Raw genomic sequence first — 47,275 nt, forward strand, 5'->3', positions numbered from 1 at the left:
GCCTCGACCAGATCGTCGATATAGGTAAAGTCGCGCGCGTGCTGTCCCATGCCGTACACGTCGATGGCTTCATTCCTGTCGGCGGCATTGACGAATTTGAACAGCGCCATATCGGGACGCCCGTAGGGGCCATATACGGTGAAGAAGCGGAAAGCGGTGGTGGGAATCTTCCACAGATGGGCATAGGAATGGGCCATGACCTCCATCGACTTCTTCGTCGCCGCATAGAGGGTCATCGGTTCATCCGTCTTGTCCACTTCCTCGAACGGCACCTTCTCATTGGCGCCATAGACGGAGGAGGTCGAAGCCAGCAGCAGGTGCTGTGGCTTGAACAGGCGGGCGATTTCGAGGATGTTGAAAGAGCCAACGACATTGGCATTGATATAGGTGCGCGGCTGTTCAAGCGAATAGCGCACACCCGCCTGCGCGGCGAGATGGATGATGATCTCCGGCTGACAAGCCTCAGCCGCCGTCATCAGCGCGTCCATGTTTTCCAGCATGACCTCTGTGTGCGTGTAGAGAGGCTCGCGCTTCAGCAGTTCCACGCGCGCGCGCTTTAAGCGCACATCGTAATATTCGGTCATGCCGTCATAGCCGTGAACCTCATGGCCTTCGGTCAGCAGGCGCTGCGCCAAGTGGAAGCCGATAAAGCCTGCGGTGCCGGTAATGAAGACTCTCATATTATCACTCTCGCCCGGACGCCGAGGTGGCATCGCGTCCGGGATACATCAAAGACGTTAATCTGGAATCGCCGACAGACGGACCTGACTTTTGATTCTGAAGATCGGTGTTCGTCATCCTACTGACCGATCACTGTCAAAGCTGCAAGCCCGCGCGGTCATTCCGTGCGTTTGAGCGGCAAATATCGGGCATTTATGTCAGCCTATGGGCGTAAGCCGCCGATCAATAGGCGTTTTTATCGCGACTGATTATCAGTGCCGTCCGCATGAGAATGACGAGATCGTCGCGGATCGACCACGACTGGATATACTCATTATCCGCCTTAATGCGGTTTTCGATGCAGGCGGGTGTGCGGATTTCCCCGCGATAGCCGCGAATAGCCGCCAGTCCGGTCAGGCCCGGCCGCGCGCGAAAGCGGGCGGTGTAGCCGGGGACGCGTGAAGCAAACGCCTTGTCGTGCGCGATGGCGTGCGGGCGGGGCCCGACCAAAGACATGTCGCCTTTCAGCACATTAAAGAGTTGCGGCAGTTCGTCTAGGCTGGTCCGGCGCAGAATCCGGCCCAGGCTGGTCACGCGCGCATCGTTGCGCTGGGCCTGAACCACCTGTGCGCCGTCCTCTGCGACCCGCATGGTGCGGAACTTGTAGATTTTGAACACGCGCCCTTTGAGGCCGGTGCGGCGTTGGCAGAACAGCACCGGTCCAGCGGAGTCGAGCTTGATTAGCAGGCAGATAAGAAGCAAAGCCGGCAAAAGAAAAAGCAGAGCCAGAGCGGCAATGCCCACATCCATCAGACGTTTATAAGGGCTATGGGCTACGCGGCAGCGGTGATGTTTCCGATGCAGGATCAGGGCTTCGGGATCGGGGGGGCGGCGCAGAAGAGGTGGGGCCAGGGCAGCAGGCGTATCTGCCACGTCGGCATACCGCGTCCACCCAACATATTCCGACATGGCGATAGCCTTTAAAAATATACGACAGACGGCTTTGATTTGAAAATGTCTGAAAATCAGGAAGTGTAAGGCTGAAATGAAGGCATTTACTGAGTGGCGCGCGGCACAACCGGCCACCGCTACGCCGGTTGCCCATAACCGCACGCTCGCGCGTTAACCATGTTTTTCGTCAAATTGGAGAATCTTGATATGCGACTCGCGTGCATGGGGATTTTGCTAAAGCGTGTCGTCTGTGGATCACTGGTCCTGACGACGGTTTTGAGGCACGCCTGACGGGGATGTCTTGTGCGTTCGCCAAGAGCGCTCTAGTACGGAGGACGAAAGGTGAGTCCCATGCGTATCCTCCTGACCAATGACGACGGCGTCGAAGCCTATGGCATGACGGTGCTGCGTGAGATCGCGGCGCAACTGTCCGATGATGTCTGGGTGTGTGCGCCGTTGTATGAGCAGTCGGGCAAGGGACGGGGTATTACCCTGCACGACCCGCTGCGCGCGCACCGGCTGGATGAACGCACCTTTGCGGTGACCGGCACGCCCACCGACTGCGTGCAGATTGCTGTCAACGATCTGCTGCCTGAACCGCCTGATCTGGTGCTGTCGGGCGTTAATCGTGGCTTTAACCTCGCTCAGGATGTGACCCTGTCCGGCACGGTCGCCGGGGCCTTGCAGGGGATGACGCTGGGCATCCCGTCGATTGCCCTGTCGCAGTGTCTGGACTTCGATCTGGACGTCGAAGCGCAGTGGGAAGCGGCAAGGGCCTATGGCGCGCCGGTCATTTCATCCCTTTTAACAAAGGGTTGGGCGAACAACCTCATCTTCAATATCAATTTCCCCGATTGCGATGATGAGGCGGTGACGGGCGTTGAAATGACGCGGCAGGGCTTTCGTGACCTGCATGATCTGCACGCCGTCAAGCGCGTCGATCCGCGCGGCCGGCCCTATTACTGGCTCGATTTCCACGGTCATGACTGTGAGTTGGTCGATGGCACCGATCTCAAGGCCGTCGCCGAAAACCGCATTTCGGTGACGCCGCTCCATCTTGATCTGACACATTATGAGACGCTGCACGCCTATAAGGGCGTTTTCGGTGGCTCGGCCCCGAAGCGTATCCGCACCCCCGACCTCAAGGAGACCGGTCGATGAGCGAGGCCCCTCTGCCGGAAACCCGCATCGAGCGCCTGCTGGCCAGCCTGAAAGCGCAGGGTATTCAAGACGAAAAGCTGCTGCACGCCATGGAGTACACCCCGCGCGACCTGTTCGTGCCGGAACTGTTCCTTGACCGCTCGTGGGAGGATTCGGCCATCCCCATCGCGGCGGGTCAGACCATTTCACAGCCCTATATCGTCGCCCTGATGACGCAGGCCCTGAAGCTCGAAGGCCGCCATCGCGTGCTGGAGATCGGGACGGGCTCCGGCTATCAGACGGCGATCCTGTCGCGCCTGTGCCGTTACGTCTATACGATCGAGCGTTATCGCTCACTGATGCTGGAGGCTGAAATCCGCCATAAGCGGCTGATGATGGAGAATATTATCTATCGCTTTGCCGATGGCTGGGACGGCTGGCCGGAGCAGGCACCGTTTGACCGCATTCTGGTCACCGCCGCGCTTCCCGACGAACCCCTGCCGCTCTTGGCGCAGCTCAAGGTCAAGGGGATCATGGTCGCGCCGCAGGGGCGCGGGTCGGTGCAGCGCCTGCTGCGTTATACGCGCACCCCCGAAGCCTATGAGGTTGAAGACCTCGGCGAGGTGCGCTTTGTGCCGCTGATCGAAGGCGTGGCCAAGGACGGTTAAATAATTAATCTGTTATCGGATTAATTATTCATCCTTATACGGACTGGTGCCGCCGCGTGCGATAAAGCGGTCCACAGCCACTTCCATCACAGGCAGTGGCACAGACCCCAGTTCCAGAACCGTGTCGTGGAAGGCGCGAATATCGAACTTCTCACCGAGCGCCGCTTCGGCCTTGGCGCGGGCCTTCCAGATGGCCATTTCCCCCAGATAGTAGCTGAGTGCCTGACCCGGCCAGGCGATGTAGCGATCCACCTCTGTGGTGATTTCGTGCTCAGACAGGGCGGTGTTTTCACGCAGGAAATCGAGCGCCTGATCACGGGTCCAGCCCTTGGCGTGCATGCCGGTATCGACCACCAGACGCGCCGCGCGCCACATCTGATAGCTCAACATACCAAAGCGCTCATAGGGCGTTTGATACATGCCCATCTCGACGCCCAGTCGTTCGGAATAAAGCGCCCAGCCTTCGCCATAGGCCGAGATGTAGCCGCTTTGACGGAAGGGCGGCAGGCCTTTGTTTTCCATGGCCAGCGGCATCTGGAAGGCGTGGCCCGGTGCCGACTCGTGCAAGGTCAGCGCCATGACCGAATAAAGCGGGCGCGACGGCAGGTTATAGGTATTGATCCAGTAGCCACCCGGTCCACCGCGCCCGCTGGTGTAGAAAGGCGCGATTTCCGGAGCCACGGGGATGATGGCAAAGCGCATCCGCGGCAGACGGCCGAAATAGTCGCCGGCCTTACCGTCGAACATCTTGGCGGCCCAGGCTGATCGGTCCAGCAGTTCCTGCGGCGTCCTGGCGTAAAATTGCGGGTCGGTGCGCAGGAAGGTCAGGAAGGCTTTGAGATCGCCCTTGAAGCCGACCTCCTTCATTACCGCGTCCATTTCGCCGCGAATCTTGGCAACTTCATCAAGGCCGATCTGGTGGATCTGGTCCGGCGTCAGGGTGAGGGTCGTGTATTCGTAGATTTGGGCCTGATAGAAGTTGCGACCATCCGGCAGGTCGATAGCGGCGATAGAGGTTGTGGCCTTGGGCGTATATTCGCTGTTCAGGAAGGTCAGCACGCTCTGTTGCGCCGGAATGACGCTTTTCTGGATGGCCTCAAGGCCCAGCTTTTTCAGTTCGGCCTGTTTGTCGGCGGAGATGGTCGCCGGGAAGTGTTTGAACGGCTTATAGAAGGGGTTGGTCTCGCCCTTGGCCTCAATGACTTGCGTCAGTGAGACATCGCGGCCTTGCAGCGAGACGCGCGGCAGGGTGAAGCCGCGCTTGAGCCCCGCGCGCATATTGTCGATATTCTGACCGAAATAGCGCGGCATGTCGCCGAGCGTTTTGATATAGTTGCGATAATCGGCCTCGCTGCGGAAGGTGCCGCTCGCAATATAACCCAGATCAGACCAGAAGGAGGTATCGCCGGCCACCGGACGCTCATAGAGCTTATAGACCTGCGCGTTGATCAGGGTTTCGATCTGAAAGCGATAGACACGGTAATTGTCAGCGTCCTTTTCCGACAGTTTGCTGATGTCGATAGCATCAAGTTGTTTCAGCACGTTCTGCCAGTAGGCCAGTTTCTTGTCCTGAGCCGCCTTTGAGACGTCGGGCAGGCCACCGCCGCGCTGATCGGCGGGCGTGTCTTCATTGGCCGCCGACTGTTTGCCGCGCCATTCCCATTCGGTTTTGTAGATCGTCTCGAACTTTGCCTGCACCGCCGGATCGACCTCGGCCCAGACGGGCAGGGCGGAGGTGGCGAGAATGACAGACAGGGCGGTGGCGCGCAGAAGGGCTTTCATGAGATCACTCTGTGAGGCGAGGCAATGCTAAAATGTATACCGTATAATTTGAGCTTGGCAATCCGAGTTATACCGTAACAGCTAATTAAACCGCACCCACACCAAGGGTCTCAGGCGGCGTAACGCTTAAGGCTCAGATCATGGGTTTCAATATCCGGTGTCTGACCGCTGATCAGGTCCGCCAGCACCTTGCCCGAACCGCACGACATGGTCCAGCCCAGGGTGCCGTGCCCCGTATTGAGCCACAGATTGCTATAGCGCGTCGGGCCGATGATCGGCGTGCCGTCCGGGGTCATCGGACGCAGGCCCGACCACAGGTTCGGATGGTTCAGGTCGCCCGCTCCGCCAAACAGGTCTTCGACGACGTATTTCAGCGTGTTGAGACGCGCTTCGGGCAGGTCCTTCGAAAAACCGGCGATCTCGGCCATGCCGCCCACGCGGATACGCGTGCCCAGGCGCGTGATGGCAACCTTATGCGCTTCGTCCATAACGGTGGACAGCGGTGCGCGGTGCTCGTCAATGATGGACAGGGTTAGGGAATAGCCCTTGACCGGATAGACCGGCACATCCAGCCCCAGAGGTTGCAGAAAGGCGGGCGTATAGCTGCCCAGAGCCGCCACAAACAGATCGGCTTCGATATCGCCTTCGGTGGTTTGCACCGCCTTGATACGTTCGCCTTCGCGGACCAGCCCCCGCAGATCGACGCCGTAGCGGAACACCACTCCGGCCGCCTCAGCTTTTTCAGACAAGGCATTGGTAAATTTGAAACAATCGCCCGTTTCGTCATTGGGCAGACGTAAGCCCCCAACGATCTTGTGACGCGAGGCCGCAAGCCCCGGTTCAGCGGCGACACAGCCGTCCGTGTCGAGCAATTCAAACGGCACACCGCCGTCTTTCAGCACCTGAATATCCTTGGCAAGGCCGTCAATCTGCTTTTGCGTCCGAAAGACCTCCAGCGTGCCCTGGGTGCGTTCGTCATAGCGGATGCCAATGTCCTGACGCAGCGCCATCAGGCAGTCACGGCTGTATTCGGCGACGCGCACCATACGGCCCTTGTTGCGCTTATAGCTTTCGGTGTTGCAGTTCATCAGCATCTGCCACATCCAGCGCACGGCCTGCGGGTCGAGATTGGGTCGGATAATCAGCGGCGCGTGGTTCATGAACAGCCAGCGCAGCGCCTTTTGCGGGATACCGGGCGCCGCCCAAGGCGAAGAATAGCCCGGCGAAATTTCGCCTGCATTGGCAAAGGAGGTTTCCAGCGCCGGGCCCGGCTGACGGTCAATGACCGTGACCTCATGACCGGCCTGACGCAGATACCAGGCCGAAGTGACGCCAATGACTCCGGCCCCCAGAATGACGATTTTCATGCCTCAGCCCTCCGCAGCGATGAGGTGACGGTGATACCGCGAACCCAGTTGGGTCAGGATTTCGTAGGCGATGGTGCCGGCGGCTGCGGCCACGGCGTCCAGCGACTGATGCGGACCGATCAACTCGACAAAATCGCCAGCCTTCAGCGCGCCTTCGGGCAGGGCGTCGATGTCGATAATGATCGAATCCATCGACACACGGCCGATAAAGGGCAGACGCACGCCGTTGACATAGACCGCGCCCTGATCGCCCAACCGACGCGGCAGACCGTCCGCATACCCGGCCGACAGGGTGGCCAGACGTTTGGGGGCGTCGGTAACCACCGTGCCGCCATAGCCGATGCGCGTCCCGGCTGGGACGCTACGCGTCTGAATGACGGCCAGATCGAGCGCAATGACCGGCTGCATGGGATTGGGCCGGTCGAGGTGGGGCGCGGCCCCGTACAGGGCAATGCCGGGACGGCACAGATCGGCGTGGTATTCCGCCCCCAGGAACAGCCCGCCGGAATTGGCAAAACACAGGGGCGTATCGGGGAACAGGCGCGAGGCCAGTTCAAAGGCTTCGAGTTGCTGACCATTGGCCGGATTGGTGGGCTCATCGGCACAGGCCAGATGGCTCATCAGATAGTCGATGCGCAGACCCTGAAGACGCTCCGGCGCGGCGGCCAGCGCTTTAAGGTCTTCGGGCATGAAACCCAGCCGCGACATACCCGTATCAACCTGCAACAGGGCGGGCAGGGTCTGGCCCCTCTGGCGCGCCAAATCGGCCCAGGCGTCAAGCTGTTCGGGGCAGTTGAGCACCGGGATCAGCCCGGCTTGCGCGGCGCGGGCTTCACTGCCCGGCGTCAGTCCGTTCAGCACATAGAGCGCGGCATCGGCAGGCAGTTGCGGGCGGAGTTCGAACGCTTCGCGCGTCAGGGCTACGAAGAAATGGCGGCAACCGGCGGCATAAAGCGTGGCCGTCACCGCTTTGACCCCCAGACCATAGGCATCGGCCTTGACCACGGCGCTGACCGGGGTCGGGGCTGCCAACTGACACAGTTTAAGATAGTTGGCTTTCAGAGCGCCAAGATCGACGCGCAGTATGCCGCCCGCGCCGTTTGCCAAAGCCTCATTCGCCAGAGCCTGATCCATGCCGCCGTCCTTTCGCCAGTAACGATGAGATTAACGCAAGGATCGTCGAATGTTCGTGCTATTTGACGTGATTAGTTCATATATGTGTCATATGACACAACAATTGTTCGCTTTGAGAAAGAAACTGTCATGCGCCCTCTCGATGCGGTGGACCGCAGCCTGATCCGGCTTCTTCGGCTCAATGCGCGGATGAGCAATGCCCGACTGGCGGCCGAGGTGGGGCTGTCGCCGTCGGCCTGTTTGCGGCGGATTCAATTACTGGAAAAAAGTGGGGTCATCCGCGGTTACACGGCCCTGATCGGCGAAGAGGTCGAGGGTGAGCCTATCGCGGTCATTATCCGCATCTCGCTGGAACGGCAGAGCGAGGGGACGCTGCGGCGCTTTGAGGCAGCGGTGCGGCGCTATCCGGAAATCCGCGAATGCCTGCTGATGACCGGGGATGCCGACTATGTGCTGCGCGTCGATATTGCCGACGCGCGCGAATTCGAGCGCATCCACACCGAGGTGCTGTCCAAGCTCCCCGGCGTGCAGCGTATCCATTCCAGCTTTTCGATCCGCAATGTGCTGGCGCGGGCGGTGTAATTATTTCGGCGGCGTCAGCCGCGCATCGACCGGCGCATTGCGATCGACCGTCAGCCAGCCATCGGGGCCGATCTTCAGTTCGGCCACCTGAATGACGGTGCGTTGGCCGTATTTGGGGTCGGTAGCGGCTTCCGGGGCTTTGTACTGATGCACAAAGTAATAGATCAGGGCACGGCCATTATTGACCACCACGTCGGGGTGCTGGCCCTTGTCATTATCGGTCGCCTGCATGCCCGGCTGTTCCAGCAGGCGGTTGGGTTGCGGTGTCCAGGTCTTCAGATCGTCTGAGCGCAGGACCATCAGCCCTTTCCACACATCGGCGATCAGCCAGTAATGGCCGCCGAACTGAAACACCTTGGGCCCTTCGGCATTGGTATCGATGACCGGATCGGGCTGACGCACCCATGATTTGAGGTCCGGGCTTTCCAGCACAAACAGGCGGCTGCCCTTGCGCTCATCCTTGAACCACAGGCGATAGAGGCCATCTTTCTGGATGACGCTTGCGTCAATCGCGCGGTCGGTCCCCAGATCCAGCCGCTCACCACAGGTCCAGTTTTTGAGGTCCGGGCTGGTCAGGTGGACGATAAAGCGCCCGGCCTTCCAGTCCTTGAAAATGCCCGGCACCACCGTCAGCCACATATGATAGGTGCCCTTATCGGCATAGACTTCAGGGGCCCACAGGGTTTCGCCCGTGCACGACAGCGGGATATCGGCCGTGCCCTTATAAGCCCAGTTCACGCCGTCCTTTGAGGCCGCTACCCCGATGGGCGTGCCATGCACCCACGACACGTCGCCTTCGGGCGTTTTCAATGTGGCGCGGCGGTTGGTGTAGAACATCTTCCAGTCTTTGGCCGCGCGGTCGTAGATGATCGACACGTCCGCCGCCCCGTCATAGACCGGGTCGCGGTAAAGGGGCTTGGGCGCGATGTACGACGCTTCGGTGCCGGGGAGGGCGGCGCAGCCCGTCAGCGACAGGGCCAGAAGGGCGAGGCTGAGGCGCGTTTTCATCGGACGTTTCCTTTGATTATTTGTCCGACTTATAGAGCAAATATGTTCAATTCCAAGCGTTATCACGCATAAAAAAACGCCTGCCGCAGGGATCGGCAGGCGTCAGAGTCAGGAATAGCCCGGCTTACACGGTCCAGTCGCCGCCCAAAGCGCGGATCAGGCGCACGGTTGCCTGATATTGCTGGGCGCGGACCTGAAGGTCCTGACGGCGGATACGCAGGTAGGAGCGCTGGGCATCCAGCACCTCAAGCTGCGAGACATAGCCGTGTTTGTAGCGCGCCTGCGACAGGTCGAGCGCCCGGCGCGCCGCCGCCAGAGCCGTGGCCTGGGTCTCGGCTTCGCCGGTCAGGCCGTCGATGTCCGACAGGGCGTTTTCCACGTCGCCAAAGGCCACCAGAACCGACTGACGATACTGCGCAAAGGCAATGGCCAGATCGCCTTGCGCCCGTTCGATGCCGGCCTTGCGTTGTCCGCCGTCGAAAATCGCCTTAGCGACAATACCGGTGAGCGACCAGTTGCGCGCGCCTTCCGAGAAGATGTCCGACAACTCGTTCGACGCGCCCCCGGCAGAGGCGGTCAGGCTGAGGCGCGGGAACCACGCGGCCTTGGCGATGCCGACGCGCTTCTGAGCGGCCTGCATGGCCTTTTCGGCAGCGGTGACGTCCGGGCGTCGCGTCAAAAGCCCAGACGGCAGGCCCGCCGGGATCAGCGGCACGGCACCGGCCCAGGGTTGCGCTTCCCACGCCTTGGCCTCGACGCGGAAGGTCGAAGGCAGGTCGCCGACCAGCAGGCTCAGAGCGTTTTCGACCTGTGCGCGCTGACGGTCGAGCGCCTTCAGTTCGGCCTCGGTCGTAGCGACTTCGGTTTGCAGACGCACGACGTCCAGTTCGGCGACGTCACCGGCCGCATAGCGGTTTTGCGTGACGGTGAGCGTGCCCTGATAGGCCTCCAGCGTTTCGGCCACGATGGCGCGGTCTTCATCAAGGGCGCGCAGGGCGAAATAGGTTTCGGCCACCGCGCCCTGCACGAGCAGTTGCGCCCATTTTGCATTGTCTTCGGCGGCGGAGGCGTCGAGGGTCGCCGCCTGCGTCGCCTTTGACAGACGCCCGGACAGATCTACTTCATAGCCGAGATCGAGACCGGCCGCGTGCAGGGTTGAGGCCTTGGGCGACTGACCCGTTTGTGAGGCGCGCGACGATTGCAACCCGGCGCTGACCTGCGGCAACTGCACGGCGCGGGCCTGACGGATCAGGGCGCGGGCCTGCTGCACGCGGGCGGCAGCGATGGCTACATCTGTATTGCGGGTCATGGCACGCGCTTCGAGATCGTCGAGCACCGGGTCACCGAAGATCAGCCAGAATGCGTCGGCTTTCTGGGCCAGAGGCGGTGCGGTGGTTTCGCTCGTGGCCGGAGCCTTGAAGGCTGCCGGCGGGGTGAGGCCTGCGTCCTTCGTCAGGGGTTCGGTGGCGCAACCCGTCAGAAGCAGGGCGGCAAAGCTAAGAGGGATGATTCCAAAGCGTGACCAGTCACGCTTTGGCAAGGCCGACTGGCCGCCCGAGCTGATGAGAGGAGCCCCGCGGCGTTTGAGCGATAAAAATGGGGACATTAATGTGCCTCCGGATGTGAGTTCAGCGTGGCGGTGCTCGGCGCGGGGTCGATCCCTTCGTGGCCGGGCTCCTCTGGGTGGGTGTGGGCCTTGAGCGGACGATTGCCGGTCAGGGCGCGCAGGGTGACGTAGAAGACGGGCGTCAGGAACAGGCCGAAAACGGTGGCTCCGATCATGCCGGCGAAGACGGCCACACCCATGGCGTGACGCATTTCCGACCCGGCTCCGTGCGCCAGCACCAGAGGCAGGACGCCCATGATGAAGGCGATGGAGGTCATCAGGATCGGGCGCAGACGCAACCGGCTGGCCTCAATAGCGGCCTGTAGCGGCTTGTGCCCGGCCAGTTCCAGCTCGCGGGCAAATTCCACGATCAGGATGGCGTTCTTGGCCGACAGCCCCACCAGAACGAACAGGCCGATCTGAGTGAAGATGTTGTTGTCGCCACCCGAAATCCACACGCCGGTGATAGCGGCCAGCAGGCCCATCGGGACGATCAGCAGGATCGACAGCGGCAGGACCAGACTTTCATACTGCGCCGCCAGCACGAGGAAGACGAGCAGGATGACCAGCGGGAAGATGATGGCCGAGGAGTCACCGGCCAATATCTGCTGATAGGTCAGGTCGGTCCATTCGTATTCAATCCCCGGCGGCAGGACTTCGGCAGCGATTTTGGCGGCGGCGGCTTCGGCCTGACCGGAGGAGAAGCCGGGGGCGGGGCCACCATTGATGTCGGCCGCCAGATAGCCGTTATAACGGGTGGCATTGACCGGCCCGAAGGACGGCTCGACCTTCAGAAGCGCCGACAGGGGGATCATCTCGCCGCTGCTAGAGCGTACCTTGAGCTGACCGATATCTTCCGGACGGGCGCGATAGGGCGCATCGGCCTGAAGACGGACCGAATAGGTGCGGCCGAACTTGTTGAAGTCGTTGACATACATCGAGCCCAGATAGATCTGCATGGTGTCGAAGACATCCTGCACATTGACGCCGAGCTGACGGGCCTTGACGCGATCAATGTCGGCATAGACCTGTGGCACATTGATCTGATAGTTGGAGAAGACCCCGGCCAGTTCCCTGGTTTGATAGGCTTTGGCGACGAAGGCCTTGGTGGCCTGATCGAGCGCTTCGGGCCCAAGCGCGCCGCGGTCCTGAAGCTGAAGCTTGAAGCCGCCTGTGGTGCCGAGGCCGAGAATCGGCGGCGGCGGGAAGACGACGACATAGGCGTCGCCAATGCCCAGAAACTTCTGGTTCAGCGCACCGGCAATGGTGCCGGCGTCGAGGTGGTTTTTGCCGCGTTCCTCAAACGAGTCGAGCGCCAGAAACACCACTGCCGAGTTGGACGCTAGGGTAAAGCCGTTGATCGACAGGCCGGGGAAGGCGAGGGCGTCTTTTACGCCGTCCTGCTTCATGGCGATATCGGTCATGGCGCGCGCCGCGGCTTCGGTACGGTCGAGCGTCGCCCCGTCCGGAAGCTGCACCATGCCGACCAGATACTGCTTGTCCTGCGCCGGGATAAAGCCGGTGGGGACGGTCTTGAACATGAACATGGTGGCGAGCACCAGCACCGCATAGACGCCCAGCATCAGGGCCTTGCGTGAAATGATGCCGCCCAGACCCCTGCCGTAGTTTTCTGACGAACGGTGGAAGAAGCGGTTGAACAGGCGGAAGAAACCGCCCAGCCAGCGGTCCATGAAGCGCGTCAGGGCGTCCTTTTTGGCGTGGTGGTCCTTGAGCAGGAGCGCCGCCAGAGCCGGGGACAGGGTGAGCGAGTTGATGGCCGAAATGACGGTCGAGATGGCGATGGTCAGCGAGAACTGACGGTAGAACTGACCCGACAGGCCCGTGATGAAGGCCAGTGGCACAAAGACGGCGACCAGCACCAGCGCGATGGCGATGATGGGGCCGGAGACTTCGCGCATGGCCTGATAGGTGGCCTCCTTGGGCGATTTACCGGCTTCGATATTGCGCTCGACGTTTTCGACGACGACGATGGCGTCATCGACGACGATACCGATGGCCAGAACGAGGCCAAACAGGGTCAGGGCATTGATTGAGAAGCCGAAGGCGTGCATCACCGCGAAGGTGCCGATGACGGACACGGGCACGGCCAGCAGCGGAATGATCGAGGCGCGCCACGTCTGAAGGAAGACAATGACGACGATCACCACCAGCAGTATGGCTTCGAGCAGGGTGTGGATCACCGAGTCGATGGATTCCTGCACATATTCGGTGGTGTCGTAGGCGATGCGGTATTCGACGCCTTCGGGCATGGTCTTCTGAAGCTCGGCCATCGCCTTTTTGACGTCGGCGGAAACCTTCAGCGAATTGGCCCCGGCCTGTTCAAAGATGGGGATACCGACGGCCTTCTGATTGTTCAGCAGCGAGCGCAGCGAATAGTCGGCGGCCCCCAGTTCGACGCGGGCCACGTCGCCCAGATAGGTGACAGCGCCGTCCTTGGAGCGGACGATGATGTTGCGGAAGTCTTCTTCGGTCTTCAGGCGACCCTGCGCATTGACCGACATCTGAAGCGTAATGTCCGGTTGGCCGGGGGAGGCTCCGACGATCCCGGCGGCGGCCTGCACGTTTTCGCCGCGCACGGCATTAGCGACGTCCGACGCCGACAGGCCGCGTTCGGCGACCTTTTGCGGGTCGAGCCAGATACGCATGGAATATTCGCCGCCGCCGAACATCTGGATCGGGGCGACGCCCTCGATTTTTTGCAGGCGGTCCTTGACGTGGATCAGGGCGTAGTTGCGCAGATAGTTTTCGTCATAACGCCCATTGGGCGAGACAAGGTGCACCACCAGCGGCAGGGAAGACTGGCTCTTTTGCGTGGTGACGCCCAGCGCCCGCACGTCTGAGGGCAGGCGGGCCTCGGCCTGAGACACGCGGTTTTGCACCATCTGCTGCGCCAGGTCCGGATTGGTGCCCAGTTTAAAGGTGAGGGTCAGGGTCATCTGCCCGTCGGAGGTCGAGGCCGAAGACATGTAGATCATGTCTTCGGTGCCGGTGAGGGCTTCTTCGATGGGGGTAGCGACGGTTTCAGCGATAACGGCGGGGCTCGCCCCCGGATAGACGGCGCGCACCACCACCTGCGGCGGCACGACTTCCGGGTATTCGGAGACGGGCAGGGTGCGCAGGCTGAGGAGCCCGAACACCACGATAAGCAGCGACAGCACACCGGCGAAGATCGGTCTGTCGATGAAGAATTTTGAGAGGTTCATGGGTGGCCCTTTGGGCAGCATGAGGTTGAGAGTCCCTCTCCTCCCTGTGAAGTGGGGAGGTGGCAGCCCGCAGAGCTGACGGAGGGGTATGTGAAGCGGTTATCCGCGACGAAGCGATGAAATCTCCCTCCCCATCGCGGCGCGACAGGGAGGAGATTTTTACGCGTTCGGCTTGGGCGTGGCGTCGATGACCGGCCGGGCGGCGATCAGTTGCGGCGCGACGACCGTACCCGGCCGCAGGGCCTGAAGACCCGACATCACCACGCGATCACCGCGTTTCAGACCCGCTGTGACCACCTTCTGACCGTCGATCGTGCCACCCAGTTGGACCTCACGGTATTCGACCGCATTGCCCTTCCCGACCACATAGACGAAGCGCTTGGACTGATCCGTGCCGATGGCGATTTCGTTGATCAGGATGGCCGGTTTGGCCGTGGCCTCACCCAATTTAACACGCACAAACTGACCGGGGATCAGCTTGCCATCGGTATTGGCGAAGACGGCGCGGGCGCGCACTGTGCCGGACTGACTGTCGAACTGATTGTCGATCAGTTGCAGGTGCCCGCTCAGGGGTTCGGAACCGTTGTCCAGCTCCAGCTTCACCGGCACCTTGCCGAATTCGGCGCCGTTGAGATCGGCCAGCGTGCGGTTGATTACCTCTTCATTGGCGTCGAAGCTGGCATAGATGGGCGAGACCGACACCAAGGTCGTCAGCACGGCCGAACCGGGGCCGGACGCGACCAGATTGCCCTGCGTGATTTCGATCTTACCCACGCGGCCCGACACCGGGGCACGGACCTGCGTGTAGGAGAGGTTGAGATTGGCCGATTGCAGCACGGCCTGCGCGGCGGCGAGGTCGGCTTCGGCGCTGCGCAGGGCATTGATGCGCGTTTCGGCCTCAGACTGCGAGATGGCGCGCTCATTGAGCAGGCGTTCGGCGCGGCTGTTTTCCGAGCGTGCCAGTGTCAAACGCGCTTCCGCCGCCTGGACCTGTGCGCGGGCACGGGCGACCTCAGCGGCGTAGGGAGCCGGGTCGATGGTGACCAGAAGCTGGCCTTCCCTAACGAAAGCCCCTTCGCGGAAATGGATGGCCTTTACCGCACCCGACACGCGTGAGCGGATTTCAACGCGCTCGACGGCTTCCAGATGGCCGGAGAAGGAGTCCCAGCCGCTGACGGTCTGTTCTTCGATTAGGGCGACCTTGACGGGAATAGCCTGAGGGGCGGCGGCGGTGGCCTGAGCGTCGGCTTTGGAGGTCAGGGCGTAGATACCGAAGGCCCCCACGCTCAGGGTGGCGATGGCGGCGGCGGTCAGGAGCGCCTGACGCGGCGCGCGCCGGTAAAGATCGGACGGGGTCAACATGCGGGTCACCTTTGGGGAGAAAGGGAAAAGAAAGGAAAGCGGCGACAGGAACAGCCCTTGAACCGGAGCCGCAGGCATCCATTTATGTACTGTTTCGCAAATTAATAGAGGCTTGGCCAAATTTTTGTGCGAATTGGTACAAAAATTTGTCAGCAGTCGCGAAAGAGTGACGAAATCTTGGAGCGGAATGATTTCAAATGGAATCATTCCGCTCAAGCCGCCATTGAGGCGGCGGCCAAGGTGGCGCAGCCACCGCCCGGCGAGGGGCTAAACAAAGACTTGGATCATTATGTTTCTACCAGAAATCATAATGATCCAGCGTTTAGACCGGCAGATATGACATCTGCGTGTCGGGGACTGGCAGCAGGGAAGCGGACACGCTACATAGGGGGCAGTAAAAGGAGTAATCGTGTTGCCATGGTGCACCAGCCTTACGAGACGCTGATCCATAAGAGCGAGGCCGTAGATGCCGACGCTATGGTGCTGGGTCTGCCCGATGTCTGCGGCGATCAGGCGCTGGAGGCGAGCGCCTGCTGCAAACGTCCGCGTGGGCGTCCGCGCGCCTACGACCCCGATCTCGTGCTGAAAAAGGCCTTGCATGTGTTCTGGCAAAAAGGCTTTGCCGCGACGTCGCTCGATGATCTCGTCGAAGCGACGGGCGTCAACCGCCCCAGCCTCTATGCCGGCTTTGGCGACAAGGAGGCACTCTATCTCAAGTCCATGCAGCATTATCGTCAGCGTATCAGCGAGCAATTGGATACGGTGCTGTGCTGCAACGGGCAGGGCGATAGCCTGACGACCATTGTCGGGCGCTATTTTGACATCATGATCGGCACCTATACAGGACAGAGCGAGCACCCGCTGGGCTGTGCCTTCATGTGTACGGCGCTCAACGAAGCCCCGCAGCACGAGTCGATCCTGGAGATGTTGCAAAACACCATCGAAGAGTTCGATGTGCGTTTCGAGCGCTTCTTTATCGACGCTCAGACCTACGGCTGTCTTTCAGCCCAACATGACCCGAAGGTGCTGGCCCAGATGATCGGCGGTATCACCGCCAATCTGGGGGTGCGCGCCCGTGCCGGGGCATCGGCTGACGAACTGCGCCTCATTGCCGGGAACATGACGCGGATGCTGTTCGGATAAGGGCGAGATCATTATGATTTCTGGTAGAAACATAATGATCTCGCTTTTGTTTAGCCCCTCGCCGGGCGGTGGCTTGCGCCACCTTGGCCGCCGCCTCAATGGCGGCTTGAGGGGAATGATTTTATTAGAAATCATTCCCCTCTAAAACAGGCGCATTTGCGGGTCACCGCCACGAAACTGCGTCGAATCGAGGGGCGTGCGGGGCGCATCCAGGCCATACCGCCGCACAGCCAGCTCATAGCGCTGTTTCAGCAGGTCCGCCTCCAGTCCCGTGCCCGTCATGCGCGTTTTGAAATTGGGATCGTTCAGCTTGCCACCGCGCAGGGCCCGAATGCGGTTCAGCACACGGTCGGCGCGGTCTGGAAAGTTGAGCCTCAGCCAGTCTTCGAACAACAGCTTGATCTCATGTGGCAGGCGCACCGGAATATAGCCGCCGCGGATCGCTCCCGCCTCGGCCCCGGCCTTGAGGATGTTTTCCAGTTCGTGACAGGTCAGACCGGGGATCAGCGGCGCGGCCAGTACACTGACGCGAATGCCGGCGGCGCTGAGCGCCCGGATGGTTTCGATGCGTTTGGTGGGCGTCGCGGCGCGCGGTTCCATCACCCGTGCAATATGGCGGTCGAGCGTCGTCACGGACAGGGTGGCCGAAAACAGATTGGCGGCCGCCATCGGAACCAGAATATCTAAATCCCGCAGAATCAGGGCCGACTTGGTGACGATGTGCACCGGATGGCGAAATTCCCACAGCACCTCCAGCAGCCGTCGCGTCAGGCGTTCTGTCCGTTCAATCGGCTGATAGGCGTCGGTATTGATCCCGAGCGCCAGCGGCGCGGGGCGGTATTTGGGGTGCGATAATTCTTCGCGCAGCCGTTCGGGGGCGTCGGGTTTGCGAAAGATGCGCGTTTCGAAATCCAGTCCCGGTGACAGGTCCAGATAGGCGTGGGTCGGGCGGGCGAAACAATAGATACAGCCGTGCTCGCAGCCCTTGTACGGATTAATGGAACGGCTCGACCCTACATCCGGCGAGTCGTTATAGCTGATGATCTTGCGCACGGCGTCTATGCCGAGGATGGTCTGCACACGCTCGATATCGGGATGATCTTCGCTATCCCAGCCGTCGGTTGTGTCGTAGCGATCAGGTGCATCAAAACGGCCGCTCAGGCGGTTCGACACCGCGCCGCGTCCCTTGCGCACCCGATCGGGCAGGGCGTTGTCATCGGTGATGCGTTCGGTGCGCAGGGTAGGCAGGGATTTTGGGGACATGCCCTGAGCTTACCACTAAATAAGAACATAACAAGAACAATTATCTCAAATCCCAGCGTAAGGTTTGATCAAAAAAGCGCTGGGTAAACGTTGTCACCTGTTTGGATTCCGGTCTACAGTGCGGCCACTACATACATTCAAACAGAGGAAACCCCCATGATGGATCGCCGACAGCTTTTAATGGGTGCCGGAGGCCTGCCGCTGGTCGCCAGTGCCGCCGCTACCGCTCAAACGACTGTACAGACCACCGGCAAAGCCGCCGGTCAGCCCCTGCCGAATGGTGTCGATCTGCCGGAGCCGCCCAAAAAGCGTCTGGGCTGGGCCGTGGTCGGTCTGGGCAGCTACGCCATCAATCAGGTGATACCCGGCTTTCTTCAGGCCGATGAGTCGCGCATGACCGCCTTCGTCTCCGGCAATCCGGCCAAGGCCAGGGACCTGGCGGAGCGGTATGGCGTGGCCAAGACCTATGGCTATGACGATTTCGATAAGATCGCCGCCGACAAGGATATCGACTGCGTCTACATCGTCCTGCCGGTGGGGCTGCACGCCGAATACACCATCCGTGCCCTGAAGGCGGGCAAGCACGTCCTGTGTGAAAAGCCGATGGCTTCAACGGTTGAAGAATGCGAGGCCATGGTCGCCGCCGCCAAGGCCGCCAATCGTCAGTTGGGTGTGGCCTATCGCGTGCATTTCGAGCCGCTCAATATCGAGGTCAAGCGCCGTTGCCAGCAGGGTGAACTGGGCGACCTGCGCTATATCACGGGTGATGCCGGCTTCAATGCCGACCCGCAATACCCGCCGATGAAGTGGCGTCTGGACAAGCCGCTGGCCGGTGGCGGTTCCATGTACGATATTGGTATTTATGCGCTGAACGGCACCCTGATGCTGGCGGATCAGATGCCCGACACAGTGTCGGCCGTCTATGCCTATCCGAAGGACGATCCGCGCTTCAAGACCGTCGAAGGTGGGTTGAATTGGCGGATGAGCTTCCCGTCAGGGCTCAGCGCACAGGGTTCGTCCTCCTACTGCTATGCCGGGGGATCGCGCATCAAGGTGTTCGGGGCCAGCGCCTCAATCAATATGGACCCGGCATCGGACTATTACGATAACCGCGCCAATCTGCACCGCGGCTGGGACCCGGGCACGCCGGTGCTCGCCGCCCCGCCCTACACACAGTTCGCGGCGCAGGTGGACGGCTTTTCGCAGGCCGCGCGCAGCAACACATCGCACCGCACGCCGGGCGAGATGGGGCTGCGGGACATCCGCCTGATTCAGGCCATGTATCGCAGCGCCGATCAGGGCGGGGTGGTCGTTAAGGTCTAACCCGCAAAGGGCGTGGCGGGCAGGCCTGTGTGCCCGCGCAGTCGGGCCGGCGACACTTCAAACAGTGTCCCGGCCACGGCCTTGTCCGGCGCATTATCAGGCAGGAACTGCGCCGCCGAACTGATATACAGGTGGTCGAGTTTGGCACCGCCGAAGGCCATGCTGGTGATCTGGCTGGCGGGCAAGGTAATAGAAAAGTCCAGTTTGCCATCCGGAGTATAGCGGCTGACGCGGCCGCCGCCATAATGAGCGATCCATACGCCGCCCTGCGCATCCGTGGCCATGCCGTCCGGCGCGCCCATATCCCCCTCAAACTTTACGAAAAGCCGCTTGTTCGACAGCGTACCATCGGACGCCACATCGAAGGTAAAGACCTCTTTGTCGTAGGTTTCGGTGTGCCACAGGGTGCGGCCATCCGGGCTGAAGGTCGGGCCGTTGGCGCACAGATAGGGACCATCAACCTTGGTGACGCTGAGGTTGGCGTCGATGCGATAGAAGGCCCCCACCTTTTCCTTCCACTTGGTGTCCATGGTGCCGGTCCAAAGACGGCCTTTGGCATCGACCTTGCCGTCGTTCAACCGCGTATCGTCGCGCTTCTCGGGTTGCACCAGAAGGGTGAAAGTGCCGGCTTTCGGATCAAAACCATAGACCCCGTCGCTGAGGCCTGCGATCAGGCCGCCCGATTGACGATCCGCGAGGAAGCAAACGGGCTTCGGCGTCTTCCAGGTCTTCAGATCGCCGCTCTGTGGATCGAGTGCGTAGATGGTCTGCCCCGAAATATTGACCCAGAACAGGCGCTTGTGCGCCGCCGACCAGTAGGGGCCTTCGCCCAGCGCATCACCCGCCCCCCCAAGCCCTCGTATGCCGGCTTCCGTCGCAAGGCTGTGAAGCGGGAAGGCTATGGCGGTCAGTCCAAGGGCAAGGCTGTGGCGACGTGTGAACATGGCGGGTTTCCTCTGTCCGGAGGGCGCGGATTCGCCCTGCTTTATAGGGTGACAACGTTATCACCTCTCGCGCCGCGCGAACAGGGAAAAGCGTTTCTGAACCACCTATCGCGACAGATGGCGCGTTCCCTACATCAGAGGGTAATATTAAACTAAAACATGAGAATTAATTATTTAAATATTGTTTCTAAACGATAATATCAATTTAAATGAGCTGACGCTTTAAGCGTGGTTTCAGAATTTAAAACCGGTTCGAAGACTCAGTTTGTAATTGCTGTATTCGCTATATTTTTCGCCCTCGGCTTCAAGTGCCACATAACCATATTCATTACCGGCCATCATGCGCATGCCTATCACCGGCGCGCCGCCCTTAAGGTTCCCTGCCGAGAGGGTAAACGGGTCGCCGCCTGTAAAGCGGGCGACGGTATCGTCCACCGTCACCGAAAAATTATTGCGATAACCCACCCAGATTTCCGGTTGCAGCAGAGCCGTGCGATCACCACGCCCAAAGCTCAAGAGCGCTGAGGCCGTGGCGATATGGCTCTGGCGTTCGTCTATGCTGAGATCAAAGGCCGTTCCGCCACCGCTCTCATCCCGCGCCTCTTCCTTCAGAGCGTAATAATCGATGGAGACGAGCGGTTTTACGCTGATCGGTCCCAGTGTCGCCCGATACGAGGCCCCCGTACTGCCTGACACGCTGTAGCCGTTCCATTTGGCGCGCGCCGTGAGGGTATTGGCTGAGCCCACCATCTGACGTTCCGTCTCGAAGAAGGTGCCGCCCGCCCCGGCGCTTAACCAGGCCTTCAGGCCACCGCTATTCAGTCGCCAGTAGCCCCCAAGGGTGAAATCGGCTGCCGAAGAGGTCTCGTAGGCGGTGGCGTAGGTGTCCTTTGGTGTCGCCGCCGTGTAGCTGGTAAAAAGACCGACCGCTTGTCCGTAACCCAGACCGCGTTCGATGCCTCCCGCAAAGCTGAAACCCGTAGTCTTGAACCCCAGAGTCTGACTGCGTTCGCGATTGAGCTGATAACCCTCTTCCTGAATCCAGTAATGGGTTTCGCCCACGTCGGGCAGGATCGACTGCTTTTCAATCGAGCGCGTCAGTGCCTCACGCCCGCGCGACAGAGATAACAGGGTTTCACCCGAAAAATCGGGCAGAAAGGCCGCATAGGTACTGACAAAACCGGTTTCGGTGGTGGCGGCCAGTAGGGTACTGGTCGTGTCATCGTCGGTCGCGGCCGCCGTCAGCACCGCACCCAAGGCACTGTACTCGGTGACGCTCAAACCGGACTCAGACTGCGTGCGCAGACGGAAATCGGCATAGAGCCCGTCATTGGCGCTGCCCGTCGTCAGGGTGGACTTGTAGAGCCAGGGGACCTGCTCCTCCATGTCTTCAAAGTCGAGCGTCCCGAAGTCGATATTTTTGCCGGTCATCAGGGTGAAGCGCGTCGGCGTCTGGATGATCTTGTCCAGCGTCAGATAAAGCGCCGCGCCATCGTCGAACACCGTCGTGCCGGTGTTGATCAGAAGCGGCCGGGTGGGATCTGCGGTGGTCAGCCCCAGATAAAGCTCGCTCTCGCTCCCCACATGCAGGCTCGACAGGGTCAGTTGCGAGCCCGCGCTCAGCCCCAGACGGCCGTTGGCGACATCGACGGCCACCGTTCCGGCCCCGGTCAGCTTGCCGAGAACGATGCCTTCCTCTTCAATCGTCAGGCTGTTGCGGCCCGTGCCGAAGTCAATATTGCCGTAGATATAGCCGTTGGAGACGCGGACCGTATCATTGCCGGAACCCAGTTTCACATCACCGGTGATGTAGGGCAGGGCGTAGTCATCATCATCCAGATGGGCATTGACCACCTCAATCGTCGTCGCCACGCTATTGGCACTGAGGTCTATGGCCACCGCGCGGTTTACCGCGGTGTCGGTCACATCGTCTTCGTCCTCATCGCCGGGAGTGATACCGGCGGAGATACTGCCGTTGATTACGAGTGAGGTCAGGGTATTGGAAGTGTCGCGCAAGGCCGTGGCATTGGCGGTCGTGCCATAGCCAAACGCAGTGAGCGCCCCTCCGGTTTCAATTTTCAGCGTGTTTAAAATCGCGCCACTGCCGATATCCAAGCCGTAGGCCGTGTGAGAATTGGTGGTGGTGGTGTTCGCTGAAAGCGAACCGGATAGATTAAGCGTACCCACCCGCGCACCGCTTTTCAGCGCCAGACCGGTCGCAGTCGCTTCATAAGCGGACGCACTGACTGAACCGGACAGCCCAATGCCATTGGTGACATTGACGTCGTAACCCAGGCCGGCGATCTGTACAGCGGTGGCGCTGACCCCCTCATAGACCCCATAGGCGGCCACAGAACCGCGTATGTCCAGCCCGTAGGTACGGCCGCTGTAATCGTCAGTGGCCGTGTCATCATAGGCTATGGCCCCCAGCGTAATCGCCTGCGTATCGGAACCGATCAGCAGAGCCGGGGCCGTGCCATACTGGGCGATAGAGGCCGTGCCTTCTTCTGTATCTTCGATAACATTGCCGTTTTCGTCGGTATTGGCGTCGTCTTCGCTGGTCACGGCGGCATTGATCAGGACGCCACCGCTGACATTATTTGAGACCTGCACCGCGGCCTTGGCCTGATAGAGGTCGTCGGCGTCCAGAAGATCAAGGTAATCGTCAGAGAGGCTGGTGTAGCGATAACCGGTGTTGGTCACCGAGGCGTCGATGACCAGAGCACCGTTGATCGCGCCGGAAAGTTCAACCGCCTGTGCGTCCTTGCCCTGCGTATAGATGGAGCCGCTGAGATAGACCTGACCGGTTTGCGGACCGCGCAGGGCGATACCGCGGGCGTCGTCGCCCAGAACAGTGATCGTCCCGTCAAACAGAAAATCGCCGACTTGACCTTTCTCAAACAGAATAGCCGCGGACTGATTGCCGTGCACGGTGATCGTCGAGTCGATATCAGCGTCGCCCGTCAGAAGTCCGGTGGCGCGAACGCCGTAGCGGTTGGTCCCTTCTGCGAAGACGCCATCGACGATATCGTCGCTGTTCGTGTCCTCTGCGGTGTAGCTATCCGTGACTGTGATGGTTCCCGATAAGTCGAGGCTGGTCGTCCGGGCTCCGTCAATCAGGACGCCGGTCGCGCCGCTGTCTGACGATGACATTTCGACCACCCCATTGAGGACCAGCGTGTTGTCCGAATTGACGGTGAGGGCGGTGCCGCTTGTCAAAGTGATCGTGGCGGCATCGGTGACGTCGATATCGTCTGCACTGCCGCTGTTGGCTGTAGCCGTTTGTAATGGCGTGGTGGTGGCCGTCGAAACCGTGGTCGTCGCCAGCGCCGCCGGGCTGGTAAAAACGAGCGCCAGAGCGGTGGCAGAAAGAAGCAGCGAACGACGGGGATGGCGCATGATCGACCTTGGCGGGGAATGACAGTCGCCAAGGGGGTAAAGGGCCGCTGAGGCGGCAGAAGGGCCTTAAGATTACGCGCAGGTCGCAGAGTGTCAGGGCTGCAATCCAAACCCACAAAAGCCAAAAAAGGACATCGGATGATCAAAGCGGGAAAGCTATACTTGCTTAATCCATTGTGTGAGTCATAATTGTGTAATGCGACTCTGTTCGGTTGGGTTGTGCGCATTCGCGGGAGGGGGCTTTGTCTGCTTATTCACACCATGGCTTGCCCATGGTCGCTTTACTGTTTGCCGCTCAGTGCGCTTTGCCGACGACGGGATATACCCAGAGCCCGACCCAAACGACAGGTGAGAAAAAGGCGGAATCGCCTAAGGCCTCTGAAGGTGACGATAAAGCTGCGACGACCGTTACGGTTCAGGGCAAGAAGCGCGTGGACCCAACCGGTAAGGAAGTCTATGACGTTTCGAAGGACCCGGCGGCTGCCACGGGTACAGCGGCCGAGGCCCTGAACAAGGTACCCGGTGTGTCCGTCGATGCGCAGGGCGATGTCAGTGTGCGGGGTCAGACCGCGCGGGTTTATCTGAACGGTCGTCCGTCGCTGATGCTGTCCGGAGATAATCGCGCTGTGGCCCTGCGCGCCATGCCGTCGGCCTATATCTCCAGCATCGAAGTCATCTCCAATCCCGGCGCTCAATATTCTTCCAGCGGCTCGGGTCCAATCGTCAATATCGTTACCAAACGCAATCTGCCGCCGGGCCTGTTTGGGTCCGTGTCCGCGCAGGTCGCTTCGCGCGGCGGCGGTAACACCAACGCCTATCTCAGCTACACGCAGGGTAAGCTGAATATAAGTGGCTTCGCGGCGGTGTTTGACGGTCGTTTCGACAGTGATTTCGACAGCGCCTCGACCGCCTTTGATGCGTCGGGCGGCGCAATCCGCGAGGCGCGGTCTGAGGGGACCGTCACAGGGCGATACCGCATAGGCTCGCTGACGACGAATCTGCAATACGACCTGAGCGACAATGACGTTCTCACCGGAGGCCTCAGCTACAACCAGGGGAAGGTGAATAGCGACTTTGCAGGTTATACCGCCTCCCGTGGGGCCGACGGCGCCCTGAGCGATGTCTTCCGCTCCCAAAGCGACGGGCGGACCCCTAACGACAACGGCAGTCTGAGCTTTGGCTACACCCACTACGGACAAAAGCCGGATCAGTCGTTCAAGCTCGACCTGACTGTCTCGCAATCGAACCGGGATACGCCTTCGCTCACCCGGTTGGACTATGAACGCGCTTCGGTAAGCACCAACACCGGCACGCGCTATACCCGACGCGATGGGGGTTCCAATACCCGCACCGCCATGCTGTCTGCCGCGTACAACACCACCTTTGACCGCGTTCAGGTCAGCGTCGGTTCGCAATTTGATACGGAAACCAGCAAAACCGAGACTCTGTCCTTTGGTCCGGCGGGCTCCGTGGCGGATTTGCAGCTCGATGCCCTTTTAAGTAATCGCTTCCGTTATGAGCAACAGTCGGCGGCGGTATATGCCACGGCGCAGTGGGAATTGACGCCCAAATGGACACTGCTGGCCGGCCTGCGGGCCGAGACCCTCGACCTGACGATCAAAGTGCCAGGAACGACGCTTGAAAATCAGATCGACTACACCCGCTTAAACCCCAGCCTTTTTGCCACCTATGCCTTTTCTGCCAAGCGCCGTCTGCGTTTAAGCTATACTCATAAGCAGCAGCGACCACAGCCTGTCGATCTCAATCCGGGTCTGGTGTTCAGTTCTGCGACCGCCGTCACCATCGGGAATGCAGCGCTTGGACCCGAAGAGGCCGACAATCTGGAAGTCATTTACGAGGCTAACCGGCCGCATTCGGATTATAGAATAACCGGCTTTTATCGGTTCAAGGACGAAACGCTCGTTACCTCAAGCCGAGTCATTGCCGATCCGCAGAACCTAGGCAATTTCGTCACCGAGACAACGCGAAAGAATGCGGGACAGGAGCGCAATTACGGCCTGACGGCGACCTACAGTCAGCGATGGAACAACACGCTTACTGTGAACTTCGACACGACGGTGACCTTTGTGGACATTGATGTGCCGGAACTGTCGATCAGTCGTTCGGACACCGCCCTCAGTGGCGGGGTGTCGCTCAACTATACGCTCAAGAAGGGCTCTCTGTCGCTGAATTACAAGCTGAACGGGCGACGCTACACGACGCAGGGGTATCGCGGCGCCAATGGTTCCGGGATGATTGACTACCGTCGCAATTTGATGCCGAAGTTGTCGTTGGTGATCACGGTGCAGGAACCACTGCCCCTCACGAAGATCGAAACGGTTACCGAGACAAATCGCTTCCGTAGCGTGTCTGTCAGCGAGAATCGCACACCGACCATCATGATTGGCCTCAGCCGGCAATTGGGTGGTTTCAGTTCCGCACCCAAAAAGCCTTGATACGGTTTAACAGCACCGTTCAGAAAACCGTCGCAAGCGCTTGATAGTATCAATAAAATACACGATCAGGCGGGGCGGCGGTGATATCGAGATTTTTTATCCTTCAGGGTGTGTGGCTGCTGACGCTCGCCTGTGCGGCGGCGGGCTATTTTGTGGATCAGCGTCTGTGGTGGAGTTTGCTCATCCTTGCGCCGCTCAGCCTGATCGGTTTGCGCGACCTGACCCAGACCTCACACGCCATTCTGCGCAACTATCCAATCATCGGGCATTTTCGCTTTATCCTTGAGGCGGTGCGGCCGGAAATTCGCCAGTATCTCATAGAGGACGACCGCGACCCGGTGCCCTTTACCCGCGAACAGCGGGCCTTGGTCTATCGCCGTGCCAAAAATGTGTCGGACAAGCTGCCCTTTGGCACCATTCGTGACGTCAATGCCGTGGGCTATGGCTGGATATCGCATTCGATGCGCCCGTCCAAAATCGCTTCCAGCGACTTTCGCCTCAGCATCGGCGGGCGCGATTGTCAGAAGCCCTATTTCGCTTCGGTGCTGAATATTTCGGGCACCAGCTTCGGTGCCGTGTCGGCCAATGCCATCATGGCCTTCAACAAAGGGGCGAAGCTGGGCGGCTTTGCCCACAATACCGGCGAAGGGGCCATTTCCAAATATCACCGCAAATATGGCGGGGACCTGATCTGGCAGATCGCGTCGGGCTATTTCGGCTGCCGCACGTCTGACGGTCAGTTCGATCCGGAGGCCTTTGTACGCACGGCGGCGCTTGATCAGGTGAAGATGATCGAGCTGAAGCTCAGTCAAGGGGCCAAGCCGGGACACGGCGGCGTGCTGCCGCGCGCCAAGATCACCGGCGAAATCGCCCGCACCCGCCTGATCGACCGCACCCGCGATTGCGTGTCGCCCGCCGCCCACCCGGCCTTTTCGACGCCGCGAGAAATGATGAGCTTTATCGCCGAACTGCGTCGCCTGTCGGGCGGCAAGCCGGTGGGTTTGAAACTGGCGATCGGCCACCGGGCGGAGTTTCTGGCGCTGGTCAAGGCCATGCTGGCCACCGGCATCACGCCGGACTACATCGTGGTCGATGGCGGTGAAGGCGGCACAGGCGCGGCTCCGGTCGAGCTGTCCAACCACGTCGGACTGCCTTTATTCGAAGGCTTAAGCTTTGTACACAACGCTTTGGTGGGTGCCGGGCTGCGCGGTCATATCCGCATCGGCGCCTCGGGTAAGGTCGTCTCGGCCTTTGACTTTTGCCGCGTGCATGCGCTGGGGGCCGATTTCGTGATGGCGGCGCGCGCCTTCATGTTCGCCGCGGGCTGTATTCAGGCCCGCGCCTGCCATACCAACCATTGCCCGACCGGCGTGACGACTCAGGCCTGGTGGCGTAGACGCGCGCTTGTGGTCAAGGACAAGGCGCCGCGCGTCGAACACTATCACCGCAATACACTGAAAGCCTTGTCAGAAATGCTGGCGGCGGCGGGCCTCAACCACCCGCGTGACCTCAAGCCGTGGCACCTGCACGTGCGCGCCGCCAATGGTGAGGTTGTGCGTGGCGATGTCGCCTATCCGCACGTCGAACCGGGCGCCATCCTCAACGGCACAGCGCGGGAAGGACTGATGAAGCAGTGGCACCGCGCCCAGATCGACACATTCGAACCGCTGGATGAAACCATTGTCGAACAGATGCTGAAGGGGTAGGGCAAGACAAGGGGGCACGGCCCCCTTGACCCCAAAACGGGTGTCAAACAAAAACGGCCCCGTTTCCGGGGCCGTTCGTCTTAGTCTTCCTTCTGGCGCTTCTTGCGGAACGACGGGTTCAGTTCCTTCTTGCGCAGGCGGATGTTGAGCGGGGTCACTTCGACCAGTTCATCGTCTTCGATATAGGCGATGGCCTGTTCCAGAGTCGGGCGACGCGGCGGGGTGAGGCGAATGGCTTCATCCTTGCCCGAGGCGCGCACGTTGGTCAGTTGCTTGGCCTTCATCGGGTTGACGTCGAGGTCGTCAGCGCGCGAATTTTCACCGATGATCATGCCCATATAGGTCTTTTCGCCGGCACCGACGAACATCACGCCGCGCTCTTCGAGGTTCCACAGGGCGTAGGCCGCCGTTTCACCGTCCGAGTTCGACACCAGCACGCCCTTGCGCTGTTGCTCGATCGGGCCCTTATAGGCTTCGTAGTGCGAGAAGACGCGGTTGAGCACGCCCGAACCGCGCGTGTCGGTCAGGAATTCGCCCTGATAACCGATCAGCGAGCGCGACGGCGACTTGAGCTGGATGCGGGTCTTGCCCGCGCCCGACGGGGCCATGTCCTTCAGCTCGGCCTTGCGCGCCGACAGCTTTTCGATAACGACCCCGGTGAACTCTTCGTCCACGTCGATCATGACGTCTTCGATGGGTTCCATGCGCTCACCGGTTTCCGGGTCGGTCTGATAGACCACGCGCGGACGCGAAATGGCGACTTCGAAGCCTTCGCGGCGCATGTTTTCGATCAGCACGCCCAGTTGCAGTTCGCCGCGACCGGCGACTTCGAAGGCATCCTTTTCACCCGACTCGGTGACGCGGATCGCGACGTTCGACTCGGCTTCCTTCAGCAGGCGGTCGCGGATCACGCGCGACTGCACCTTGGAGCCTTCGCGACCGGCCAGCGGCGAGTCGTTGACCGACACGGTCATCGAGATGGTCGGCGGGTCGATCGGTTGCGCCGGCAGGGCGGTGTCGAGCGACATGTCGCACAACGTATCGGCAACCGTAGCCTTCGACAGGCCCGCGATGGCCACGATGTCACCGGCTTCCGAACCTTCGTCCAGCGGCTGACGCTTCAGGCCGCGGAAAGCCAGCACCTTGGTGATGCGACCGCGCTCGATTTCCTGGCCATCACGGTTCAGCGCCTTGATGGCCAGACCGGGGGTGGCCTTACCCTGCGCGATGCGGCCCGTCAGGATGCGGCCCAGGAAGGGATCGGATTCGATCAGAACGGCCAGCATCTGGAACGGCTCATTGACCTTGGCCTGCACGGCGGGCGGCGGCACGTGATCGACGATCAGGTCGAACAGCGGCGCGAGGTTGTCGGACGGCACATTAAGGTCCAGCGTCGCCCAGCCCGAACGGCCCGACGCATAGATGTGCGGGAAGTCGAGTTGCTCATCCGTCGCGCCCATGGCGGCGAACAGGTCGAAGGCTTCGTTGTGTACGCGGTCCGGATCGGCGTGGGCGCGATCGACCTTGTTGATGCACAGGATCGGACGCAGGCCCAACTTCAGCGCCTTACCCAGCACGAACTTGGTCTGCGGCATGACGCCTTCTTCGGCGTCCACGAGGATGACGCAGCCGTCCACCATGCCCAGAATACGCTCAACCTCGCCGCCGAAGTCGGCGTGGCCCGGCGTGTCGATGATGTTGATGCGGGTTTCGCCGGCCTTACCGTTCCACAGGACCGAGGTACACTTGGCGAGGATGGTGATGCCGCGCTCGCGCTCCTGATCGTTGGAGTCCATGGCGCGCTCAACCGTGGCTTCGTTGGCGCGGAAGACGCCCGACTGAGCCAGAAGGGCGTCCACGAGCGTCGTCTTGCCGTGGTCAACGTGGGCGATAATGGCGATATTGCGAAGATTCATAAAAGACTCTGATCTTTCCTCGACCCATATCGGGAGAGGATGGCGCGCCGATACATAAACCGGGGGCCGGGTGGGGGGCTTTTCCGCACGCCTCCGTCAGGTGCCGGAGGCGCTTGCCAACCCATAAAAAAGCCTCTCGCAGACATATGTGAGAGGCCAAACCGGTTCGGCGCGCGTGATTTGGCGCGGTCTATAACCGAATCTGCGTCAAAGCGCCACCCCGAACCGTGGATTATTTTTGCGGATGCGAAGGGACGGAGCGCCTTTTGCCGGAGGCACTCCATTCCTTCGCCTACTTCGCGGCGGGTTTTTCCGAACGCGGCGGGGCGTTCTTGACATAGGTGTCGAGCCAGCGCGTCATTTCCCACAGCGTATGCAGGTTGGACTCGCGCGCCCGGTAGCCATGCGCCTCATTGGGCAGGACCACATAACGCACATTAGCCCCGGCGCCTTTCAGGGCGGCGTAGAAGCGTTCGCTCTGGATGGGGAAGGTGCCGGAATTGTCGTCCGCTTCGCCGTGGATCAGCAGGATCGGGTCCTTGATATTTCGCACATAGGTGAAGGGGCTCATCTTCGTGTAGGTATCCGTCGCTTCCCAGTAGGTGCGTTGTTCCGACTGGAAGCCGAACGGCGTCAGGGTGCGGTTATAGGCCCCCGAACGCGCGATCCCGGCGCGGAACAGATCCGTGTGGGCCAGCAGGTTGGCGGTCATAAAGGCCCCATAGCTGTGGCCACCCACGGCGATACGGTTACGGTCGGCGACGCCCAGAGCGACGACGGCATCGACCGCCGCCTTGGCGCTGGCGGTCAGTTGCTCGACATAGGTGTCGTTGGGTTCGGCCCCATCCTTACCGATGATCGGCATGGACGGCCCATCCAGCACCGCATAGCCCTGGGTCAGCAGGAACAGGTGGCTGGCGCCGCCCGGACGCACGAAACGGTTACCGCTATCGACCGTCTGGCTGGCGACCGAAGCGTCGGTGAACTCTTCCGGATAGGCCCACATGAAAAGGGGCAGGGGGCCATCCTTGGCCTTATCGTAGCCGGCGGGCAGGTAGAGCGTGCCCGACAGCTTGACGCCATCGGCGCGCGTATAGGTCAGCGTCTGCTTGGTCACTCCGGCAAATTGCGGTGCACGATCCGGGAATTGCGTCAGGGCGCGGGTCTTTGAGCCCGCCGCTACCGGACGGATAAAATAGTTGGGGGCGGCATCCTTGCTTTCGCGGCGGGTGATGACCGACTTGCCCGCCAGATCGGCAAGCGCCACCGGCGCTTCGTAATAGGGGACTTCGGCCTGCCAGAGGCGGGTAACCTTGCCATCGCTCAGCGACATCTTACCCACAAAGGGAAATTCGCCTTTGGCCGAAGCGCCGGCACCCATCACGAAGACCGACTTGCCGTCCGGGGTGAAGTGCAGCACCTCTTCGCCTTCGGCGGTGAGGCGCGAGACGGCGCTGCCCGGATCGTTATAGCGGTCCTGATAGTTGCGCTCCAGCAGCACGCGACCGCTGCCCGGCTTTGAGGGATCGAGCGCGATGCGCTTTTCCTTGCGCGTATCGAACCAGCGACTGGTGACCAGCGCGAAGTCGGCACGGCCCCAGTCGAGCCCGGCATAGCGCTGATCAAGGTCGATCAGCTTTTGCGGCGTGCCATCGAACGGAGCGTTGAGCGTAAACAGGGTGTCGCGGACGGCCGCCTTGGCTTTCGGATCGCCGCCGTCGTGTGCTTCGGCCCAGACCAGCGTGGCCGGCGCATCGGCGCGCCACGAAACGGAGCGCGGACCCGTCGGCACAGCATCGAAGGCGGCGGGGAGATTGTCCGTCAACGGACGATCTACCAGTAACTTGACCGGTTTGCCATCCAGAGTGCTTACCGCGACTTCGGTCGGGAAACGTCCGGCGGGCACAAGATAGCTGTAGGGACGCTTCAGGCGGCTGGTCAGCAGGTACTTGCCGTCCGGCGAAACCGACATCGAGGTATAGAGACCCGGCGTGCCAATGGCGGTGATGGCTCCGTCGCTCAGGGAAACGCGCGTGATCTGAGACGTGAAATAATGGTCGAACAGGGCCTCGTCATAGGCATTGCCCAGCAGGTCCTGATAGGTGCGGATAGCGGCGGTGCGCCCCTTCGACTCCTGAATAATGGGGCCTGACGGCGTAGGGTCCTTCACCGGAGCGGCACCGCGTCCGGCGGGAACGGCCGAAAAGAGAACCCCCGAACCGTCGGACAGCCAGTCGAAACCGGCCCCGAAGGCCGCATTGACGATGCCGCCGGTCAGTTTTTTGGCCGTTGCCGTCTTCACATCGGCGACCCAAAGCTCAAGACCACCGCTGGCATCGACCAGAAAACCCAGCTTTGTCCCGTCCGGCGACCAGCGCGGCGACAGGAAGCGCGTCCCGGCGGGTAGGGCGACCGGACGCACGGACCCGGTCGCTACATCTTCAAAGGCAAGGCTGTTCATCCAGGCGGCGCGGGCTTCGATCGGGCCATTATTGCGCGGATTGATGCGATAGCCGCCCAAGCGCAGGATTGGCTCGGATACTGCCGCGATGGAGGGCAGGTTCTCACGGCCCAGTTGCACCATGGTGCGGCGTTCGGGACTGACCATGACGCCGGGGGTCGGCGGAGCGTCGAGGATCTGCGCAATCGGTGCCGGGGGGAGTTGATAGCCTGTAGTCGGTGCGGCCCAAACCGGTGTCATTGTGGTGGCAACGATAAAGGCGGTGACGGCGGCCGCAGTGGCGCGCAGGTGGCTGAGTCTCATGGCATGGCCCCTTTTGATTAGGGCGACAGTCTTACGGTTGTCACAGATGTAATCAAGAGGCGGGTTCATCCCTTTCCACCGGGGTGCGACGATTTATCATAATGAGAATTGTTTTCAATGCGCTTGCGAATGAGTTGCAGGAGTGCTAGTCAGCCCTATCGTCCGGATCGTTGGGGTCCGGTTCGTTGTCACTGGCTTTTGACGCATGACCGCTCAGAGTATTCTTACCGACGCAAACGGCACAGCACGCGGTGAACGCGTGGCATCGCAACCCGTAAAGCGTCGCAAAGGCACGGGCAGCGGGGCATCGGTGGCCATCGGCGTGTCTTTGGCCGTCCATGCCGCTCTGGCGGCCTATATCGTCAGCACACAGTTTCGCCTGACGACCCCGGAGATCGAGGAAACCGCGCCTGTGGTCGTTGAGATGGTGCCGATTGAATCGCGCCGCGCGCCGCCGAAACCCGTGATCACGCCCGATACGCCCAAACCGGAAACGCCTGTGGTTGAGCCTAAGCCGATGCTTCAACCACGCGAAACGCCGGCCCCCGTAGTGGCGCAGGTCGCGCCGCTGGATATGGCCCCCGTGAAGGCCCCGCCGGTTCAGGCCCCGGTAGCGGCCCCCGCTGTGGCCAAGGCCGCTCCGGCGGCGGCGCAACCGCGCAATGACTTTGTGGGTGTCGATGTTGAATCGGCACTGAACAACAATCCGCCGCCCGCCTATCCCCCGCAAGCCAGGGCGCGGCGCGAGGAGGGGACGGTGCAGTTGCGCCTTCAGGTGCGCCCCGACGGCAGCGTCGGTGAGGTGCAGGTGCAGGCGTCCAGCGGCTCCATGCGACTGGATCGCGCCGCTATAGACTCGGTCAAGCGCTGGAAGTTCAGTCCGGCGACCCGTGGCGGTCAGGCGGTCGAGTCATGGGCCACCGTCCCCATTACCTTCGGCCTCAAACGCGGCGACCGCCGACGGGGCCATGATCACAATTCTCTCGCATCAGAACAGACTTCCGGAGACACCTAAATGACCCTGATTCAGCGCCTTCTGACCGGCACCGCCGCGCTGGGCCTTCTGGCGGCGGCCCCGGCGGCTCTGGCCCACAGCCAGTGGCTGCTGCCTTCGGCGACGCAGGTCGAGGCCTCGACCAATCCGCAGCGTCCGACCTATGTGACGGTGGACGCTGCCTCGTCCAACGGCCTTTTCTACGCCGACCATAACGCCATGCGCCTGACCAATCTTCAGATCAGCGCACCGGACGGTTCGCCGGTCGAAGCCGAAAACGCCTCGACGGGCAAGCTGCGCTCGACCTTTGATGTCAAGCTGGCGACCGAAGGCACCTATCGCATCGCTTCGGTCAATCGCATGGTGATGGCGACCTGGAAGGCAGGCGAAGAAAGCAAAACCTTCCGCGGTTCCGAAGACGACTTCGCCAAGCAGGTGCCTGCCAATGCGCCGGAGCTTAAGGTCAGCCGCAATTTCGGCCGCGTCGAAACCTTTGTGACGTCGGGAAAACCGTCTGAAATCAAGCCGGTGGGGCAGGGGCTTGAACTGTTCCCGCTGCAACCGACGACTGATCTGGTGGTGGGTGAAACGGCAAAATTCCGTGTACTGATGGATGGTAAGCCGATGCCGGGCCTCAAGGTCAAGGTGGTGCCGGGCGGCGTGCGTTTCCGCGGCGAACTGGATGAGCAGGCAGTGACCGCCGACGCCGAAGGTACGATTGCTGTCAACTGGAAATTCGGCGGCCAGTACTATCTGAACACCTCTTACCCGCCGCGTCCCGAAGCCGACGACGACCATGGCCCCCAAGCCGGTCCGCAGGGTGGAGCGCAGCCTGGTGCTCAGGGTGCGCGACCGCAGGGGCAACCGGCGCAACGTGACATGCCGCCGGTGCGGTCGTCCTATGCTGTGACGCTGGAAGTGCTGCCCTTCTGAGATTTCCAGAGGGTATAATATGCCTTACCCGCTACGGCGGGAACGGGGGCCGGCGTTGCGGGTGTGGGACCACGGCGTCGGCCCTCGGTCATTTCGGTGCCGCGACTTGTTGAATTTGCGACACGCTTGCAAAAAACAGCGTCATACAGTGGAAAACGGTCATTTTGCGGTTGCAATAAAGCCGCAGTGCGGTATTTGCACCTGACAATTATTCGCAACTCCACCGAGAATGCTCGCAGGCCGGTCTGCCGGTCCCCCTCCCTCGGCGTCAGACGGAAACCGCGACGCCCTTTTTAAAAGATGTTGATGCACATGTCTCACATTCGCAATCGCAAGCACACTTCCAACCGTTACCTGACGGCCGCCCTGATGGCCGCGGCGGCGGTTCCGGCACTCTCCTCAGCGGCGCTGGCGCAGGACAAGAAGCTGGAAGGCGTCACCGTTACCGCAGACGACAACAGCTATAAGGCCGATGTTGTGTCATCGCCCAAGCAGACCCAGGCTCTGATCGACACGCCGCAGACCGTCAGCGTCATCAAGAAGGAAGTCCTTCAGCAGCAGCAGGCCGCGTCCCTGATGGAAGCCTTGCGCAATGTGCCGGGGATCACGGTTCAGATGGGCGAAAACGGCAATACGTCAGCCGGTGATACCTTCCAGATGCGTGGTTTCGACGCTTCGACCTCCGTGCTGGTCGATGGGGTGCGCGATATGAGTTCAGCCTCGCGCGATACTTTCAATCTTGAGCAGGTCGAAGTGATCCGGGGGGCCGGCGGGGCCGATATCGGGCGCGGGGCTTCTTCGGGTTATATCAATCTGGTGTCCAAGCACCCGACGCTTGAGGCGGCCGCTTCGGGCACGCTGGCGGCCTACAGTCAGGGCGGGGCGCGCGCCACCGTCGATGTCAACCGAGCCGTGGGTAAGACCAGCGGCCTGCGCCTCAACCTGATGGCCGAAGATGTGAATGCGGTGGGCCGCGACGAGGTGAAGAAGTCAGGCTATGCCGTGGCAGCGGCCTATGGCATCGGCATCGGTACGCCGACGCGCCTCTATGGCTTTGCGCAAGTGTCAAAGGGCGACAATGTGCCCGACGGCGGCATTCCTTCGGTCGGCTATCCGGGTTTCTACAACGCCACGCCGGCCATTCAGGCCGCACCGCGTGTCGATCCCGAAAACTACTACGGTTCGGTACGTGATTACGAAGATACGGAGTCTTCGCAATTTACGGTGAAGTTCGAGCACGACTTTGAGTCTGGCGTCTATATGACCAACACGACGCGCCTCAGCCGGACGTCGCTGGACCGCGTCCTGACCGGAGTGAGCACGGGCAATGCCGGGATCACCGCGACCAATCTCACTGACCGCTCGACCTGGACCGTCAACCGTTCGCGTCAGCATGTGGTCAAGGATAATGACGCCCTGATCAATGCGACCAACTTTACGGCTTCGGCGACTACGGGCGCCTTCACGCATGATCTGTCCTACGGTCTGGAGTTTTCGACGGAAAAGGTGGCGGTTTATGGCGTGAACGCCGTGACCCTGACCACCTCTCAGCAGGCCAATCTCTACAATCCGAACCCTAATGTTGATCTGCCGGTCAATGGTCTCAATGGGACGCGCGCTTTCGTTAAGCTGAACGTGGGGTCCGCCTATCTGTTCGACACAATCCATTTCGGTGAAAAGTGGCTGTTCAATGCCGGGGTACGCGTCGATAGCTACGGCGTCACGACCAAAACTGCGACCAATAGCCGTATCGAGGGCGACGGCACCCTGACCAGCTATAAGGCCGGTCTGGTCTATAAGCCGGTCGAAACGGCCAGCCTGTATGTGGCCTATGCCAATTCAAAGACGCCTCCGGGCACGGTCAATCTGGGCGCTTCGACGACCACGGTTGGCGGTAGTGAAACCTCGACCAATATCAACAACCCGAATGTCGATCCGACTGAGACGCGCAACCTCGAAGCCGGGATCAAGTGGGACGTCCTGTCGGGCCGCGTGTTGCTGACCGCCGCCTATTACTCGACCGAGCATCTGAACGAGTTTGTCGAAGATCCCTTCAACACGGGCTTTGGCGAAAACTTCGGCAAGCGCACGGTCAAGGGCTTTGATCTGGGCGTGGTCGGCAAGATCACCGACAAGTGGAACCTGACCGCCGGTATCCAGACTATGGATACCGAGGTTGAAAGAGGTACGACGGGCACGAACGCCACCGGTGCGGTCACCCGCTGGTCGCCGGAACTGGCGGCTACCGTCTGGACCACCTATGAAATCTCGCCGAAGCTGACCCTTGGCGGCGGCGCGCGCTATACCGGTGAGCAGGTGCGCGCCAATACGCCGGGTGTTGATCTGGCGACCCAGAATGTGCCGTTCATCCCGGAATACTGGGTGGTCGATGCCTACGGGTCTTACAAGCTGACGGATAAGGTGTCGGTGCAGTTGAACGTTTATAACCTGCTGGATGAGGACTATATCGCTACCTTGAACAATGGCGGTTCGCGTTTGATCCCCGGTGCGCCGCGTTCGGCCACTCTGACCCTGAACTATCAGTTCTAAAATATCAGGGGCTGCGTCACTGTTTCGCAGGCGCGGCCCTTTCCACCTTTTATCAATCGCTTCATGATCTTCTGGCTCCGACCTTCCGGTCGGGGCCATTTTTATATGAGTTCGCCATGCTGCTGCATCTGCCTGAAGTCCTGACCCGCGAAGAGGTGGCCGAGATACGTGCTGCACTCGCTGAGGCGCGCTGGGCTGATGGCGCGGTCTCGGCGGGACCGCAGGCGCAGAAGGTCAAGCAAAACCGGCAACTGCCCGCCGATGCGCCTGAGGCGCGGATATTGGGTGAACGCATCGAGGCGGCGTTGCGTCGGCATCCGTTATTTCAGTCCGCTGCCCTGCCGCATATTGTCCTGACGCCGCGCTTTAATGCCTACGAAGGCGGCGGGCATTACGGCAATCACGTGGACAGCGCCCTGCACCGCGATCCGTTCAAGGGCCTCACCGCGCGCACCGACGTTTCAACCACGGTCTTCCTCAATGACCCCGGCGAATATGAGGGCGGCGAACTGATCGTCGAAGACACCTATGGCGCGCATGAGGTCAAGCTGAACGCCGGGGATGCCATCCTCTACCCGTCCACCTCGTTGCATCGCGTCGAGCCGGTCACCCGTGGCGTGCGGCTGGCCTCCTTCCTGTGGACGCAAAGTCTGGTGAAAGACAGCGAGCAACGGCGGATGTTGTTTGAACTCGACATGACCATCCTGCGCCTGCGCAGCCAGTTGGGCGACAGCGAAGAGGTGGTAAGCCTCACCGCCCACTATCACAACCTCCTGCGGCAATGGGCGCAGATGTGATGTCCCCCAAGTCCCCCCTGACGGTCATTCCTCCGGATATCGTAGCGGTTTCAGACTACGAAGCCTATGCGCGTGAGCGGCTGAGCGATATGGCCTGGGCCTATCTTCAGGCCGGGGCCGGGGATGAACACACGGTCCGCCGCAATGTCGAGGCCTTTTCCGAAATCCTCCTGAAAGGGCGGGTGCTGGGGGCGGTCTCCGGAGGGCACACGCGCCTGAGCTTGTTCGGCCATGTCTATGAACATCCTATCTTTTTAGCCCCCGTGGCCTATCAGAAACTGTTTCATAGTGACGGCGAACGCGCCACGGCTTTGGGGGCAGCGGTGACCCAGACCCTGATGGTGCTTTCGACCCTATCGACCGTCACCCTGGAAGAGGTGGCTCAGGCCGAAACCACGCCGCCTCTGTGGTTTCAGCTTTATCTTCAGGCCGATCACGGCGTGTCGCTTGACCTCATCCATCGGGCTGAGCGCGAAGGCTATCGCGCGCTGGTCATCACGGTCGATGCAGCCATGGCCGGGGTGCGCAACCGCGAACAGCGCGCGGGGTTTCGTCTGCCGCCGCACCTGTCGGCGGTCAATCTGCCGTCACCGTCGCCCGTGCCTACCGCCGCACCGGGTCAAAGCCGTGTCTTCGACGGTTTGATGAAGACGGCCCCCGGCTGGGACGACATCGAATGGGTGCTGTCTGAGGCGCGTTTGCCGGTCATCCTCAAGGGCATTATGGCCCCGGAGGACGCCGACCACGCCTGCCGTATGGGGGTGCATGGGCTGATCGTCTCCAATCACGGGGGGCGGGTGCTCGATACCTTGCCGGCAGCCATTGAAGCCTTGCCCGCCGTAGCGGCGGCCGTGGCGGGACGGGTGCCCATCCTGCTCGATGGTGGTATCCGGCGCGGCAGCGATGTGTTCAAGGCGCTGGCTTTGGGAGCTTCGGCGGTGCTGATCGGGCGTCCTTACGTGCAGGCCCTAGCCGCCGCCGGGCCTCTGGGTGTGGCCCATGCGATACGCACGCTGCGCGAAGAACTGGAAGTGGTCATGGCCCTGTCGGGAACGCCGACACTGGAGCGTATAAGGCCTGAACATCTGTCGATTTAAGGTGTTTTGCTGCCTTGCAAAAAGCGGGGCGCCTTGATAATGAGAATGATTATTAAATAGAGCCCCAAGCCTGATGACGACCCCGTTTAAACCGACTCCTTCCTTTTGGCGCAATCAGCTACGCCAATGGCACTGGATATCCTCCGCCCTTTGTCTGGTCGGCATGATCCTTTTTTCGGTCAGCGGCTTTACGCTCAACCACGCCAGCCTCATCGAGGCCAAGCCGCAGGTCACCAACTGGGAAAAGGAACTCAGTGCGCAGACGCTGGCGCTTTTGCCGAGGGCGCAGGATAAGACGCGTCTGCCGAACGATCTGGCTAAGGCGCTGAAGGCCGATACGGGGGTCGATGTCTCAAAAGTTCTGCCCGAAGTCTCTGATGGCGAACTCTATTTTGCCATGCCGGGACCGGGCTTTGACGAATGGATGAGCGTCGAGCGAGACACGGGCTATGCGACCTACGAAAAGAGCCATCGCGGCTTTATTGCGGTCCTCAACGACCTGCATAAGGGGCGTAATGCCGGCCCGGCCTGGAGCCTGTTTATCGACATCATCGCCATTGCCTCTGTCATCTTCTGCATTACGGGGCTGGGTCTTCTGTGGATCTATGCGCGGGGGCGGCGCATCACCTGGCCGCTGGTCGGTCTGGGCACCATCGTGCCCTTCATCCTCTTCCTTCTGTTTATTCATGCGTGAGGTTTATCATGTTCGCTAAAGCCGCCATCTGGACGACGGTCCTCAGCGTCGGTGCGGTGGGTGCCGCTCAGGCCGGGACCGTAACCGTCGATGTCGAAGTGCCGCGTCTCAACGTCGCCGAATACCATAAGCCCTATGTGGCGGCGTGGATCGAAGACGGCGCGGGCGCGCACAAATCGAACCTGTTTGTCTGGTATCAGGTGGGTAAGGGCGACAAGTGGCTGAAAGACCTGCGCACCTGGTGGCGCAAGTCGGGCCGTGACCTCAGTGCTTCGGAGGTCAGCGGTCTGTCGTCGGCCACCAAGGCGCCCGGTCGCCAGACGGCGAAGATCGACACCGCGGCTTTGAAGGGCCTGACGCCCGGTGACTACGTGCTGAACGTCGAAGCGTCGCGCGAAGGCGGCGGCCGCGAAGTGGTCAAGGCACCGTTCAAGTGGGACGGCAAGAAGGCCGTGGCAGCTTCGACCAAAGGCACGACCGAGCTGGGTGCCGTGGCGTTCACCATTAAGCCGTAATACCAAGGGTCATTGGAAATGACTCTTGGTATTCCTTTCGAGAATGTCTCATGTAGCTGATACATATGAGACATTCTCGAGTTTTCAACGGCCGGATGCGGTCAGCATCTTCGGCCGTTGGTATAAGTTGTCTATACCTCTCCCGGCACGCCGGGGGAGCCGGTATATTAAATGACCCAAACTGACACCTTAACACAACGGCGCGTTCTGGTTCCGGCGTTGATCACGCCGCCGGAAGACGTATCGGCGTGCCTGCTGTGCGAAGTGTCAGGCAAGGCCTTTGCCACGACGTGGCAGGTGCGGCTTTTCAGCGAGGGGCCGGTCGATCGGCAGGGCCTTTGCCAGCGGATTCAGGCCATACTCGACCGCATCGACGCTGAAATGTCGCCCTATCGCGCCGATTCCGATTTGACCCGCTTCAATGAGGCCAAGGCAGGGGCGTTTGTACCCCTGCCGCCTATGCTGATGCAGGTCATCGCCCACGCGCTTGATATGGCGCGTCTTACGGACGGGGCCTTCGATCCCGCCTTGCTGGAAGCCGTTGAACTGTGGGGCTTCGGGGCGAAGATCGTGCCTGAAGGTCTGCCGACCCTACAGGCGCGCGCCGCACTCAAACAACGTCAGGACTGGCGCGCCCTCGACTGGCGGCCCGATGGGCTGATCAAACCCGAAGGCCTCAAACTCGACCTGTGTGGTATCGCCAAGGGCTACGCGGTCGATGCCGTGACCGACATGCTCAAGGCAACGTTGGGGGTGCGTTCGGCGCTGATCGAGATTGGTGGCGAATTGAAAGCGTTTGGCGTGCGCGCCGAAGGTCAGCCGTGGTGGGTCGAAATCGAGCGCGCTGATCCGGCGCACACTGAAACCCTTGTCGCCCTCTGCGATCTGGCTGTGGCCACCACGGGCGACAGCCAACGCTATTTCATCCATGACGGCGTGCGCCTGTCGCACACGATCGACGCCGCCACTGCCGCCCCGGTGCAAAGCGGTATCCGTCAGGTCAGCGTCTTTGATGCCCAATGCTGGCGCGCCGATGCGCTGGCCACCGCCCTGATGGTGATGGGCGAACATCGTGCCATGTCTTTTGCGCAAACCCATGCTATCCCTTGTCTGATGGGGCTGAGCGACGGGCGTGAGGTCCTGAGCCCGGCCCTTGAGGATTGGCTATGATCGACTTCGTTACGACCGATCCGCTGCGTGTGGGACTGGCCGCCGGGGCCGGCGTGTTGTGGATGCTCATGAGCGGCGTAATGCTGACGCGCGGACGCACCCGTGCGTCGGCCGTGGCCGTCGATGCCCTGATCCTCTCAGCCTCGCAGACCGGTCAGGCCGAAGAACTGGCGCGCCACACGCAGAAGGCGTTGAGCACGGGCGGTCTGACCACGCGCCTGATGTCGCTGGGCAAGGCAACGGCCGAAGACCTGCAACAGGCAAAACTAGTACTGGTGGTGGCCTCGACCACCGGCGTTGGCGATGCTCCGGACGAGGGGGCGGCCTTTGAGCGTGCGATTATGTCTGCGCGTCCGGACCTGTCGGCGCAGAGCTTTGCCGTGCTGGCGCTGGGCGATCGCAGCTATGAAGATTTCTGCGCCTTTGGTCATCGCGTGCACGACTGGTTCACTGCTTGCGGGGCGACGGCCAAAAAGCCAATTACCGAGGTTGATGATCTCGACGCACAGGCCCTGAAACAGTGGGACTCCTACCTCAAGGAGTGGGGCGGGGCGGCGATGCAAGCGGATAATCCCTTTGCTGCCGCAACCCTGATCGCGCGTGAACGGTTGAATCCCAACAGCGAGGCGGCGGGGCTTTACGCCATTGATTTCGCAATACCCGAAGGCGCGACCTGGGTGGCCGGTGATCTGGCGGAAATCCTGACGCCGTCCGGGCATCGTCGTGACTATTCCATCGCCTCCCTGCCCGAAGAGGGACGGGTGCGCCTGTTTGTGCGTGAAGTCATCAAGGCCGATGGTTCACGTGGCGAAGGCTCCGGCCTGCTGACGACGCTTCCCCTGGGCGAAAACGTGCCGCTGCGGTTGAAAACGCACAAGGGCTTCCATGCCCCGACGGGCGACGGCCCGGTGCTGCTGATCGCCGCCGGGTCGGGTGTGGCCGGATTGCGGCCACATCTGCTGGAACTGGCCGGGCGGGGTCGGGCGTGCTGGCTGATCTATGGTGAGCGTCATCCGCTGCACGATGGACGCCTGTCTGAGGAGATGCGTGGCTGGCAACAAGGCGGGCGTATCCGCAAGCTGGATCTGGCTTTTTCGCGCCCTGACGATGGCGTGAAAACCTATGTGCAGGATGTGGTGGCGCAGCAGGCCGCCGCCATACGCGACTGGCTGGGAGCGGGCGGCAGCGTGCTGGTCTGCGGCGGGCTGGATATGGGACGCGGCGTCGATGCGGCGCTGAAAGCGGCTTTGGGGGCTGACTGGCTGGACGGGGCGCTCAGCGATGGGCGTTATCGCCGCGATCTGTACTGATCCCTCCTGAAAAAGAACCCGCCTCACAAAGAGGCGGGTTTTGAGTGCACCGAGGATAATTGAGCGACAAGACGTCTCTCAGAAAGCGCCGGAAGGGGAGGCTGTCCGGTCCCGAACGCTTGAGACCATCTAACCCTGATTAAGTGCATTCGTCAATGAGAATTATTCGCATTATCGATTTGGCAGGGTTCCGTTCACGGAAATGCGAATAGGCGATGCGGCGATTTCGGTTACACTTGTAAACTGAAACAACAACCGCGAGGGTAAAAACCGAATGAAGTCAATGGCTGCCCTGCTCGGAGGTTTGTGTCTGGTGTTTGTAGCCGGACAGGTGGCGGCGCAGCCTTGCGATCGGACGATTACCCTCGATATTCGCAGCATCGACTATAAGGCCAAGCCCTATGATCCGATGCTTAAACCCTTGCTCGACAAGGTGGCTCTGGACATCGGCCGCATTGAACTGACCTTTGCCTCGGCACGCGTACATCCCGAAATCGTCGATCTGCAAGCCGCCGGTCTCAAATATGTGCAGTCACGGATCACGCTTCAGGGCTACGACCCCGCTCTGATCCAGCGTCAGGAGGTCATGCTGCCGCGCAGTTTTGCCGGCAAGGATGAGCTTTACCGCCTGATTGTCACCTATGGCCCCAAAGAACACGCGCCCGCCTGCTGAACCGTGACCGGTTGCGGGTCGTATTGGCCGCATGGGTACACTCAGGCTTGTTCTTGCGGATCAGTTGTCGGCGCGTCTCGACATCCGAACTCGCGCCGATAAGGAAACCGACGTCTTTCTGATGGCGGAGGTGGCCGAAGAGGCCAGCTATGTCCGCCACCACGTCAAGAAAATCGCCTTCCTGTTTGCCGCCATGCGCCATTACGCCGAGGCCTTGCAACAGGCAGGTTACCGCGTGCGCTATGTGCGGTTTGATGATCCGGAAAATACTCACAGTTTGAAGGGTGAGATCGAACGGGCCCGCGGGGAACTGAACCTGTCGGCGGTCCATGTGACCGAACCCGGCGAATGGCGGCTGAAACAGGTCTTTGCCGCCATGGACGATGTGACCCTGCTCGACGACAACCGTTTCCTCTGTTCGCCGCAGTGGTTTTCGCGCTGGGCTGAAGGGCGCAAACAACTGCGCATGGAGTATTTCTACCGCGAAATGCGCCGCGCCCACGACATACTGATGGACGATGGCAAGCCGTGTGGTGGTGAATGGAACTACGACGCCGAAAACCGCTCGCCGCCGCGCGACGGGCTGGTCATCCCGCGCCGGCTGAGCTTTCGCAAGGACGCCATCACGCGTGAGGTGCTCGATCTGGTCGCCAAAGCCTTTCCGGACAATCCCGGTCAACTGGAGCCCTTTCATTTTGCGGTGACGCGCTCGCAGGCGCTTAAAGAACTTGATCATTTTGTGGCGCACATCCTGCCGCAGTTTGGCACCTGGCAGGACGCCATGCTGGGGCGCGAGCCTTATATGTATCACTCGCTGCTCTCGGCCTACATCAATGCCGGGCTGCTCTATCCGCTGGAGGTCTGTCAGGCGGCTGAGCGCGCCTACCGCGAAGACGGTGCACCGCTAAACGCCGTCGAAGGGTTTATCCGTCAGGTTCTGGGCTGGCGCGAATATGTGCGCGGTCTTTACTGGCACTCTATGCCGGACTATGGGGCGATGAACGCGCTGGAGGCCCACGAAGACCTGCCGTGGTTCTACTGGTCCGGCGACACGCAGATGAACTGCGTGCGAACAGCGGTGGCGCATACGCTGGAACACGCCTATTCGCACCATATTCAGCGGTTGATGATTACCGGCAACTTCGCCCTGCTGGCGGGTGTTGATCCAAAACAGGTGCATGAATGGTATCTGGCCGTCTATGCCGATGCCTATGAGTGGGTGGAACTGCCCAATACGTTCGGCATGGCGCTGCACGCCGATGGCGGGATTATGGCCTCAAAGCCCTATGCCGCGTCGGGGGCCTATATCAACCGCATGAGCGACTATTGCAAAGACTGTCATTACAAGGTCGATGTTCCATTCGGTGAAAAAGCCTGTCCTTTCAATGCTCTGTACTGGGATTTTATGGCGCGTCACACAGACCGTTTCCGCAAAAATCCACGCCTGTCCTATGTTTATGCCAACTGGGCACGCATGGGCGAGGCTAAGCAAACGGCCCTGCGCACACAGGCACAGGCGCATCTTCAGGCCATGCGCGAAGGCCGTCTGTGATGCCGCGCGGGGTAAAGAAATCCGACCTGCCGCAAAAGGCCTGTCAGGGGTGTGGCCTGCCCTTCACCTGGCGTAAAAAATGGGGGAAGGTGTGGGCCGAGGTACGCTATTGCTCGGACCGTTGCCGCCGCGCTAAAAAGACCGCCCGATAACCGGAACCGCTCTCATGACCCTGCCGCCGCTCAATCCGGTCTATGCCGGGCTTGGCACCACCATCTTCACCACCATGTCGGCACTGGCGGCGGAGACAGGCGCCATCAATCTGGGGCAGGGCTTTCCCGAAACGGACGGCTTCCCGGAGGTGCGTGAGGTCGCTGCCCGCGCGCTGATCGAAAGCTCAAATCAGTATGCCCCGATGAAGGGGCAGGCCGCGTTGCTGGAGGCCGTGGCGGGCTTTTATGGCCGCACGCAGGGCCTCAGCCTTGATCCGGCTAAAAATGTGCTGATCACCTCCGGCGCGACCGAAGCGCTGGCCGCCGCAGTGTTTTCGCTGATTTCGCCGGACGATGAGGTGATTGTTTTTGAGCCCCATTACGACGCCTATGCGCCCTTGATCGAGCGCGCCGGGGGCGTGGTGGTACGCGTGCGGCTCAGACCGCCCGACTGGCGTTTTACCGAGGCGCAACTGAATGAGGCCTTTTCGCCGCGCACGCGCATGGTGATGGTCACCACGCCCAACAATCCGACCACCCGTCTGATGCCACCCGAAGACTGGGCGCTGCTGGCGCGATTCTGCGTCGCGCATCAGGCCTATGTGGTGTCGGATGAAGTGTGGGAGCAGGTGGTGTTCGATGGCGCGACGCATCACGGCGTGCTGAATGTCTCCGGGTTGGAGAGGCTGGGGGTCAAGATCGGTTCGGCAGGCAAGCTGTTCGCGCTGACCGGCTGGAAGGTCGGCTTTGTCTGTGCCCATGAGCGCCTGATCAGCCAGATGGACAAGGCGCATCAGTTTCTGACCTTTGCCACGCCGCCCATGCTGCAATCGGCGGTGGCCTTTGGTCTGGGCCTGTCCGACAGCCGGTTTGCCGAAGAGGTGGCCGCGCTTCAGCGGTCACGCGACCGTCTGCGCGCCGGACTTGAGGACGCAGGCTTCCGCACCCTGCCGTCCGAAGGCACCTACTTCCTCAATATCGACCTGCCGGGGTCGGGTATGGCTCTGGATGGGCAGAGTTTTGCCCTGCGTGCCGTCAAAGAGGCCGGTGTGGCCACCATCCCGCTCGACGCGTTCTGCGCGCCCGGCGGTGAGGGGCCGCCGGTTGTCCGGCTGTGCTTTGCCAAGACCGATGCGACGCTGGATCGCGGTATTGAACGCCTGAGCGCGGCCCGACAGTTGCTGAGCTGAGATTGCCCCTTTTCGTCGGCGAGGAATGCGCTAATCTGTGATCACATTTTGGCGCCGGAGACACCTATGCGACACATCTCACACTTTATCGGCGGGCAGGCGGTAGCGGGGGTGTCGGGTCGCGTGGGTGAGGTGTTTGATCCCAATACCGGTCGGGTGCAGGCTCAGGTCGATCTGGCGACGCCCGATGAGTTGGCGCACGCCGTTAAGATCGCGAAGGCGGCGCAGTCGGGCTGGGCCGCGCTCAATCCGCAGCGCCGCGCGCGGGTCATGTTCGAATTCAAGCGCCTGCTGGAACGCGACATGGAGGCGCTGGCGCATCTTTTGGCGTCGGAGCACGGCAAGGTCATTTCTGATGCGAAGGGCGACATTCAGCGCGGGCTGGAGGTGGTCGAGTTCGTCTGTGGCATCCCGCATTTGCTAAAAGGCGAATATACCGAAGGGGCCGGGCCCGGCATCGACGTCTTTTCGCTGCGTCAGCCGCTGGGGGTGGTGGCCGGCATCACGCCGTTCAACTTCCCGGCCATGATCCCTATGTGGATGTTCGCCCCGGCGCTCGCCACCGGCAATGCCTTTATCCTCAAGCCGTCCGAGCGTGATCCCTCCGTGCCCGTGCGGCTGGCGGAGCTTTTGCTGGAGGCCGGTCTGCCCGAAGGCGTGCTCAATGTCGTGCACGGCGACAAGGTCGTGGTCGATGCCATACTCGATCACCCCGACATCCGCGCCGTGAGCTTTGTCGGCTCATCCGACATTGCGCAGTACGTCTATGGCCGCGGGTCGCAAAACGGCAAGCGGATGCAGTGCATGGGCGGGGCCAAGAACCACGGCATTGTCCTGCCCGATGCTGATCTCGATCAGGCGGTGGCCGATATTATGGGCGCGGCCTATGGGTCTGCCGGTGAACGCTGTATGGCCCTGCCTGTGGTGGTGCCGGTGGGCGAAGAGACGGCGGAGCGTCTGCGGCCCAAACTGCTGGCCGCCGCCGAAGGTTTACGCGTCGGTGTCTCGACCGATGCTGAGGCCCACTATGGCCCGGTCGTGTCGGCGGCGCACAAGGCGCGCATCGAACACTATATCCAGATGGGCGTCGATGAGGGGGCTGAGTTGGTCCTCGACGGGCGCGGCTTTAAACTTCAGGGGCATGAGGAGGGCTTCTTCCTGGCCCCCAGCCTGTTCGACCATGTGACGCCCGCCATGCAGACCTATCAGGACGAAATCTTCGGCCCGGTGCTGCAAATCGTGCGGGCCAA

Annotated in this window: 35 protein-coding genes; 21 read left to right on the plus strand and 14 right to left on the minus strand. The window is 61.1% G+C overall.

Translation table 11 applies throughout. The features are described 5' to 3' along the window. Together Q0072_RS20520 and Q0072_RS20525 are read right to left on the minus strand one after the other, a co-directional pair. The coding region (locus Q0072_RS20520; RefSeq protein WP_298333650.1) for an NAD-dependent epimerase/dehydratase family protein at nt 1–680 on the minus strand (680 nt) is incomplete at its 3' end. A 223-nt stretch (nt 681–903) separates the two neighbouring features. Further along, nucleotides 904–1,629: a sugar transferase gene (locus Q0072_RS20525; RefSeq protein WP_298333653.1), complete on the minus strand. Its 726-nt coding sequence runs from the start codon at nt 1,627–1,629 to the stop codon at nt 904–906. A gap of 333 nt (nt 1,630–1,962) precedes the next feature. Here Q0072_RS20525 and surE point away from each other — a divergent pair, with 333 nt between their 5' ends. Together surE and Q0072_RS20535 are read left to right on the plus strand one after the other, a co-directional pair. Beyond that, nucleotides 1,963–2,772 carry a 5'/3'-nucleotidase SurE gene (surE, locus tag Q0072_RS20530; RefSeq protein ID WP_298333654.1) on the plus strand — a complete coding sequence of 270 codons (810 nt, stop codon included), beginning with the start codon at nt 1,963–1,965 and terminating at the stop codon, nt 2,770–2,772. Next, on the plus strand, nt 2,769–3,419 hold the full coding sequence (locus tag Q0072_RS20535; protein WP_126420239.1) for a protein-L-isoaspartate(D-aspartate) O-methyltransferase: 651 nt from the start codon (nt 2,769–2,771) through the stop codon (nt 3,417–3,419). Before surE ends, Q0072_RS20535 begins: the two co-directional genes overlap by 4 nt. A gap of 24 nt (nt 3,420–3,443) precedes the next feature. On the opposite strand, the gene Q0072_RS20540 is transcribed toward Q0072_RS20535, so the two are convergent. The 3 genes from Q0072_RS20540 to alr form a co-directional block, all read right to left on the minus strand. Beyond that, nucleotides 3,444–5,201 carry a DUF885 family protein gene (locus tag Q0072_RS20540; protein ID WP_298333656.1) on the minus strand — a complete coding sequence of 586 codons (1,758 nt, stop codon included), beginning with the start codon at nt 5,199–5,201 and terminating at the stop codon, nt 3,444–3,446. 110 nt (nt 5,202–5,311) lie between these two features. Continuing rightward, nucleotides 5,312–6,568 (minus strand): D-amino acid dehydrogenase, encoded by a 1,257-nt coding sequence (locus tag Q0072_RS20545; protein ID WP_298333658.1) that lies wholly within the window; start codon nt 6,566–6,568, stop codon nt 5,312–5,314. Nucleotides 6,569–6,571: 3 nt separating this feature from the next. Then, the gene (gene alr / locus Q0072_RS20550) at nt 6,572–7,702 is read right to left on the minus strand and encodes an alanine racemase (RefSeq protein ID WP_298333660.1); all 1,131 of its coding nucleotides are present in this window, start codon (nt 7,700–7,702) and stop codon (nt 6,572–6,574) included. Nucleotides 7,703–7,831: 129 nt separating this feature from the next. Between alr and Q0072_RS20555 the strand changes: the two genes are divergently transcribed. After that, the gene (locus Q0072_RS20555; protein ID WP_013478781.1) at nt 7,832–8,284 is read left to right on the plus strand and encodes an Lrp/AsnC family transcriptional regulator; all 453 of its coding nucleotides are present in this window, start codon (nt 7,832–7,834) and stop codon (nt 8,282–8,284) included. Here Q0072_RS20555 and Q0072_RS20560 read toward each other — a convergent pair whose 3' ends face one another. The 4 genes from Q0072_RS20560 to Q0072_RS20575 all read right to left on the minus strand — a co-directional run bounded on the left by Q0072_RS20560 (nt 8,285) and on the right by Q0072_RS20575 (nt 15,484). Beyond that, complete coding sequence (locus Q0072_RS20560; protein WP_298333663.1) at nt 8,285–9,292, minus strand: family 43 glycosylhydrolase; 1,008 nt, start codon at nt 9,290–9,292, stop codon at nt 8,285–8,287. A 124-nt stretch (nt 9,293–9,416) separates the two neighbouring features. Next, nucleotides 9,417–10,898: an efflux transporter outer membrane subunit gene (locus Q0072_RS20565; protein WP_298333664.1), complete on the minus strand. Its 1,482-nt coding sequence runs from the start codon at nt 10,896–10,898 to the stop codon at nt 9,417–9,419. Beyond that, entirely contained in the window at nt 10,898–14,122 is a 3,225-nt protein-coding gene (locus Q0072_RS20570; protein ID WP_298333666.1) for an efflux RND transporter permease subunit, read from the minus strand. Before Q0072_RS20570 ends, Q0072_RS20565 begins: the two co-directional genes overlap by 1 nt. A gap of 159 nt (nt 14,123–14,281) precedes the next feature. Further along, nucleotides 14,282–15,484: an efflux RND transporter periplasmic adaptor subunit gene (locus Q0072_RS20575; RefSeq protein WP_298333668.1), complete on the minus strand. Its 1,203-nt coding sequence runs from the start codon at nt 15,482–15,484 to the stop codon at nt 14,282–14,284. A 417-nt stretch (nt 15,485–15,901) separates the two neighbouring features. On the opposite strand from Q0072_RS20575, the gene Q0072_RS20580 reads away from it, so the two are divergent. Beyond that, a complete protein-coding gene (locus Q0072_RS20580; RefSeq protein WP_298333670.1) occupies nt 15,902–16,627 on the plus strand; it encodes a TetR/AcrR family transcriptional regulator in 726 nt (241 codons plus the stop codon). Between the two features lie 141 nt (nt 16,628–16,768). On the opposite strand, the gene Q0072_RS20585 is transcribed toward Q0072_RS20580, so the two are convergent. Next, nucleotides 16,769–17,890: a PA0069 family radical SAM protein gene (locus Q0072_RS20585; RefSeq protein WP_298333672.1), complete on the minus strand. Its 1,122-nt coding sequence runs from the start codon at nt 17,888–17,890 to the stop codon at nt 16,769–16,771. A 156-nt stretch (nt 17,891–18,046) separates the two neighbouring features. Here Q0072_RS20585 and Q0072_RS20590 point away from each other — a divergent pair, with 156 nt between their 5' ends. After that, nucleotides 18,047–19,213, plus strand: coding sequence for a Gfo/Idh/MocA family oxidoreductase (locus Q0072_RS20590; protein ID WP_298333674.1), 1,167 nt, complete (start codon nt 18,047–18,049; stop codon nt 19,211–19,213). Here the strand turns inward: Q0072_RS20590 and Q0072_RS20595 are convergent. Together Q0072_RS20595 and Q0072_RS20600 are read right to left on the minus strand one after the other, a co-directional pair. After that, nucleotides 19,210–20,157: an SMP-30/gluconolactonase/LRE family protein gene (locus Q0072_RS20595; RefSeq protein WP_298333676.1), complete on the minus strand. Its 948-nt coding sequence runs from the start codon at nt 20,155–20,157 to the stop codon at nt 19,210–19,212. The two genes, Q0072_RS20590 and Q0072_RS20595, sit on opposite strands and share 4 nt — an antisense overlap. Nucleotides 20,158–20,391: 234 nt before the next feature. Beyond that, nucleotides 20,392–23,556 (minus strand): autotransporter domain-containing protein, encoded by a 3,165-nt coding sequence (locus tag Q0072_RS20600; protein ID WP_298333678.1) that lies wholly within the window; start codon nt 23,554–23,556, stop codon nt 20,392–20,394. A 272-nt stretch (nt 23,557–23,828) separates the two neighbouring features. On the opposite strand from Q0072_RS20600, the gene Q0072_RS20605 reads away from it, so the two are divergent. Beyond that, nucleotides 23,829–26,012, plus strand: a complete 2,184-nt coding sequence (locus Q0072_RS20605) for a TonB-dependent receptor (protein WP_298333680.1) — start codon at nt 23,829–23,831, stop codon at nt 26,010–26,012. Between the two features lie 80 nt (nt 26,013–26,092). After that, nucleotides 26,093–27,718 (plus strand): FMN-binding glutamate synthase family protein, encoded by a 1,626-nt coding sequence (locus tag Q0072_RS20610; RefSeq protein WP_298333682.1) that lies wholly within the window; start codon nt 26,093–26,095, stop codon nt 27,716–27,718. Between the two features lie 80 nt (nt 27,719–27,798). Here the strand turns inward: Q0072_RS20610 and typA are convergent, their stop codons facing one another. Further along, nucleotides 27,799–29,634 (minus strand): translational GTPase TypA, encoded by a 1,836-nt coding sequence (typA, locus tag Q0072_RS20615; RefSeq protein WP_013478792.1) that lies wholly within the window; start codon nt 29,632–29,634, stop codon nt 27,799–27,801. Nucleotides 29,635–29,926: 292 nt separating this feature from the next. Beyond that, on the minus strand, nt 29,927–32,467 hold the full coding sequence (locus tag Q0072_RS20620; RefSeq protein WP_366941864.1) for a prolyl oligopeptidase family serine peptidase: 2,541 nt from the start codon (nt 32,465–32,467) through the stop codon (nt 29,927–29,929). A gap of 136 nt (nt 32,468–32,603) precedes the next feature. Here Q0072_RS20620 and Q0072_RS20625 point away from each other — a divergent pair, with 136 nt between their 5' ends. From Q0072_RS20625 to mmsA, 14 genes are all read left to right on the plus strand, one after another. After that, nucleotides 32,604–33,413 carry an energy transducer TonB gene (locus tag Q0072_RS20625; RefSeq protein WP_298333684.1) on the plus strand — a complete coding sequence of 270 codons (810 nt, stop codon included), beginning with the start codon at nt 32,604–32,606 and terminating at the stop codon, nt 33,411–33,413. Then, the gene (locus Q0072_RS20630; protein ID WP_298333686.1) at nt 33,414–34,325 is read left to right on the plus strand and encodes a DUF4198 domain-containing protein; all 912 of its coding nucleotides are present in this window, start codon (nt 33,414–33,416) and stop codon (nt 34,323–34,325) included. A 306-nt stretch (nt 34,326–34,631) separates the two neighbouring features. Then, nucleotides 34,632–36,875: a TonB-dependent siderophore receptor gene (locus Q0072_RS20635; protein WP_298333688.1), complete on the plus strand. Its 2,244-nt coding sequence runs from the start codon at nt 34,632–34,634 to the stop codon at nt 36,873–36,875. A gap of 116 nt (nt 36,876–36,991) precedes the next feature. Next, a complete protein-coding gene (locus Q0072_RS20640; protein ID WP_298333690.1) occupies nt 36,992–37,672 on the plus strand; it encodes a Fe2+-dependent dioxygenase in 681 nt (226 codons plus the stop codon). Continuing rightward, nucleotides 37,672–38,769, plus strand: a complete 1,098-nt coding sequence (locus tag Q0072_RS20645; RefSeq protein WP_298333692.1) for an alpha-hydroxy acid oxidase — start codon at nt 37,672–37,674, stop codon at nt 38,767–38,769. The genes Q0072_RS20640 and Q0072_RS20645 overlap by 1 nt, the downstream gene beginning before the upstream one ends. 73 nt (nt 38,770–38,842) lie before the next feature. Further along, nucleotides 38,843–39,463, plus strand: coding sequence for a PepSY-associated TM helix domain-containing protein (locus Q0072_RS20650; protein WP_298333694.1), 621 nt, complete (start codon nt 38,843–38,845; stop codon nt 39,461–39,463). An 8-nt stretch (nt 39,464–39,471) separates the two neighbouring features. Continuing rightward, nucleotides 39,472–39,978 carry a DUF2271 domain-containing protein gene (locus tag Q0072_RS20655; protein ID WP_298333696.1) on the plus strand — a complete coding sequence of 169 codons (507 nt, stop codon included), beginning with the start codon at nt 39,472–39,474 and terminating at the stop codon, nt 39,976–39,978. A 171-nt stretch (nt 39,979–40,149) separates the two neighbouring features. Continuing rightward, entirely contained in the window at nt 40,150–41,148 is a 999-nt protein-coding gene (locus Q0072_RS20660; RefSeq protein WP_298333698.1) for an FAD:protein FMN transferase, read from the plus strand. Further along, complete coding sequence (locus tag Q0072_RS20665) at nt 41,145–42,458, plus strand: NADPH cytochrome P450 oxidoreductase family protein (protein WP_298333699.1); 1,314 nt, start codon at nt 41,145–41,147, stop codon at nt 42,456–42,458. Before Q0072_RS20660 ends, Q0072_RS20665 begins: the two co-directional genes overlap by 4 nt. 283 nt (nt 42,459–42,741) lie before the next feature. Further along, nucleotides 42,742–43,131 carry a hypothetical protein gene (locus Q0072_RS20670; protein ID WP_298333701.1) on the plus strand — a complete coding sequence of 130 codons (390 nt, stop codon included), beginning with the start codon at nt 42,742–42,744 and terminating at the stop codon, nt 43,129–43,131. Between the two features lie 31 nt (nt 43,132–43,162). Next, complete coding sequence (locus Q0072_RS20675) at nt 43,163–44,683, plus strand: cryptochrome/photolyase family protein (RefSeq protein WP_298333703.1); 1,521 nt, start codon at nt 43,163–43,165, stop codon at nt 44,681–44,683. Then, nucleotides 44,683–44,835: a DUF2256 domain-containing protein gene (locus tag Q0072_RS20680; protein WP_298333705.1), complete on the plus strand. Its 153-nt coding sequence runs from the start codon at nt 44,683–44,685 to the stop codon at nt 44,833–44,835. The genes Q0072_RS20675 and Q0072_RS20680 overlap by 1 nt, the downstream gene beginning before the upstream one ends. Before the next feature lie 14 nt (nt 44,836–44,849). Continuing rightward, nucleotides 44,850–46,025 (plus strand): aminotransferase, encoded by a 1,176-nt coding sequence (locus tag Q0072_RS20685; RefSeq protein WP_298333707.1) that lies wholly within the window; start codon nt 44,850–44,852, stop codon nt 46,023–46,025. 66 nt (nt 46,026–46,091) lie between these two features. Next, nucleotides 46,092–47,275 (plus strand): CoA-acylating methylmalonate-semialdehyde dehydrogenase (mmsA, locus tag Q0072_RS20690; RefSeq protein ID WP_298333710.1); only part of this gene is annotated, 1,184 nt, incomplete at its 3' end.

It is taken from the genome of Asticcacaulis sp. (assembly GCF_027484505.1).
GTDB lineage: Bacteria > Pseudomonadota > Alphaproteobacteria > Caulobacterales > Caulobacteraceae > Asticcacaulis.

Excerpts from the sequence above, each read along its gene's own strand:
- Q0072_RS20525 (WP_298333653.1), bottom strand. The coding sequence starts at position 1,629 with ATGTCGGAATATGTTGGGTGGACGCGGTATGCCGACGTGGCAGATACG.
- surE (WP_298333654.1), top strand. The coding sequence starts at position 1,963 with ATGCGTATCCTCCTGACCAATGACGACGGCGTCGAAGCCTATGGCATG.
- Q0072_RS20535 (WP_126420239.1), top strand. The coding sequence starts at position 2,769 with ATGAGCGAGGCCCCTCTGCCGGAAACCCGCATCGAGCGCCTGCTGGCC.
- Q0072_RS20540 (WP_298333656.1), bottom strand. The coding sequence starts at position 5,201 with ATGAAAGCCCTTCTGCGCGCCACCGCCCTGTCTGTCATTCTCGCCACC.
- Q0072_RS20545 (WP_298333658.1), bottom strand. The coding sequence starts at position 6,568 with ATGAAAATCGTCATTCTGGGGGCCGGAGTCATTGGCGTCACTTCGGCC.
- alr (WP_298333660.1), bottom strand. The coding sequence starts at position 7,702 with ATGGATCAGGCTCTGGCGAATGAGGCTTTGGCAAACGGCGCGGGCGGC.
- Q0072_RS20555 (WP_013478781.1), top strand. The coding sequence starts at position 7,832 with ATGCGCCCTCTCGATGCGGTGGACCGCAGCCTGATCCGGCTTCTTCGG.
- Q0072_RS20560 (WP_298333663.1), bottom strand. The coding sequence starts at position 9,292 with ATGAAAACGCGCCTCAGCCTCGCCCTTCTGGCCCTGTCGCTGACGGGC.
- Q0072_RS20565 (WP_298333664.1), bottom strand. The coding sequence starts at position 10,898 with ATGTCCCCATTTTTATCGCTCAAACGCCGCGGGGCTCCTCTCATCAGC.
- Q0072_RS20570 (WP_298333666.1), bottom strand. The coding sequence starts at position 14,122 with ATGAACCTCTCAAAATTCTTCATCGACAGACCGATCTTCGCCGGTGTG.
- Q0072_RS20575 (WP_298333668.1), bottom strand. The coding sequence starts at position 15,484 with ATGTTGACCCCGTCCGATCTTTACCGGCGCGCGCCGCGTCAGGCGCTC.
- Q0072_RS20580 (WP_298333670.1), top strand. The coding sequence starts at position 15,902 with ATGGTGCACCAGCCTTACGAGACGCTGATCCATAAGAGCGAGGCCGTA.
- Q0072_RS20585 (WP_298333672.1), bottom strand. The coding sequence starts at position 17,890 with ATGTCCCCAAAATCCCTGCCTACCCTGCGCACCGAACGCATCACCGAT.
- Q0072_RS20590 (WP_298333674.1), top strand. The coding sequence starts at position 18,047 with ATGATGGATCGCCGACAGCTTTTAATGGGTGCCGGAGGCCTGCCGCTG.
- Q0072_RS20595 (WP_298333676.1), bottom strand. The coding sequence starts at position 20,157 with ATGTTCACACGTCGCCACAGCCTTGCCCTTGGACTGACCGCCATAGCC.
- Q0072_RS20600 (WP_298333678.1), bottom strand. The coding sequence starts at position 23,556 with ATGCGCCATCCCCGTCGTTCGCTGCTTCTTTCTGCCACCGCTCTGGCG.
- Q0072_RS20605 (WP_298333680.1), top strand. The coding sequence starts at position 23,829 with ATGGTCGCTTTACTGTTTGCCGCTCAGTGCGCTTTGCCGACGACGGGA.
- typA (WP_013478792.1), bottom strand. The coding sequence starts at position 29,634 with ATGAATCTTCGCAATATCGCCATTATCGCCCACGTTGACCACGGCAAG.
- Q0072_RS20620 (WP_366941864.1), bottom strand. The coding sequence starts at position 32,467 with ATGAACCCGCCTCTTGATTACATCTGTGACAACCGTAAGACTGTCGCC.
- Q0072_RS20625 (WP_298333684.1), top strand. The coding sequence starts at position 32,604 with ATGACCGCTCAGAGTATTCTTACCGACGCAAACGGCACAGCACGCGGT.
- Q0072_RS20630 (WP_298333686.1), top strand. The coding sequence starts at position 33,414 with ATGACCCTGATTCAGCGCCTTCTGACCGGCACCGCCGCGCTGGGCCTT.
- Q0072_RS20635 (WP_298333688.1), top strand. The coding sequence starts at position 34,632 with ATGCACATGTCTCACATTCGCAATCGCAAGCACACTTCCAACCGTTAC.
- Q0072_RS20640 (WP_298333690.1), top strand. The coding sequence starts at position 36,992 with ATGCTGCTGCATCTGCCTGAAGTCCTGACCCGCGAAGAGGTGGCCGAG.
- Q0072_RS20645 (WP_298333692.1), top strand. The coding sequence starts at position 37,672 with ATGTCCCCCAAGTCCCCCCTGACGGTCATTCCTCCGGATATCGTAGCG.
- Q0072_RS20650 (WP_298333694.1), top strand. The coding sequence starts at position 38,843 with ATGACGACCCCGTTTAAACCGACTCCTTCCTTTTGGCGCAATCAGCTA.
- Q0072_RS20655 (WP_298333696.1), top strand. The coding sequence starts at position 39,472 with ATGTTCGCTAAAGCCGCCATCTGGACGACGGTCCTCAGCGTCGGTGCG.
- Q0072_RS20660 (WP_298333698.1), top strand. The coding sequence starts at position 40,150 with ATGACCCAAACTGACACCTTAACACAACGGCGCGTTCTGGTTCCGGCG.
- Q0072_RS20665 (WP_298333699.1), top strand. The coding sequence starts at position 41,145 with ATGATCGACTTCGTTACGACCGATCCGCTGCGTGTGGGACTGGCCGCC.
- Q0072_RS20670 (WP_298333701.1), top strand. The coding sequence starts at position 42,742 with ATGGCTGCCCTGCTCGGAGGTTTGTGTCTGGTGTTTGTAGCCGGACAG.
- Q0072_RS20675 (WP_298333703.1), top strand. The coding sequence starts at position 43,163 with ATGGGTACACTCAGGCTTGTTCTTGCGGATCAGTTGTCGGCGCGTCTC.
- Q0072_RS20680 (WP_298333705.1), top strand. The coding sequence starts at position 44,683 with ATGCCGCGCGGGGTAAAGAAATCCGACCTGCCGCAAAAGGCCTGTCAG.
- Q0072_RS20685 (WP_298333707.1), top strand. The coding sequence starts at position 44,850 with ATGACCCTGCCGCCGCTCAATCCGGTCTATGCCGGGCTTGGCACCACC.